The sequence below is a fragment of the Tistrella arctica genome (assembly GCF_039630945.1).
Taxonomy (GTDB): Bacteria; Pseudomonadota; Alphaproteobacteria; order Tistrellales; family Tistrellaceae; genus Tistrella; species Tistrella bauzanensis.
In genome coordinates this window covers 571762-625236 of sequence record NZ_JBBKTV010000002.1, presented here as the reverse complement: position 1 = coordinate 625236, position 53475 = coordinate 571762, and the positions used below count along the sequence as shown (strand labels likewise).

The following is a 53475-nucleotide window of genomic DNA, read 5'->3' as shown; positions in this document are numbered from 1 at the left end:
TGGACGCTGTGCCGGCGCGCCGGCACAGCGTCCAGGCCAGGGGCCATGGATGGAGAGACCAGCGATGTCACCACACGCAGACGCGGAGACCGGCCAGCCCGGCCCCCGCTTTCTTGGCCGGCACGTTCTGGCCGAATTCTGGGGCTGCCGGCATGTCGACGATCCGGTCTATGTCGAGCGCGCCCTTGCCCGCGCGGCCCGCGATGCGGGCGCCACCGCGCTTGGCAGTTCCGTCCACCATTTCGGCCACGGATTGGGCGTCACCGGCATCATCATGCTGGCCGAATCCCATATCAGCATCCATTCCTGGCCTGAATTCGGTTATGCGGCGGTGGATGTCTTCGTCTGCGGCAAGGCCGATCCGCATCTGGCCGTGGCATCGCTGCAGCGCGCCTTTCATCCGGCGCAGACCGGCATCACCGAGCATTTCCGCGGCGCGCCCACATCGGCCGACGCCCTGATCGCCGCGACCTGAGGTGACCTGATGACCGGATCAGCCCGACCCGTCAGCCCCCGCCCGGCGCCCGGCACCGCGGCGGCGCTGGATGGCTTTGCCACCGCCGCCCATATGGTGCAGGCATGCCGGCCGGTGGAGCCGGTCTATTGCCTGTATCCAGCCCTGCTGCATGCGGCGGGCCAGCGTTTCGTCAGCGGATTTGGCGGTCATGTGCTCTATGCCGTGAAGGCCAACCCGCAGCCCGAGGTGCTGCGCGCGCTTTACGCCGCCGGCATCCGGCATTTCGACACCGCGTCGCTTACCGAAATCGCGCTGATCGACGGCCTGTTTCCCGATGCCCGCTGCTATTTCATGGCACCCGCCAAGCTGACCGGCGCCGCCGAGGCCGCCTTCACCCGCCATGGCGTGCGCGACTTCGTGGCCGATCACGCAAGCGAGCTCGACCGGCTGCTGCGCTTCGCCGATGCCGATACCCGCATTCACATCCGGATGAAGGCCTTCGATCCGCGTTCGGTCTATGAGCTGTCGAGCAAGTTCGGCGCCACGCCCGAGGAATGCCGGCGCCTGCTGAAGCGGGTGGCCGATGCCGGGCTGCGGCCGGGGCTTGCCTTCAATGTCGGCTCGCTGTGCCGGCACCCCGATGCCTATGGCGCGGCCATCGCCACGGCGGCACAGCTTGCAGCCGATGCCGGGGTATCGATCGCCAGCCTGGATGTCGGCGGCGGCTTTCCCACCGCCTATCCGGGCCTGTCGCCGGAACCGCTGGACAGCTTCTTCACCGCGATCGCCGCCGCCGCCGCCACAGCACCGCTGCCGCCCGACTGCGTGCTGCTGTGCGAACCCGGCCGCGCGCTGGTCGCCGAAGGCCAGTCGATCGTGGTTCAGGTGATCCTGATCAAGGACGATCTGGTTTTCCTGAATGACGGCATCTATGGCAGCCTGAAGGAAATGCAGATCTCGAATGAAAGTGTGGTCTATCCGGCCGCCGTGATCCGCATCGACGGCGCACCGCCGTCATCGGCCGCCACCCGGTCCTGGGCGATTTCCGGCCCCACCTGCGACAGCCTGGACATTCTGCCGATGCGCCTGGATCTGCCTGCGGATCTGCGCGAGGGCGACTGGATCGAATTCGGCCTGGCCGGCGCCTATAGCAATGCCATGATCACCGCCTTCAACGGCTTCCACCCCGATCGCTGGGTGCGGATCGACGACGACCTGCCGCCCGGCCTTCGCAGCAGGAGCACGCCCCCGCGATGACCCCGATCAATGCCCGCTCCGCCACAGCCCCCGCGCCGGCGCCGGATATGGCCGACGGCGCCACCGGCCGGCTTCAGCAACAGGACAACATCTTCGTTCACCCCTGGGAGGATCTGGGCGCGCTGGGTGGCAACCGGCGCACCATCATCGCCCGGGGCGAGGGCATTCACCTGATCGACACCGACGGCAACCGGATGATCGACGGCCCCGGCGGCATGTGGTGCGTGAATATCGGCCATGGCCGGCGCGAAATCGCCGATGCCATCGCAGGGCAGGCCATGACGCTGGGCTATTTCTCACCCTGGGCGGTGAGTGCCGAAGCCCCGGCCCGGCTGGCGGCGCGGCTTGCGGCGGCGGCGCCCGGCGACCTGGATCATGTCTTCTTCACCACCGGCGGATCGACGGCGGTGGATTCGGCGCTGCGCTTCGCCTTCTTCTACAACAATCTGATGGGCCGCCCGCAGAAGAAACAGGTGATCGCGCGCATCGGCGGCTATCACGGCAGCACCCATCTTGCCGCCGGCTGTTCGGGCAAGCTGTCGGAAAAGCGCCATATGGACATGCCCGACGGCGTTCATCTGCTGTCCTGTCCAAAGCCGCTGCTGCGCCCCGCCGGCATGTCGGTCGACGCGTTCTGCGATGCGCGGGTGGCGGAGCTTGAAGCGAAGATCCTTGAACTTGGCGCCGACCGGGTGGCGGCCTTCATCGCCGAACCGGTTCTGGCATCGGGCGGGGTGATCATCCCGCCCGATGATTACCACCGCCGGTGCCTCGACGTCTGCCGGCGCCATGACGTGCTCTATATCTCGGACGAGGTGGTCACCGCCTTCGGGCGCCTTGGCCATCTGTTCGCGTCGGAAGCCGTGTTCGGCATCCGGCCCGACATGATCACGCTGGCGAAGGGGCTGACATCGGGCTATGTGCCGATGGGCGCGCTGCTGATCTCCGACCGGCTGCTGCGCGACATCGCCGGGGCCGGTGGCGATGCGCGGGTATTCTTCAGCGGCTTCACCTATTCGGGCCACCCGGTGGCGGCAGCGGCGGCGCTGGCCAATCTGGACGTGATCGAGCGGGACGGGCTGCTGGCCCATGTCCGCCGGGTGATGCCGCATTTCTCGGCCCGCCTACGGGCGCTGGCAGACCTGCCGGTGGTGGCCGAGGTGCGGGTGATCGGGCTGATGGCCGGCGTGGAATGCACGCTGGATGCGGCCCACCCGCACGAGGACCGCGATTATGCCTTCACCCTGCGCGTCGACCGGCATTGCCAGCGCATGGGGCTGCTGGTGCGGCCGGTCTATAACATGTGCGTGATGTCGCCACCGCTGATCATCACCGAGGCCCAGATCGACCGCATGGTCGACATCCTGCGCGCCGGCATCGAACAGGCGATGGCCGAGGTGGCGGCCGAACGCCGCGCCAGCGCCTGAGGGCGGGGCTCAGCGCCGCCTGGCCACCGGCTGCGGCCGCCTTGCCGCCGGCTGCGGCCGCCATCCAGGCCACAGCATCCACACCAGCGCCACGCCCTGCATGGCCACCATCACGCCCAGCGCGGTGCGGTGGGCGTCGGTCGGGTAGTGCCCATCGGCCAGCGGCGCCCAGCCTTCGATGATCACGCCCACCCCATATTGCAGGACGAAGCCGGCCAGGGTGGCGAACAGGTTCAGAAGGCTGATCGCCCGCCCCGACAGGGCCGGTGGCAGCGCCAGCGACAGCAGCGCATAGGTGAAGATCGGCCCGGCGGTGAACAGGCCATAGGCAATCCACAGCGCGCGTGACACGCCGGGCGACGGTGCCACCAGCAGCATCGCCTGAACCACGACGAAGCCGGTGGTGGTGACGGCCATGGTGGTCCACAGGCTGATGCCGCGGCGTTGCAGGCGGTCGGCGATCAGGCCGAAACCCAATTGCCCGGCCACGATCGCCATGGCCAGCCACATCAGGGTGGTGGCCGCCGGCACCGGCGCCAGCCGGTCGACATCCGCCATCCACGCCCCCGCCCACAGGCCCTGATAGGCCAGCCACACGCCTTGCGCCAGAAACGAGACCGGCCCGATCTTCCAGAACACCCGGCTGGTGGCGATGGCCAGCAGGCCGCGGAAGGCATCGCCGATCGAGGCATGGTCGGTGGCGTCGGGCGCGGTTTCCTGGCCCGGCTCCGGCACCACCAGCCAGATCACCGCCGCCAGCACCACCGCGACGACCGCCAGGCCGAGGAACACATTGTGCCAATGGGTCCGGGCGATGATCAATTCGGTGGGCAGGGTGGCGGCCAGCGCCCCCAGCCCCGCCAGACCCAGCGTGGCGCTGTTGGCCAGGGCCAGGCGTTCCGGCCGGAACCATGTGGCGTTCGCCTTGAACGCCGCCGCCCAGCACGCGGCCATGCCCAGCCCGATCAGAAACCGGCCGGCCACCATGCGGCCGAAATCATCGGCGGCGAACAGCACCGCGCCGGCGGCGGCGATCAACATCAGGCCGCCGACCACACGCCTGGGGCCATAGCGGTCCAGCGCCACGCCGACGAAGATCTGCGATCCGGCGATGGCCGCCAGGAACACCGCGGTCAGCAATCCCAGTTGCTCAGGCCCGATGCCGAGTTCGGCCCGCAGGATCCGTCCGACCACGCCGTTGACGTTGCGAAACATCTCGGACAGCAGATAGGCGGTCATGAAGGGCAGAAACACCAGCGCGATGACCATGGGCCCCCGCCGCATCAGATGATCATGCCGCAATAGCGGGAATCCCGGATTTCATCACCATGATCGATGTCGACGAATTGCGCGCCATAGGTGGTCTGTTTCTGCACGCCCCAATTGGCGCCCATGCCGACCCCGCCGCCGGTCGCGGCCTCGCCTTCGAACATCACCTTGTCGAGCCGCGCGCGCCAGTCGATGAAGCGCATGTTCACCGCCAGACGCGAGGCCATCGGGCCGGGTTTCAACGGGCTGCTGCGATGCCAGACATTCTTGTTGAACAGAAAGGCGTCGCCCACGTCGAAGGCATCCTCGTCCTTATGGGCCTCGAACAGCTCGGTCATCAAGATGCTGTTCTCGTCATACACCTTGAACAGCGCCGCCGAGATATCCTCGATCGGCTCCCCCGCGATCAGGCGCGCCGACAGCAGGCTCGACATCTGGAAATTGCCGCGCGCCGAGAACAGCGTCTCGGGGATATAGGCCATGCCCCCGCCCTGCCCCGCCGGGTCGATCGGGTCGAGCGGAATCCAGATGCTGTAGCCCATATCCTGCGGCCGTATGAAGCGGAACGACAGCGAGCCGTAATGCCACGGAAAGCCGTTGCGCTCGCTGTTCAGTTCGAAGCCCTGTGCCTCGGTCATGATCAGCCTTGTGCCGGTCAGCGTGCCCAGGGTCTTGCGGAAGGCGCGGGCGGTATAGACCGCCTTGAAGATCGCGGTCTCGCCCAGCGCATAGGTCAGGCGCCGGAAGGTGTCGCCATAGGTGGCGCCGATATCGCGGGCGGCAACCACGGTTTCCAGCGCCTGGGCGCGCAGCGCCTCGGTGCAGTCCGGCGTCAGCAGACCGCGCAGCCTGATATAACCCTTGTCGCGAAATCCCGCGATGTCATCGGCGGTCAGCGGGATCGGGTTGACCAGCACGCGATCGGGTGCCTGATCGGCCGGCGGGATATCCGCCGCGGCGCGCGCCAATGGCGCTGGCCGGTCTGTCGTCTCTGCATCCATCGTCTTGCATCCCGTTCCGGAAAGGGGCCCGCCGGCGGCAGGCCCGGTGGCGTTCGAACGATGTCTCAGGCGATTGATTTCGCGCCGATGACAGCACAAAATACCATGTTATTCAACTATTAGTTATGGTTCGGCCAGACCGGTTGACGGAACCTGCCCTGATATGCGCCACTCGACGCCACCGAACCGCCCGTGCCTGAGGCCGTACCCGAGGATGCAAGCCCGATGCCCCTGCCACGCCGCCAGCTTCCCGCCACCGTTCCGCTGCCCGGGCTGGATGCGCCGGCAGAGATCCGCGTCGACCGGCATGGCGTGCCGCATATCCGGGCGTCATCGGAACGCGACGCCTTCATGGTCCAGGGCTTCAACGCCGCCCGCGACCGGTTGTGGCAGATCGACATCTGGCGCAAGCGCGGGCTGGGCCTGCTGGCCGCCGATTTCGGCCCCGGCTATCTGGCGCAGGACCGGGCGGCGCGGCTGTTTCTGTATCGCGGCGACATGGCCGCCGAATGGGCCGCCTATGGGGTGGCCGGGCTTCGCCAGATCGTGACCGCCTTCACCGATGGCATCAATGCCTATGTCGCCTTGACCGCCGCCGACCCGTCGCTGCTGCCGCCGGAATTCGGGGTCACAGACACCCGCCCGGCGCGCTGGACGCCTGAGGATGTGGTTCGCATCCGCAGCCATGCCCTGGTCCGCAATCTGACATCCGAGGTGATGCGGGCCCGGCTGCTGGGTCGCGCCCGGCGGCTGACCGGGGATGCGGGCGCCGCCACCGACGATGCTGCGGCGCTGGCCATCGACCTTGCCCGCCGCTCGATCGCCCCCGCCCATGATATCGTCGTGCCCGACGGGCTGGACCCGCAGGATATCGGACCCCGGGTGCTGGATGCGTTTCTGCTGGCGACGGCACCAGTCACCTTCGACGCCGAACGGCTGGCGGCAACCCCCGATCAGGCCGAACGCTGGTCGCGGGTCGATGCCCTGGGCGAGGTGGTTTCCGTGCCCCATGGCTTGCCGATCCCCACGGTCGAAGGGTCGAACAACTGGGCGGTCGCCGGCCATCGCACCGCCACCGGCCGGCCGTTGCTGGCCAGCGACCCGCATCGCGCCTATGGCCTGCCGTCGCTCCGCTATGTCGCCCATCTGACGGCGCCGGGGCTCGACATCATCGGCGCCGGCGAACCGGCGATGCCGGGCATCGCCATCGGCCACAATGGCTATTCAGCCTTCGCGCTGACCATCTTCCCGGCAGATCAGGAAGATCTGTTCGTCTGCGAGACCAGTGCCACCGACCCCGACCTCTATCGGCGCGGCGACGACTGGGCGCGGATGACGGTGGTGCGCGAGACCATCCCCGTGCGTGGCTACCCGGCCGAGGCGGTCGCTCTGCGTTTCACAGCCCACGGCCCGGTGATCTTTGAAGACGGTCCGCGTCACCGCGCCTTCGCCGTGCGCACCGTCTGGTCGGAGCCGGGCAGCGCGCCCTATCTGGCCAGCCTTGGCTATCGCCATGCCCGCGGCCCCGAAGACTATGCCGCCGCACTGGCAAGCTGGTCGGTGCCGTCGACCAATCATGTCTATGCCGATATCGATGGCCGCATCGCCTGGATCGTTGCCGCGAAACTGCCGGTGCGGCCGGCCTCCGACGGGTTGCTGCCGGTGCCCGGCGATGGTCGTTACGACTGGTTGGGCTTTCATGATCCGGCGGATCTGCCGCGCAGCTTCGATCCGAAGGCGGGCTTCGTCGCCACCGCCAACGAGATGAACCTGCCAGACGGCCCGGCGCGCGAGCGGGGATTCGGCTTTGAATGGCTGGAGCCGTTCAGGGCAACCCGCATCCGCCATATCCTGTCGGCCGATGCCGCGCGGGATGTCGACACGGCCGCAGCCCTTCAGGGCGATGTCTGGTCCGAGCCGGCGACGCGCATCTGCCGCCACCTGCCGGCCGCCGCCGCCGCGGCGGCGGGCGCGGTCGATGCCGACACCCGCCTGGGCCTGGATCTACTGACAGTCTGGGATCATCGGCTGACCCTGGCCACGCCGGCGGCGCTGGTGTTCGAGATCTGGTGGCAGCGGCATCTGCGCCCGGCCCTGCTCGACCGCGCCACCGCCGACCCGGTGCTGCGGCAATTGATCGAGCCCGGCGACCCGGAAACGCTGCTCGACCGTATCGATGGTGACGCCAGATGCCGTGACGCCTGCCTGCTGCCGACACTGGGTGCCGCCGTCGCCGAATGCCGCGACCGTTTCGGCGCCGACACCGCCGCCTGGGACTGGGGATGCGTCCATCACGGCCATTTCGAACACCCGATGTCGCGCATCGGGGCGACGGCCGCGATGGGCGCCGACCGCCTGGATATCGGGCCGCTGCCGGTCGGCGGATCGGGCGCCACGGTGATGAACACGACCTATCGCCCCGATGGACGGCTGATCATCGGCGCGTCCTTCCGCATGGTCGCCGATGTCGGCAACTGGGATGCCAGCCGCTTCGTCAATGCCCCCGGCCAGTCGGGCGATCCGGCCTCGGCGCATTACGCCGACCATGCCGGGGCCTGGGCGGAGGCGTCGCTTCTACCCCTGCTCTACAGCCGGGCGGCGGTGGATGCGGCAACCGATCTGGTCATTCATCTCGTGCCGACACCGCAAGCGCCTTGACGACATCCGCATGTATCGTAGACTTTCATCGCCAAGTGCGGACATGTCCGCCTAGAAAAAGCAACAGCGCCGCCAGACCATGGCTGGGTCATGCACCGGCCCATGATCAATCCTTCTATGTTCCAAACACTGTTCCAGATCTTTCAGGTGATCTGGTCAGGCCGCAATCATCCGTGCACTGACCCTCCCGGTTCTTGTCTTCCGCCGTTTCGATTGCCGTTTGACTTCACCACCTGCCGATCGGAGCCCGAGAGGAAAGCCTCCCCCATGCCCGCGACACAAACGACCGCCAGCCAGACCGCCGCCTATAGCGATATCCTTTACGACGTGGCCGACCGGGTCGCAACGATCACCCTGAACCGGCCCGATCGATTGAACGCCTGGACCCAGGTGATGGAAGACGAGATGCGCGACGCGCTGCTGCGTGCCGAAGCCGATGATGCCGTGCGCGCCATCGTCATCACCGGCGCCGGCCGTGGCTTCTGCGCCGGCGCCGATATGGGCCTGCTCAGCGGCGCGGTCGCCAACCAGGGCAGCGCCGCCCCGCGTGAGGCGGCGGAGGCCACGCCGTCTGATGATTTCGACCAGAAATTCAGCTACATGCTGAAGATCAGCAAGCCGATCATCGCCGCGATCAACGGACCGCTGGCCGGCATCGGGCTGTGCATGGTGCTGTTCACCGATCTGCGCTTCATGGCCGAGGGCGCGCGTCTGACCACTGCCTTCGCCCGCCGCGGCCTGATCGCGGAACATGGCAGTTCGTGGATGCTGCCGCGGCTGATCGGCAACATGAACGCGCTCGACCTGCTGTTCTCGGGCCGTCTGGTCGATGCCGCCGAGGCCGAGCGCCTGGGTCTGGTCCGCCGCCTGCCGGCCGAGGGCTTCCTCGACGCGGTCACCGGCTATGCCCGCGACCTGATCACCGCCTCGTCGCCGCGCTCGATCGGTGTGATCAAGCGGCAGGTCCACACCGGCATGTTCCAGTCACTGGCCGAGGCCTGGAACGACGCCAACCGGGCGATGGAGGACAGCTTCCACACCGAGGACTTCCGCGAGGGCGTCAACCATTTCGTCGAGAAGCGCGCGCCGGCCTTCACCGGGCGCTGATCCGGCCATCATATACGCCGTCATCAGGCGGCATGGCGCGGCAAGGTCGGGCTCTAATCCAGCCCCACCTTGCCCGGTGCCCAATAGGCCTTGGCGGTGATCCGCGACGATGTCACGCCAACGGCTTTCAGGGCGCGGCTCAGGCGCTGGATCGATGATGCCCCGCCGGTCAGCACGACATGGGCGCCGCGCGCGGCAAGCCGCAGGATCTCGGCCTCGATCACGGCCAGATGGGTGTCGTCGACGGCGCGGCCGACCACCATGGCATGGCCGAGGCCCGTGGCGTCCAGCACCTGCCGCGATGCGGCGACGTCCGAGACCTCGAACAGATGGCGCGCGCCACCGGCCCATGGGCTGTCGCCGACCGCCGCCGACAGTCCGAACGAGGTTTCATCGCCGAACAGAACCACTGGCGCGCCCAGGCCCGACAGGTCGAGCGAACGGCGCGGACCGAGGATGTGGCAGCTATCGCCATCGCGCAGGCCATCCGCCCAGCGGCTGCCGGGGCCATCGCCATGGCTGAATGCCAGGATGCGCGTCCGGCCGCGCACCGCATCCCACGACATCGGCGTGTAGGTCCGCGCACTGAGGCCAGACCCCATCGCGACCTGAATCTTCTGGCCCGCGGCCCAGACGACGCCCTTCAGCGCGTCGCCCTCAAGATCGACCAGCCGGAAGCGCGGCGCCAGCGTTTCGACAGCGGCGATGCGCGCCGGGCGCATCAGCCACCGGATCAATGTCCGTGTCACGCGCCCCGGCGCGGCGGGTGGCGGCTGGTCTGTCTGGGTCAAAGTCCCGCTCCTTGTAGCCGATACGTCGCCGTTGCGGTCCATGCCGGTCACATCGTCCTGACCGTGATCTCATTGCCGCGCCACGACGCGAACGGCACCGGCAGTGAGAGATAGCCATTCCCCGGGTCCCGCACATAGTCGAGATAACCACCGGCTTCAGCGAACACGTTCTCGCCAATGATCATCGCGCCGGATGCCAGATGCGGTTCAAGCAACTTGAGAATGGGAAGATAGAGGGTGAAGGCACCGTCGAGCATCACCATGTCGATCCTGCCGCCGATATCGGATGCCAGCGTGTCGCGCGCGTCGCCGACCCGAAACGCGACAAGATCACCCACTCCCGCGGCCGCGACATTCGCCCGCGCCCGCTCGACCTTGCCAGGTTCAAGATCGGTCGCGATCAGATGCCCGCCGCCCATATCGCGCAATGCCGCCGCCATATCGATCGCGGAAATGCCCAGCGATGAGCCAAATTCCACGATATGCCGGGCCTTGCAGCCACGCGCGCACATATAGAGATACTGGCCGAATTCCGGAGACACGCTCAGGAAGTTGCCGGCTCCGCTGCTGAGTTGGTCCATGTTCGTCGGCTTCCTGGATCGCGTCGGCCCATTCGACAGACGCAAACGTTGTGGCGGACAGAATATGTGATCGCCGTCCTGACCACATTCCGCAAATCGGACAACCTATTGCTATTTCTGGTCAAAATGCGCCGCGGAATGCACGTAACCATTCGCCGGCTTGCCGTCACGACGCGATGCGGCGGTCCGCCAGATACCGGGCGGGCGGCTTGCCCAGCGCCTTGCGAAACATGGTGACGAAGGCACTCGCCCCCTCATAGCCAAGTTCGAGCGCCACGGCCTGAACCGACGCCCCTTTGTCAAGGCGCTGCAATGCCATGAGAATATGAAGCTGTTGACGCCAGCGGCCGAAACTCATACCGGTCTCGCGTTTCAGAGCACGGGTCAGGGTTCGCGGGGCGACGGCCATGCGTCGGCCCCAGTCGTCGATCGTGGCCCGATCCGATGGGTCGGCGATCATCGCGGCGGCGACCTTCCGCAATCTGGGATCTGTCGGCATCGGGAAATTCAGCATCTCGACCGGCGCGGCCGACAACTGATCGAGCAGCACCGTGGCGATCCGGCCGTCGGCGCCATCGACATCATACAACACCGGCATCCGGGTCGCGTGCAGCAGCAGGTGCTCCAGCAAGGGCGGGATCGACAGCGTGCAGCAGTGCCCGGGCATGCCCGGCGCCGCATCCGGCTCGACAAACAGGCAATAGACCTCGACCTCGCCGGCAACAGTCACACTATGTGGCACATGCCCCGGAATCCATACAGCGCAACGCGGCGGCACGATCCAGACACTCCGATCGGCCTCGCACCGCACAATGCCCCGCAGGGTCAGAACAAGCTGGGCCTTGCTGTGTTCGTGGACAGCCAGTTCCATTCCCGTGGTCACCATGGTGCCGCCCATGGCGGCAACGGCGCGTGGCACATCCTCAAGAGAGAAATCGCCGCGATCATCCGCGTCGGGATCATGCTCATGATAGCGATAGAACGGCATCGGAGCTTACACCAGGCCGGTAAATCGCAGTTGCGCCAGCACCTGTTCCGCTTCGGCTTCGGCGCCGACCATGGCGAGGGCATTGCGAACCATGCCTTCGGCGATGCGGGCCGGCGCGATGCGGCCGTCGGGGCGATACCAGCTATGCGCCCAGATGATCATGCCGGCGAGCGCCAGCGCGGTGACACGGACATCCGCCACACGCAGGCTGCCATCGGCGATGCCGTCGGCGATGATGCCGGTCAGGATCCCGTCGAAGGCGCGCTGCATCTCGTTGATGCGGATGCGGCTGTCATCCGGCAGATGGCTCTGCTCGCGGGCATGGATGGCGATGTGCTGCTGATTGTCCAGCACCACGCCGGTGAAGCCATGGGCGACCGCGGCGATCTTGCCCACCGGATCCAGCGGCGTCGCCGCCACCCGCTGCACCAGATCCAGCGACATCTCGACCGACCGTTCGCAGATCGTCGACAGGATCTGGGTCTTGCCGGTGAAGTGGTCATAGATCGACGCCTTCGACATCGACAGCCGTTCGGCCAGATCATCCAGCTTGGTGCGCGTATAGCCCTGGATGAAGAACAGATCGGCCGCCATTCGGATGATCAGCGCGCGTTTGAACTCCCGAACGTCGTCCCGCATCTCGGCGTCGTCTCCCTGTCCTGTCCGGTTGTGACGCGCCGGATACTACGCGCCCGGCAAGCATCTGTCTTGCGCCGCAAAAGCCCCCGATCACGGGCGGACGGGTGCGGCCGATGGCTGCCGCATCGCCATGCACGCCATCGGCCTGCCGGAATATGACCTGCGGCTTGACTTCCATCGTACCAGATATTACCCATGGAAAACCCACGGGTTTTCTTTTTGGTCGCCCGGGTTTCCGTATGCGTCAGGATCCTGCTGGTTGGCAGGGATTGATGACCGCGCGTGACATCCGGACCGGCCGGCGACGAAACCCCGGGGACAGCCCGGCAAACGGGCGGATCGTTCGGGAGGAAACAGATGGAGATCGTGATCGCGGCCCCCGCAGCCGATGCGGGGACGGCATGAGCGCGGTGCCGCGCGCAGGCCCGGCCGCCGGAGGCGGCAGCGTGCTGAAGATGGCCGACCGTCTCAACACGGCGGTCGCCCTGGTGGCGGTGTGGCTGGTGCCGGTCATGGTGGCGGTGACCATCATGGATGTGGCACTGCGGCTGCTGGCTGGACGGGCGACGCTGTGGGCCTTCGATGCCACCGTCCAGCTCTATGCCGCGCATTTCCTGCTGCTGGGCGGCTACACCCTGATGCGCAGCGGTGGCCATGTCGGCGTCGATATCCTGCGGGAGCATGCGGGCCCGCGTCTGGGCCTGGTCATGGACCTGCTGGGCTGGCTGGTGTTCTTCTTTCCTTTCGCTTTGGTGATGGTGCTGTGGAGCTGGGATTTCATGCTGAAATCCTGGGCGATCTATGAAACCTCGCCCGGTGTCGCGGCGCTGCCGGTCTATCCGATCAAGACCCTGTTCTTCGCCGGCACCGTGCTGCTGCTGATCCAGGGCATTGCGGAATTCATCCGCTGTATCGGCCGGGGCCTTGCCCGGATCGGGCAGCGCTGATCCGATGACGCTCTCACCCGAACTCTTCACCATCCTGATGTTCGCGGGCCTGCTGGCCGGCCTGCTGCTGGGCCATCCGCTCGCTTTCGTGCTGGGTGGGCTGGCCGTGCTGTTCGCCGCCATCGGCCCCGGCATCCAGGCCTTCGGCATCGTCATCAACCGGGTCTGGGGCCTGGCCGACAGCTATGTGATGGTCGCGATCCCGATCTTCGTGTTCATGGCGCGCCTGCTCAGCGACAGCGGCATCACCGACCGGCTGTTCCATACCCTGCGCCTGCTGTTCGGCCCCATCCCCGGCGGGCTGAATTTCGCGGTCATCATCATCTCGGTGCTGCTCGCCGCCACCACCGGCATGGTCGGCGCGTCGCTCGCGGTGATGGGTGTGCTGGCCCTGCCGGCGATGATGGCCTATGGCTATCGCAAGGAAACCAGCACCGGCGCCATCGCCGCCGGCGGCAGCCTGGGCATCCTGATCCCGCCCAGCATCATGCTGGTGGTGATGGGCGGTTATGCCTCACTCTCGGTTGGCAAGCTGTTCGCGGCCGCCCTGGTCCCCGGGCTGCTGCTGGCGGTGTGCTATGCGCTTTATGCCGGCATCCTGTGCTGGATCCGCCCCGAATACGGGCCACCAGTATCTCCTGAGGAACGCGCGCAGACCTCCACCGGCCGCCTGCTGCTGATGCTGCTGAAGGAAGTGGCGCCAACCATGCTGCTGATCCTGGGCGTGCTCGGCTCGATCTTCGCCGGCATCGCCACGGTCACGGAGGCCGCATCGATCGGCGCCCTGATCGCGCTTCTGATCATCATCGCCTATGGCCGGTTCAACTTGCGGATGCTGAAGGTCGCGGTGCTGGAAACCGGTGTCACCACCGCGATGGTGATGTTCGTGGCCATCGGCGCCACCGCCTTCACCGGCATCTTCGTCGCCGGCGGTGGCATGGGCGTGGTCCAGTCGTTCTTTACCGATCTGGAGATCGGTCGCTGGGGCACCTTCGCGCTGCTGATGTTCGCGGTGTTCATCGCCGGCATGTTCCTAGACTGGCTGGGCGTGATCCTGATCTGCTTCCCGATCTTCCTGCCGATCGCGGCCACGCTTGGCTTCGACAAGCTGTGGTTCGTGATGATGATCGCGATCTGCCTGCAAACCTCGTTCCTCACCCCGCCGGTCGGCTACGCACTGTTCTATCTGAAGGGCGTGGCCCCCCCCGGCATCACCACCATGCATATCTATCGCGGCGTCGTGCCCTTCGTGCTGATCATCCTTGGCGTGATCGGGCTGTGCGCCGTCTTTCCCGGCGTCGTCACCTGGCTACCCGGCCGGATCGGCTGATGCCGTCGCACCGACACCAACGATAAAGCCGTCCACAACAAGTCCACAACAAATGGACGCCTCGGAGGAAACACCCCATGTCGACCACCATCAGCCGCGGCCTCGGCCTGCTGCTCGGCGCAACGGCGCTCACCCTCTCGGCCGGCGCCGCCGTGGCGCAGACCACCATGCAGATGACCACCACCTGGACCAGCGGCATCAACCTGATCGAAGGCGACAAGAAGTTCGTCGAGATCGCCAACAAGCTGACCGGCGATGACCTGAAGATCCAGTTCTTCGAGGGCAACACGCTGGTGCCCTCCACCCAGGTCTTCGATGCCGTGCAGAGCAACACGGTCAATGCCTCGGCCGACTGGCCCGGATACTGGGCGGGCAAGGATTCGGCCTTCGGCCTGCTCGGCAGCTATCCGATGCTGTTCACCGCCGCCGATTACATCCTGTGGACCCAGCAATGGGGTGGCTTCGATGCCTTTCAGGAAGCCTATGGCAAGTTCGGCATGGTCTATCTGCCCTATGCCGTGGTGTCGATGGAATCCGGCCTGCGCGCCAAGAGCCCGATCCCGACCCTCGACGACATGAACGGCAAGCGCATCCGCATGTCGGGTCGCGCGCAGGGCGAGATCCTGAAGCGTCTGGGCGCCGCCCAGACCCAGATCGCCGGCGGCGAGGTCTATCAGGCGCTGGAGCGCGGCGTGGTCGATGCCGCCGAATTCTCGGGGCCGGGCGTCGATTTCGGCATGGGGCTTCAGGAGGTCACGCAATACTGGATGACGCCGGGCTGGCATCAGCCGGGTTCGATGAGCGGCGTGATGATCAACAAGGACTTCTGGGACAAGCTGCCCAAGGACGTTCAGGAGAAGCTGAAGATCGCGGCCGACGCGACCATGACCTGGTCGCTGGGCTATTTCGAGCACGACGCGGTGGCCGCGGTCCGCAAGTTCAAGGAAAGCGGCACCGAGGTCGTGCAACTGCCCGATGCCGACGTCGCCCGGCTTCAGAAGATTTCCAATCAGGCTCTGGTCGAGGAGGCCTGCGCCAATCCGCTCTTTGCCAGGATCGCCGCATCGCAGGTGACGTTCATGGCCGATTATGCCGAATGGCGCGGCATGGCGGGTGAATTCGCCATGGGACGCAACCTGAAGACGCTGCCGGATGTCGATAAGCTGAAGTCCTGCGCGGGCTGACACGCCACCCCCGCGGGGGTATCTGAACGGCTGCCCACCGGCCCCCCGGTCGTGCTGCGATCGGGGGGCCGGACCAGATGGGCCGCCGGTTCTTCGCGTATGTGAAAGGGTGCAGATGCCTGCGTCTTCAAGGTCCGCCGTCATGCTTCCCGAGGTTCAGGCCGCCGGCGGCCTGACCATCGATCTGCTGTTCGCCCGCCAGTGCCGCCGCACGCCCGACGCCCCGGCCCTGGCCGACGCGCATGGTGGCGTGTGTCACAGCTACGCGACCCTGGCCGACCGTGTCGCGCGTCTGGCCGGCTGGCTGACCGGAGCGGCCGGGCTGAAACATGGCGACCGCTTCGCCGTGCTGTCCGAGAACCGCACCGAATATGTCGAGCTGCTGCTGGCCGCCGCCGCCACCGGCACCATCCTGTCGGCGCTGAACTGGCGGCTGGCGGTGCCGGAGGTGACCCATTGCCTGGGGCTGGTGGAGCCGTCGCTGGTGGTGGTTAGCCCGCGCCACACACCGCTCCTCAATGCCGCCACAGCGGATATGGCGGCCCCGCTCCGTCGCCTGGAATTCGGCCCGGATTTCGAGGCGATCGCCGCCAACGGACCGGTTCCAACGCTGCCCCCGGTGACCTCCCCCGAGGACGGGCTGGTGATCCTGTACACCAGCGGCACCACCGGCAATCCCAAGGGCGCGCTGATCAGCCATCGCGCCGAGATTGCCCGCACGGAGGTGATGGCGATCGATCATCACCTGCCGCCCGGTCGCGGCTTCGTCGCCTGGGCACCGTTGTTCCACATGGTCTCGACCGATCAGGTGCTGGCAACCCTGACCCGCGGCGGCAAGGTGACCGTGGTCGACGGCTATGATCCGCAGGCGATCATCCGTGTGGTGGCCCGCGAACCGATCGGCTGGCTGGTGCTGATGCCGGGCATGATCGAGGATTTCCTGACCCATTGGCAGGCAGCCGGCCAGATTTCACCGGATGTCATGATCATCGGCTGCATGGCCGATCTGGTGCCGCTGGCCCAGATCCAGGCGGTGACGCGCGCCCTGAACGCCCCTTATGTCAACAGCTTCGGGTCCACCGAAACCGGCGCGGCGCCTGCCTCCGCCTCGGTGATCGGGGTGGGCGAGATGCCGCAGGGGCTGTCGAAACGACAGAGCGCGCTCTGCGCGCTGCGGCTGGTCGATGCCGACGACGACGAGGTGCCGGATGGCGATCCGGGCGAGGTGGCATTGCGCTCACCCGCCCTGTTCTCCGGCTATTGGAACAACCCGGAGGCGACCGCGGCCGACTTCCGCGGCGGCTGGTTCCATATGGGCGACATGTTCGTCCGTAACCCCGATGGCAGCCTCGATTTCGTCGACCGGCGCAAGTATCTGATCAAATCCGGCGGCGAGAACGTGTATCCGGCCGAGATCGAACGCCTGATCCTGTCGCTCGCGGCGGTGCGCGAAGCGGTGGTGGTCCGCGCGCCCGATGCCCGTTGGGGCGAAGTGCCGGTGGCGGTTGTGGCGGCCAGCCCCGACGTCACAGCCGATGATGTCATGGCGCGGCTGAACGGCAGCCTCGCGCGCTACAAGCTGCCGAAGGCGGTGGTGTTCATCGATTACGAGGAATTCCCGCGCTCGACCACCGGCAAGATCAAGCGCCACGACGTCGAGGCCCTGCTGGCCGCCCGTGGATTGTTGAAGGGCGCATGACCGCGCCGATGAGGAGCGATTGAGATGAGCGATACTCCTGACGATGGCCTGTCCGACACCCCGGCGGACGGGTTCGTCGACGGCTTCGCCGAGGGCGCGGTGCTGCTGGAACGCCGTGGCCCGGTCGCCTGGGTACGCATGAACATGGCCGATCGTCGCAACGCCATGGGCCTGGACCTCACAGCCGGGCTCGCGCGCGCCATCGACGCGGTGGAGGCGGATCAGGACTTCCGGGTCATGGTCATCACCGGCAGCGGCAAGGCATTCTCGGCCGGCGGCGATCTGGCCCTGTTCAGGCAACTGGTCGCCGGCGACGACCTCGACGGGTTCGACCGCTATCTCGAACGCGGCCGCGCGATGTTCACCCGCATCGAACAGTTCCGCCGGCCGGTGATCGCCGCGGTCAATGGCGTCACGGTCGCCGGCGGTCTGGAGCTGATGCTGACCGCCGATCTGGTCTATGCGGCGGCAAGCGCCCGCATCGGCGATGGCCATGTGAAATTTGGAGTCATTCCCGGCGGCGGATCCACCGCCCGGCTGTCGCGCCGACTGCCGTTCAACGTGGCGAGCGATCTGCTGCTGACCGGCCGGCTGGCCGATCCGGTGGAACTGGCGGCCCATGGCCTGGTCAATGCCGTGCTGCCCGACGACCAGCTTGAAGCTCAGGTCCAGCAGACGGCGTTGCGCATCGCCGGCCACAGCGCCGACGGCCTGGCGCGGATCAAGGCGCTTCATGCCCGCGCCCGTGATCGCGGGCTCGATGATGCCCTGGCAACCGAGGTGCGGGCGCTGCTCGACTATGCCCGCGGCCCCGATCTGCTGGAAGGCCTGACCGCCTTTGTCGAGAAGCGCACGCCGCGCTTCACCTGAGGCCATCGGGGCGGCTACTCTGTCGGCCGCGTCGGGCTTGCCGGTCGGGCACGCCGCGTGTTCCGTCAGCGATCGCCCCTGTCGAGGTCTCCGGATGTCCGCCCCCACAGCCCCCCGCCCTGTCGCGCCCGCGCGCGGCAGGAAGCGGGTCTCTCCGTTCTCGCCCGATGCCCCCATACAGCCATTGTGGAAGCCGTTCATCGCCTTCCTGGTGCCGATGGTGGCGAGCAATCTGTTGCAGGGCCTGTCGGGCAGCCTGAACAACATCTATGTCGGTCAGATGCTGGGCGTCAGCGCCCTTGCCGCGGTGACCTCGTTCTTTCCCATGCTGTTCTTCATGATCTCGCTGATCATCGGCATCGGCGCCGGGGCCTCGATCCTGATCGGTCAGGCCTTCGGTGCCGGTGATACCAGCCGGATCAAGGCGATCGCCGCCACCTCGCTGACCGTGGTTCTGATCATGGGGGTGCTGGTCGCCATTTTCGGCGGCACGCTGACCCGGTCTCTGCTCACCCTGCTGGGCACGCCGCCCGACGTGCTGCCCGATGCCATCGCCTATGCCCGGATCATGCTGATCGCGGCGCCCGGGGTTTTCGTGTTCCTGCTGGCCACATCGATGCTGCGTGGTGTCGGCGATACCATTACACCGCTGAAGACGCTGGGGCTGTCGACCGTGATCGGCATGATCCTGACTCCTGCCTTGATCGGCGGCTGGATCGGCCTGCCGCCCGCCGGCGTCACCGGCGGCGCCTGGGGCTCGGTGGTGTCGATGACCATCGCCATGACCTGGATGACCGTTCATCTCAGGCGCGGCAACCATCCCCTGGCACCCGACCGGGTGTTCCTGAAGGCGATGGGCATCGACCGGGTGCTGCTGGGCCGGGTGCTGCGCATCGGCCTGCCGACCGGCGTGATGCTGGTGCTGATCTCGACCTCGGAAATCCTGATCCTGTCGCTGGTCAACCGCTTCGGATCGGATGCGACGGCGTCGTATGGCGCCATCACCCAGGTGATCAATTACGTCCAGTTCCCGGCGATCTCGATCGGCATCACCGCCTCGATCTTCGGGGCGCAGGCGATCGGCGCCCGCCGCACCGATCGCCTGCCCGCCATCCTGCGCACGGCGCTGATGCTCAACCTGCTGCTCACCGGATCGCTGGTGGTGGTGGTCTATCTCTTCACCGGCCCGCTGCTCGGCCTGTTCCTGGCCGATCCGGCGGTGGTGGCGCGGGCGCGCGGCCTGCTGCACATCGTGGTCTGGGCACTGGTGATCTATGGCATGGGCATGGCCACATCCAGCCTGATGCGCGCCAGCGGCGACGTGCTGGTACCAACCGCCATTTCGGGCACCGCCATCCTGCTGATCGGCCTGCCGATCGGCTGGTATCTCTCAGGGCCCATGGGGCTTGAGGGTGTGTGGCTGTCCTATCCGATCGCCTTCTGCCTGCTGGCATCGGGACAGGCCGCCTATTACAATCTGGTGTGGAAGCGCCGGCCGATCCGGCGGCTGGTCTGACCCCCCCGCTGGCCGGTGGTTCCGCATTGACGCCGATACCCTTGCGCGCCAGACCCCTGCGCACCAGTTTCCTGTCATGATCCGTTTTCCCGACAGCCAGCCGGCGCCCGGCCTCAGCCGCCGCCGGCTTCTAAGAACCGGCGCGCTGGCAGCCGGGGCGTTGACAGCCGGGGCGTTGACAGCCGGTCCGCTTGTCTGGCCCCGCCCGCTCCACGCGGCCACCGGCACACCCGGCCCGTTCGATCAGGCGGCGCGTGACCGCCTGATCGATCAGGCCCGCAGCTTCCCCACCCTGCACAGCCTGATCCTGACGCGCGGGGACGAGGTGCTGATCGATCATGCCCTGCGCGGACCGCCGACCGACCGGCCGGTGAACGTCAAATCGCTGTCCAAGACCGTGATCGCGCTGCTGGTCGGCATTGCCATCGACCGGGGCGTGCTGACCGGCACCGATCAGCGCGTGGCCGATCTGCTGGGCGACCAGATGCCGGCCGATCCCGACCCCCGGCTCGACCGGCTGACCATCGGCCATCTGCTGTCGATGCGGGCCGGGCTGGAGCGGACATCCGGGCCGAATTACGGCCGCTGGGTGCAAAGCGGCAACTGGGTGCGGTTCGCGCTCGCCCGCGACTTCGTCGACGAGCCGGGCGGGCGCATGCTCTATTCCACCGGCAACACCCATCTGCTGTCGGCAATCCTGACCAAAGCCGCCCGGCGCAGCACGTTCGCACTCGCCCGCGACTGGCTGGGCGATCCGCTCGACATCACCATCCCGCCCTGGCCGACCGACCCGCAGGGGATCTATTTCGGCGGCAATCAGATGCTGCTGTCACCGCGCGCGGTGCTGGCGATCGGCCAGATGGTCCGGCGCGGCGGCACCACCGCCGATGGCAGACGCGTGGTGTCGGCCGACTGGATCGCCACGAGCTGGCAGCCGCGCGCCACCTCGCCCTATACAGGCGATGCCTATGGCTATGGCTGGTTCACGCGCGATGTCGGCGGCATGACCGGGCATTATGGCTGGGGCTATGGCGGCCAGATGCTGTATGTGGTGCCCGATATCGGGCTGGTGGCGGTGGTGACGTCGGATGACGACGTGCCATCGGGCCGCACCGGCTATGTCCGCGATCTGCACGGGCTGATCGGCGACGCGGTGACCGCCATCGCCTGACGCCCAACAGCCGCCGCGTGCGAAAATCGATCATCGAGATTGATAATCACTCGCATGACACATACCCTGCGCCGTGTCTTCATCCGCAGGTCGGAACCGGCGCATGGCCCCCACGAAATCCGCAGAGCTGTCCGTCGAGGGCGGCCGGCTGGTGCAGAGCTTCCAGGCCGGCTATGGCGACTTGCTGCGCTTTCTGCACCGGCGCTGCGGTGACCCCGACCGGGCGGCGGATCTTCTCCAGGATCTGTATTTCCGGATCAGGACCGCCGAGGTCGAGGGGCGTGTGGTGGATGACCCACAGGCCTATATGCGGCGGATCGCGATCAATCTGGTCACCGATGGCCACCGGCGCGACGCGCGGCTGCGCCGCGAACGGGGCGACGAGGCCGAGGGATTGTCGGTCGCCTGCACCGCCCCCCTGCCCGATCAGGCAGTGGCCGCGCGCGAACGGTTGAGGGTGCTTGACGCGGCGCTGGCGGCGCTGCCAGATAACCCCCGGCAGGCCCTGCTGCTGCATCGCGTCGAGGGGCTGCCGCAGGCCGAGATTGCCCGCCGGCTGGGGGTGTCGGAAAGCATGGTGATCAAATACGTGGCCCAGGCCCTGAAGCATTGCCGCGACTGGCAGCGCCGCGTTGAGGCTGGTGGAGAATGACCATGCCCACGCCATCCGCGCCCGCGCGCGACCATATCGCCGGCGCCGACGACCTCTCGGATGCCGCTATCGACTGGCTGGTGCGGGTGCGCATGGGGGCAGCCGACGCCGCCGATTTCGCCCGCTGGCGCGCAACCAGCGCCGCCCACGACGCGGCTGCGATCGAGGCCGAGGCCCTGTTCGACGATGTCGGTGCCACCGCCACCGCCGCGGCCTTCGGGGCCGGTGCAACCGTCCAGCCATTCTCCCGACCACAGCCGGCGCGGCCGCCGGCGCTCAGCCGCCGCCGGCTGCTGACCGGTGCGGCGGCGGCCGGCGTGGTCGCGGCAGCCGGTGCCGGGGCCTGGATGGCCACGGGCCCGGATGCCGGCACCCGGGTCGCGGCCCTGCTGACCGGCGCCGAAACGACAGGCCATGGTGAACGCCGGTCGCTCGATCTGGCCGATGGCAGCCGGGTGACCCTGGCCGGCTGGTCGGCGATCCGCGCCGATCTGTCCGGCACCACCCGCCATGTCGAGTTGCTGGCCGGCGAGGCATTGTTCACGGTCGCCGCCGATGCCACACGCCCCTTCGTGGTCGCGGCCGGCGCCGGCCGGGCCCGCGCCCTGGGCACGACCTTCTCGGTCACCCGCGACGACCAGACCGCACGGGTGGTGGTGGTCGCGGGGCAAATGGAGGCGCGCGCGGCCGACGGAGCGGTCGTGGCGCTGGAAGCCGGGCAGGCCGTGACCATGGGCCGATCGGTGGCGGGCGCGCCGATGAAGGTGGAACGGGTCGACGCGGCGGCGCTCACCGCATGGCACCGGGGCCGGCTGATCGTCGCCGGCCAGCCGCTGGCCCAGGTCGCGGCGCGTCTGGAACGCGACAGCCGGCTGCGCCTGATCGTCCGGGGCGATACGGCCCGCAACCTGCCGGTGACCGGGGTTTTCAATCTCGATGATCCGGCCGGCACGCTTGCCGCCATCACCCGCATCCTGCCGGTGCGTGCCCGGCGGATCGGCCCGCTGGTCATCCTCGACGCCTGACCCGGCCACGCGATCCGGGCCTGCCGCCGGCCGGCTGCCTGGCCTGAAAGCCGGGACATTTCGTCCTTTTCCGTCCGTCCGCGCAAAAAATCCGTCACCGCATTGTCGGTTTCGGTGCGTCGCGTCGTCCTGATCATATCAACGTTGCGAATGATCCGCAGTTGCGTGAAGCGGCTGGGATGATCTACAGCGACGACGCATCGGCAGACCTGGACGGAGAACACCATGACGGATCGAAAGATGGAGCGCCCCTGCCTCGACAGCGGGCGCGTGCCCATGATCGGCGCGGCGCTCATCGGCGCGATGATGGCGGTGACGATGCCGGCGCCGGCATCGGCGCAGGCCCAGGCACCGGTACAGGCCCAGGCACCGATACAGGCACCGGCAGCCGGAGACGCGGCCGGGCCGGTGACGTTTTCGATCCCGCCGCAGATGCTCGACCAGGCCCTGACCAGCCTTGCCGATCAGGCCGGGCTGGTGCTGCTGTTCTCGGCGCCCGAGGCCGCGACCATTCCCTCCGCCGGTCTCACCGGCACCCATGACGTCCACGAGGCGCTGCGCCGGCTGCTGACCGACACCGGCTATGCCTATCGCTTCGTCGATGCACGAACCGTCACCATCGACCGGATCACGCCGGCAGGCCGCGCGGTGGCATTGCCCGACATGGTGGTCACCACCACCGCCGCCGGCTATGCGCAGAAGCTGACCGACGCGCCGGCGAGCGTCACCGTGATCCCGCGTGATGAGCTGGAAAAGCGCCCCTTCCGCTCGCTCGCCGATGCCGTGCGCCATGTCGAGGGTGTGAATGTGGTTGGCGGCGACAAGGGCTCGATCTCGATCCGGGGCATGGAATCCGGCCATGTGCTGATCCTGGTCGATGGCAAGCGTCAGGAGACCAGCGCCGCCAACCCCAAGGGCGCGAATGCCGAAGGGCTGGCGCAGAACTGGATTCCGCCGCTGGAGGCGATCGAGCGGATCGAGGTCGTGCGCGGCCCGATGTCGACCCTTTATGGGTCCGAGGCGATGGGCGGCGTGATCAACGTCATCACCCGCAAGGTCGGACAGGCGTGGTCGGGCGCGGTCGGCGCCGATTATACCGCCCAGGGGCATGGCAGATATGGCGATGAATGGCAGGGCGACATCTATCTGTCCGGGCCGCTGGTCGAGGACAAGCTGGGCCTGCAGGTCTGGGGATATGAGAAGCGCCGCCAGGAGGACGAGGTCGTGAACGGCCACGGCCGGTCACTGCGCCGCAACGGTACCGCCCGCCTGACGCTGACCCCCGACGAGATCCACGAGATCCAGATCGAGGGTGGCCGCACCACCCAGCAATTCCGCAACCGGCTGGAACGCAGCGGTCAGGAGCGCGAAACCGACTATACCCGCGACCACATGTCTCTGTCGCATGGCGGCAACTGGTCGTTCGGGCGCAGCGACGTCGCGGTCTATCGCGAGGTGGCGCGCCGCGACGGCCCGACCGAGACCTGGAAGCCCAAGACCACCAATCTGGTCGCCGATGCCAAGCTGGTGATCACCGAATTCGACGATCACATCCCCACGATCGGTTTGCAATGGAAGGAGTCCGAACTCGTCTCCGGCGGCTATCGCGGCCGCGCCGACGGCGATCGGACCACCACATCGGTCTGGGAGCGGTCGGCCTTCGCCGAGAATGAGTGGCGGGTGACCGATGATTTCAGCCTGACCGGCGGTCTGCGGGTCGACGACAACGAGTTCTTCGGCGACCACTGGACACCGCGCGCCTATGCGGTCTGGCGGATGGCGCCGGACTGGACCCTGAAGGGCGGCATCGCCAAGGGTTTCAAATCACCGACGCTGGTGCAGATCAACCCCGACATCGGCAACCCGCAGCGCGGCGGCGCCGTGACCTGGGGCAATCCGGATCTGCAACCCGAAGAGAGCGTGAACACCGAAATCGGCCTCTATTACGAGGGCACGGCCTTCTCGGTCAACGCGACCCTGTTCAACACCGACTACAAGAACAAGATCGCCAATACCGGCTCGGCGATCCTGCGCGACGACAACGGCGACATCATCTACAGCCCCGATGGCTCCGGCACGCCCTATAGCGGCTATTTCAACATCGGCGAAGCCACCATGCGCGGCCTGGAACTGGCCGGGCGCTGGCAGATCGCCGATGATCTGGCGCTGCGCGGCAACTACACCTTCATCGACTCAGAGATGAACACCAAGGGCGCCCGCTTCCACAGCTACAGCCTTGAGAGCCTGGATGGCGAGAAGCTGGTCGGCGTGCCCGACCACACGCTCAGCCTCACCCTCGACTGGCTGGTGACGGATGATGTCTCCACCTTCGTCACCGGCGCCTATCGCAGCCGCGAAAGCCGGATCAGCTTCGGTCAGGGCAACACCGCCAGCGACGGCGTCGGGTCGATCACCACCTTCGATCTGGGCGGTGCCTGGAAAATCCATCCGGCGCTGTCGGTGAATGCCGCCGTCTATAACGTCACCGACGCGGTGAACGAGCCCGAGGACGGCAAGTACTGGTATGTCGAGGACGGCCGCCGCTTCTGGCTCGGCCTGCGGGCGAGCTTCTGATGGCGACGCAGGCCAACGGGGCGGGTGAGCGCCTGCCCCATGCCGTGGCGGTGATCCTGCGGGTCATCGCCGCGGTGGCTGTGGGCTATGGGCTGGCTGCGCTGGTCACCGTCCTTCTGGCCCGCCATCTGCCGATGCCGGCCCGCGATGCCACGCAGGCCGGGGTCATGGCCGGCTTTCTGGTCCATGGCGGCATCATCATCTGGACCTTCGCGGCCCGCACCACCCTGCGGGCCTGGGGTTGGCTCGCGGTGCCGGCATTGCCGCTGATCCTGGCATGGAGGCTGCCATGAGGGCGGGATTGCGACAATCCATGGCATGGCTGCACGAATGGGCCGGGCTGCTGCTCGGCTGGCTGCTGTTCGCCATTTTCCTGACCGGCACCATCGCCTTCTTCCGCGACGAGGTCACCCACTGGATGCAGCCCGAGCTGCACGGGCTGGAAGCCGAGGCCGGCTCGGCAGATCGCGGCGTGGCATGGCTGGCGGCCAACGCGGCCGGTGCCGGTATGTGGATGCTGTCGCTGCCGGGCGAACGCGACCCGTCGCTTGGCCTTGCCTGGCGGCCCGAAGGCGCGCCCGCGGGCCGGGCCGGCATCCGCCGCGCCCAGCTCGCCCCCGCCACGGGCGAGCCGCTGGCCGCGCGGGAGACCGCGGGCGGCGACTTCCTCTACCGCTTTCATTTCGAGCTGTATGGCATGCCGCGCAACACCGCGCGCTGGATCGTCGGTATCGCGACCATGGCCATGTTCGTCGCCATCATCAGCGGCATCATCACCCATCGCCGGATCTTCAAGGACATCTTCACCTTCAGGCCCGACAAGGCCGGTCAGCGTTCATGGCTCGATGCCCATAACGCGACCGCCGTTCTGGCCCTGCCCTTCCATGTGATGATCACCTATAGCGGTCTGGTGCTGCTGGCCGGAACGCTGCTGCCCTTCGCTTTCGAGGGGCCGCGTGGCGGTGGTGGTGGCGGCGCGGGCGATGCGCCGCGCGCGGCTGGCGTCTCAACCGCCATGATGCCCGCCCCGACGGTCGCCCTGGCGCCGCTGCTGGCCGATGCCGAGCATCGCTGGGGGGCGCCTGCGGGCAGCGTGACCATCACCGCGCCCGGCCGTCCGGGCGCGCGGATCGAACTTCGGCCACTGCATGCCGCCACCCTGGCCAGCGCCGGCCGCGCCGGCGACCGGCTGGTCTATGATGCCGCCACCGGGCAGTTGGTGGATGCGGTGCGCGGCGCCGATGGTTTGAGCACGGTCGGCGAGATCAACACCGTCATCGGCGTGCTGCACCGGGCCCGGTTCTCGGAGCCGGCGCTGCGCTGGCTGTTTTTCATCTCTGGCGTCGCCGGCACGGTGATGGTGGCGACCGGGCTGGTGCTGTGGGTGGTGAAGCGCGCCGCACAACATGCCCGCAATGGCGGCCCCTCGATCGGCTTCCGCATCGTCGAGCGCCTGAACGTCGCCGGCATTGCCGGGCTGTGCCTTGCCGCCGCCGGCTATTTCTGGGCCAACCGGCTGATACCGGCCGATCTGGCCGGGCGCGCCGAGTGGGAGATCCGCGCCTTCTTCGTGGTCTGGGCGGCCGCGGCCCTGCACGCCCTGCTGCGGCCCGTCCGTGTCGCCTGGACCGAGCAACTGGGCGTCACGGCCGGTTTGCTGGCGATGCTGCCGCTGGCCAGCCTGCCCGGTATCCTGGCGGGCGACGCGCGGGTGATCGGCTTCGATCTGGTGGCGATCGCCACCGCCGCCGGCCTGTTCCATGCCGCCCGCCGACTGGCGCGCCCGGCACCGACGGCAAAGCCGGCCAGCCGTCGCCGGCCCGCCGCCGCCGTTGCGGGAGACCGGCCATGACCGCGGCCATGGTCACCTGGCCGGCCTGCATTGCCGCCTGGGCCGGGTTTCTGGCCCTGGCACTGGCCATGGATCGACATCACGACCAGATCCTGGGTGGCCGTCCGCGCCCCGGCCGGCGGCGGGTCTTCACCCTCGCCGGCTGGTGCCTGCTGATATGCGCCGCCGCCGGTGCGGTTCTGGGCTGGGGCTGGTCGATCGGGCTGGCGGCGCTGTGGGGCGTGCTGTCGCTGGCTGGCGGCGCGCTGGTTCTGGCGCTGAGCCATGCTCCCCGACACATACCGCGCATCACGCTGGCACTGATCGCCACGGCCTGGCTGCCTCTGCTGATTCTCTGATCGGCCCTGTGATGGCGGAACACTCCTGACAAAGGCTGACAGGCGTATGATGGTATGATCCAGTGTCATCATCACAAGGTCAGGACGCATTGTCAGATGTCGGCGCAACCACCCAAGCTCATATCGCCCGCACCCGTCATCCGCCACTGGATCACCGCCGTCAACACCGGCAACAGCGAGGCGCTGCGCGCCTGCTTCGCCGCAGATGCCGTCGTCACCGATGGCAGACGCACGATACGCGGCCTGCCATCGATCGGCGCCTGGGCCGCGCATGAAATCTTCGCGCCCCGGCTCAGCATGCACCCGATCCTGGGCCGCGAGCATGACGACGGCGGCGACCGGCTGGTCGACATGGTGGTCGACGGCCGTTTCGACCGCACCGGCCTGCCCGACCCACTGATCATGACCCTGCGGTTCACCATCGCCGGGGCGCGGATCGTCCGGCTGGTGATCAGCCTTGCACAGCCTCAGTGATCGACGGCGGCGCGGATCGCCTCGGCACGGATATCCTCGGTCAGCCGGGCGCGCAGGGCGCTGAATTCCGGGCTCGATTTCACCGTGTAATGGCGCGGATGGCCCAGCGGTACCGGGGTGATCGATTTGATCCGGCCGGGGCGCGCCGACATGGTGATCACCCGCGCGCCCACGAAGATCGCTTCCTCGATATCATGGGTGACGAAGATCACCGTCTTCTGCTCGCGTTCCCAGATGCCCAGCAGCAATTCCTGCATCAGGCCCCGGGTCTGGTTGTCCAGCGCGCCGAAGGGTTCATCCAGCAACAGGATCTTCGGGTCGTTGGCCAGCGCCCGGGCGATGGCGGTGCGTTGCTGCATGCCGCCCGACAACTGCTTGGGCCAGTGGTTTTCGAAGCCGCGCAGGCCGACCTCGTCGATGAAGGCGGCCACGGTATCGCGGCGCTCCGCCTCCGACAGCCCCTTTTCGCGCAGGCCGAAGCCGATATTCTGCGCCACCGTCAGCCAGGGGAACAGGGTATAGGACTGGAACACCATGCCGCGATCGGCGCCGGGGCCGGTGATCACCGTGCCATCCAGCGTCACCCGGCCGGTGGTCGGCCGGTCCAGCCCGGCCACGATCCTGAGCAGGGTGGATTTGCCACAGCCCGACGGCCCCAGGATCGAGACGAAATCATTGCGCGGCACCACCAGATCGGTGGCCTGCAAGGCCAGCGTCGGCGCGCCGCCGCGCACGCCCGGAAAGGTGCGGCTGACGCCCTCGATGATCAGCACGCCCGCGCCAGTCGCACCGGCATCGGCCGTGGCCTCGCCACTCGCGGCGGCGCTCATGCCAGCCGCCATGCGAACAGGCGGCGGTTCAGTATCTTGAACAGCACGTCGGAAATCAGGCCGATCACGCCGATGACGATGATCCCGAAAATGATCTGGCCGGTCGCCATCAGCGCCTGCGAATTGATGATCATATAGCCGATGCCCGATGAGGCGCCGATCAGTTCGGCGACGATGACATAGGTCCAGGCCCAGCCCAGCACCAGACGCAGGGTCTCGGCGATGTCGGGGGCATTGGCCGGCAGCAGCACCCGGCTGACGATGCCCCGGTCGCGCGCGCCCAGGGTATAGGCCGCTTCCACCAGATCGCGGCGGGTGGCGCCCACCTGCACTGCCACCATCAGGGTGATCTGGAACACCGATCCGATGAAGATCACCAGCAGCTTCTGCATCTCGCCGATACCCGCCCACAGGATCAGCAGCGGCACGAAGGCCGATGCCGGCAGATAGCGCGCGAACGACACGAACGGCTCAAGCAGCGCCTCGACCGGCTTATAGGCGCCCATGGCGATGCCCAGCGGCACGGCGATGACCGTGGCCATCAGGAAGCCGCCGACCACCCGCCAGACGGTCATGCCGATGTCGCCCAGAAATCCCTGGCGGAACAGCAGATCCCAGCCATCGGCCAGCATGGTCAGCGGGTCGGCCAGGAAGGTGCGCGACACGAAGCCGCCGAAGGTCGCCACCGACCAGAAGGCCACGAACAGCACGAAGAAGCCGATGCCGAGCAGAACGCGCGTCCGCGGGCTGACGGGCTCGAAGGGTCGGATCATGAGACTGGGCCTGTCGTTCGAAGCCGCGATGTCACGCCCCGCCCATCGCATCCTGGCGGCGAGCGGGGCGTGATCGAGCGGTTCAGGTCACTGGATGTAGCTGGTATCGACGATGCCCGCGATATCCGGCTTCTGCTTGATCACGCCGATCTCCAGCAGCAGATCGGCCGCTTCCGCCGAGAAGGTCTTGAACTCGCCCTCGAAGAACGCCTTGTTGGCGGCCTTGTCCTGCCAGCGCAGATGCTGCGCCGAATTGCCGAAGGCCTCGCCCGTCTGCTTCACATCGGCGCCCATGATCTCGAAGGCCTTGTCCTTGTCGGCGGCGATCATCTCCAGCGCTTCGAAATAGCTGTCGGCCAGAGCCTTGCCGGCGGTGGGGTTTTCCGACAGGAAGGCCGGTGTGCAGCCCACCGTGTCCATCACCGCCGGGTAATCCAGCGTCGTCGCCAGGATCTTGCCCTTGTCGGGCGCGTTGCGCACGGTCGAGAGATACGGCTCATAAGTCATGGCGGCGTCGTTCTGGTCGGCGACGAAAGCCTGCGCCGCCGGTCCCGGCTCCATGTTCACCACGCGCACATCCGCCATCTTCATGTCGTTCTTGTGCAGCATCCAGGCGAGCAGGAAGTAGGGCGAGGTGCCGGGCGCCGAGGCGGCGACCGTCTTGCCCTTCAGGTCGGCGAAGCTGGCCACGTCGCCGCGCACCGCGATGCCGTCGGCGCCGAACGACTTGTCCATCTGGAAGATCTGCTTGGCGGCGACGCCATTGGCGTTCCACACGATCCAGGTTTCAACCGTGGTCGCGGCGCATTGGATATCGCCCGAGGCCAGCGCCAGATGCCGGCTGGCCTGCGGGATCTTCTTCAGCGACACGTCCAGGCCGTGCTTCTCGAAGATGCCGGCTTCCTTGGCGAGCGTCAGCGGCGCGAAGCCGGTCCAGCCCGACAGGCCCAATGTCACCTTGGTGGTCTCGGCCGATGCCGGGGCCGCGGCAAGCGCCACCGCCCCTGCGGCCATGGCCGCGGCCAGCCCGAATGTCCGACGAAACTGCATGAACGTGGTCCCCCATGATCTCGCATTGCGCGGTCCCCGACCGGATCACCGCAACAGCGGCCCGGTCCCCGGCGCAATCATGCCATCCCTGTACATCGCCCCGTGCCGCCCATGCCATGGGCCAGCCGGCTTTTCTGCGTAAATTCATAGCAGCACAGCCGCACAGCCTCGTCAATTGCCTATACATATCGCAGCCACTGGCGGCTGCGCGCGGTCAGCCATTGCCGGGGTTGAAATGGCCCACGAACCGATACAGCGCCGCCGGATGGATCAGCCGCACCTGGGTGATGGTCAGCGCGGTCTGCCGGGTCTCGCGATCCAGAATCAACAGCGCCGAGCCCTTGTCGACGCCCAGAAGCCGGGCGGTCGCGGCATCGGCCAGGCCGGCGCTGATCACATGCACGGCATCCGACCACGGCACCTGCTGCAACAGCCAGCGGCCGGGTGCGGTGGTGGTGAAATCGGTGTCGCGGGCATGGGGCACGGCATCCAGCATCACACTGCGCCGTTCCAGCGCCATCACCACGCCGTCGATCTGGTGCAGCCCGTCCAGCCGCAGCACCTCGGTGCCGGCGGGCACGGGAAATGCGCTGCCTTCGGGCTCGGCCAGCGGCTCGATGCGCCGCGCCAGCAGCCGATAGGCATAGGACCGCCCGGCGCGCGCGGCCTCGACCGCGAAATCCTGGATCTCCATCACCGTGCGCTCGATCCGCGGCCGCGCCACGAACGATCCCGCCCGCCGCCGCCGCTCGATCATCCCCGCCGCCGCCAGCGCGGTCAGCGCCTTGCTGACCGTCATCCGCGAACAGCCATACACCGCCATCAGCTCATGCTCCGACGGAATCCGGTCACCCGGCCGCAATTCCCCGGTCAGAACCCGGCGCTCGATATCCCCATAAATCCGCTGATGGAACGACACCGCCGCCTGCCCAGACACCCTGCCCTCGCCATTCCCCCGGCCGCACCCTGTCGGCCCCGCGAATAAGCATAGACATATTCAGGGGGGCGGCCAAGGGGTGGGGTTGGGTGGTCAGCGGGAGAGGGCGGTGAGGATACGCTCGCGGAGGGAGGTGGCTTTCTCGATGTAGAAGTCGGCGCCCGCTTCGGTAAAGACCTCCAGGGCGCCATCGATGGCTGCCAGCGCCTCCGTCAGAAGGCCGCGATCGCCGATGCGTTCGCCCAATGTCAGAAGTGCATTGCCGAGGTTGTACTGGCTCATCGCCCAGTTCAGGGGCACGCGCTCGCGGGTCCATTCCCAAAGGGCCGCACGATAGGCATCAACGGCCTCCTCCAGCCGCGCCGTGCCGCTCTCGCGGGCGCCAAGTGTCCGAAGCACAGTGCCAAGATTGTTCTGCGTTGCTGCCCAGGCCAGAGGCACACGCTCTCGGGTCCATTCCAGAAGGGCGGCGCGGTAAGCATCAACAGCTTCGTCCAGCCGCGCCGCTCCGGTCTCACGTTCGCCTAATGTTAGAAGCGCATTGCCGAGATTGTTCTGGGTCATCGCCCAGTCCAGGGGCACGCGCTCGCGGGTGCGTTCCAGAAGGGCAGCGCGGTAAGCATCAACAGCCTCATCCAGCCGCGCCGTTCCGCTCTCGCGCTCACCAAGGGCTAGAAGGGCATTGCCGAGGTTGTTTTGGGTCATCGCCCAGTCCAGGGGCACGCGCTCGCGAGTCCATTCCAAAAGGGCGGCACAGTAGGCCTCGACGGCCTCGTCCAGCCGCGCCGTTCCGCTCTCGCGGGCGCCAAGAGTCTGAAGCGCCACGCCGAGATTGTTCTGGGTCATCGCCCAGTCCAGAGGCACACGCTCGCGGGTGCGTTCCAGAAGAGCCGCTCGGTAGGCCTCGACGGCCTCGTTCAGCCGCGCCGTTCCGCTCTCCCGGGCCCCAAGAGCCTGAAGCACAGTACCGAGATTGTTCTGGGTCATCGCCCAGTCGAGAGGCACACGCTCGCGTGTACATTCCAAAAGGGCGGCGCGGTAGGCCTCGACGGCCTCGTCCAGCCGCACCGTTCCGCTCTCGCGCTCACCAAGAGCCTGAAGGACATTGCCGAGGTTGTTCTGGCTCATCGCCCAGCCCAGGGGCACGCGCTCGCGGGTGCGTTCCAGAAGGGCGGCACGATAGGCATCAGCGGCCTCGTTCAGCCGCGCCGTTCCGCTCTCGCGGGCGCCAAGAGTCTGAAGCGCTGTGCCGAGGTTGTTCTGAGTCGTCGCCCACTCCAAGGGCACACGCTCGCGGGTATGCTCAGAAAGGGCGGCACGATAAGCCTTAACAGCCTCGTTCAGTCGCGCAGTTCCACTCTCACGGGCGCCAAGAATCTGAAGCGCATTGCCAATGTTGTTCTGGGCCATCGCCCAGTTTAGGGGCACACGCTCGCGGGTATATTCAGAAAGGGCGGCACGATAAGCCTTAACAGCCTCATTCAGCCGCGCAGTTCCACTCTCACGCTCCCCAAGTGTGGCAAGCGCATTCCCAAGCCCATTGTGGAAAGTACCCCGCTCATGAGCATTGCGGGCACGCTCCACTCCCAACCGAGCCAGCCGTACGGCAATCTCCAATGGCAGGCTGGTCCCCCGGTCCCGGCCTTCCTCGTATTGGGCGTTCTGTTCAGCAACAAGCGCCGCATAACGCGCATCCGGATCGCCCGTTTCCAGATCGATGATGCGCAGGATCGTGTCGGCGGCGAGGTCTGCGTCAAGACGGGTTTTGTAGATGGCCAGCTTGGTGCGCAGCGTCGCGATCAGGCCAGCCACGCGGGCCTGACGCTCGTCGTCAATGTCAGACTGGCGTCGGGCTAGTTCATCGCGTTCGCTGTCCAGGCGATCGATCGCGTCGCGCTCACGCGCCTCGATCAACGCCACCAGACGAAGCGCCTCGTCGATCTGCGCGCCGCCCTCGATCTCGGCCCGCGCGAAGGCAGCCTCGGCCTGCTCCTTCAGATCCACCAGCTCTGGCGACAGATTGCGCGAAAATTCAAGGGCGTGAATCTGATCGCGCGCGTCCCGCCAGTTGCCAGCGAGGGCAAAGAGTTCACGGGCAATACTCTCGGCCGGCACCTGTTTCTTAAGCACGGTTTCAAGAAAGCCCAGAACAAGGCTGCGGGTGGCATCATGGGCCGTCTGAGCCCGCGCCAGATCCCCCGCAAGCCGCTCCCTGTCCCCGATCGACAAGCTAAGCTGGTCAAACAGCACATCAATGCGCTTGTTGATCGCATCAAGCGCCGTCTGAATGGCCGCCTGCTGCCCGATCACCTCGTCCAGCCGGGCGAACACCGCCTCGTCGATGTCCGGCCGCAGGCTTGCCCAGAAATCCGGGTCGGCCCTGAGCACGCGGAAGGTTTCAGAGAGCGCCGCAGACAGAATCTGGCGGTAACTGTGATTGCCGGTATCGGGATGAAACAGCGGCTCGATCACCGCCGCTTTCAGCATCAGCACGCGCACGATGCCGTCGGCTTTCAGACCCTCGGCCACCACCGCTTCGGCCTCGAAGCGGATGGCGTCGGCCACGGTGGGAAGCCGGGCGATGGCAGCCTTGGCATCGGCGCGCTCCGCCCAGCCCGGCATCTCGGCGTCAAGTTGCTGCTGAACGCCCTCGGCGACCTGTCGGGACATCCGGGCATAGACCGCCTGCGGCTGACGCCCCCGGTTCCGCAACATCGTGGTCACCAGACCGGTGCCGCCGACCACCGCCTCGGCAACCCCGATGCCCAATGGCAGCAAAGCGCCGCCGGCGGCCAGGGCACCGCCAACCAGCACGGTGCCCGCAACCAGACCGCAGAGCTTGTTCGCGCACTCCTCACTCAGCCAGGACATCCGCCACCGCCGCCGTCATCACCTGAAACAGCATAAGTGCGCGAGGCTGCACGCGCAATGCGGTCGCGCCGACGCAGTTACCCGTTCAGAACTGGGCGCTGGATATACAGGTACACCCGCTGATGGAGCGACGCTACCGCCCTGCCCAGAGGTGGCCCATGCGAGCAAGCATAGACGTATTCAAGGGCGCCAAGAAATGGGTGGTTGGTCAGCGGGAGAGGGTGGCCAGGATACGCTTGCGGAGGTCGGTGGCCTTCTCGACGTAAAGATCCGCTCCACCTTCGGTAAAAACCTCCAAAGCACCATCGACGGCAGCCAATGCTTCTGCACGGAATGTAAGACTGCCTGTACGCTCGCTTAGTGTCAGCTTCACTTGGGCGAGGCTCTGCATGGTCAGGGCCCACTGGAAAGGGGTGCGTTCGCGGCTCCGTTCCGAGAGTGCAGCCTCATACGCAGCGACCGCCTCGCTGAGCCGTGTCACGCCACTATCGCGCTCACCAAGCGCATGAAGAGCGGCGCCGAGATTGTGCTGGATCATCGCCCAGCCCAGACTTCCATTTCCTCGTTTAATTTCCTCAAGGGCCGACTGATATGCATCTACGGCCGCCTTAAGTGATTCCGTTCCAAGCTCACGCTCACCAAGCGCCCGAAGCGCGTTTCCAAGATTGTTCTGCGTAGCCGCCCACGCCAGGGGAACACGCTTGCGGGTCCGTTCCGCAAGAGCAGCCCAATGTGCGTCAACGGCCTCTTTCAGAAACGCAGTTCCACCGCCGCGCTCGCCTATAGCTGTGAGCGCGTTGCCGAGATTATCCTTGGTGGCCGCCCACTCCAGAGGCACGAGCTCACGAGTACGTTCCGTAAGAGCAGCGCGATAAGCATCAACTGCCTCTTCAAACCGCACAGTATCGCTCTCGCGTTCGCCAAGGATTGCTAGGGCGTTACCGAGATTGTTCTTAATCGATGCCCAATCCAGAGGCGCCCGCTCGGGGGTGCGTTCCGAAAGAACAGCACGAAGAACCTCGACAGCCTCTTTGAGCCGAGCCTTTCCGCTCTCGCGTCCACCCAGCGCCCACAGCACATTGCCAAGATTGTTTCCAAACACCCCACGCTCATCAGCATTGCGTGCCCGCCCCAACCCCACCCGCGCAAGATAAATGGCGATCTCCAGCGGCAGGTTGACACCCCGGTCCCGGCCCTCCTCATAGCGGGCGTTCTGCTCCGCAAGAAGAGCTTCAAGGCGCGCATCGGCATCGGCATGTTGCAGATCGATAATCTGGACAAGGCGTCCGGCGGCGGCAGCCGGTTTGCGGGCCAGCACGTCCACATCATAGTGTGCGCGGAGCAGGCGGATGCCTTCGGTCTGGCTGCGCTGGCGCCGCTCGTCCTCCTCGGCCTGGCGGGTGGCCTCCTCGCGTTCCCAGGCACGGAAGGCATTTCCGGCCGCGGTCCCTGCCTCGTCGAAGCGGCCATTCCTCGACAATTCGGCGACACGTGCGAGCACCGTTTCGATGAAATCACCAAGCTTGGTTCCGTAGCGGTCTTCCTCGGCCACACGAATGGCGATCTCGACGACGTATTCCAGTTCGCGCAGGGCCGCTTCGGTGTCACCATCCTTGATGCTCGGCAAAGTGCGACGAGCCAGTTCGATAATCGTCGAGCGCGGGATACCAGCCTCGTTGGTCGCCGCGAGTGATTCAGGGTTTTGTGCCGACCACGCCGCTACGAGCAGGTCGAGCTTCTTATCCATCTCAGAAAGAATGGACATAATATCCTGAAGGGCCGCCACCTGATCGACATGCGCGGCAAGCGCGCCGCGCTCGCCCGCCACGGCCTGCGGGATGCTCAGCAGACGCTGCCAGAAATTTGACGGGTGCTGGGCCGCGAAAAACCCAAGGCAGACGAGAAACAGCATCCCCGCATAGAGCAGGATGTGGTGGCACAATGCCCGCCACGGCCGCCTCAGCCGGCCCACGATCAGGGACAGCAGGACCGCCGTCAGAGATGCCAGAAGGAACCAGTGAACGACCGGCGCCACGACGGTCATGAAATCCGCCACGGCGCCGATCGCGACGACGAACAGCGACAACACGCCGTCATGCGGCCTGACCGCAGACATCAGGCGCGGCCAGACTGGATGCCGGCCGCCACGCCATCGGATGCGGGCAGCGGCTCAATGGTGTCGTCGTCGCCGTCCGCACGCTTCATAGGCACCCCCAACCCGCCTCCAAAGAGAATAGGTGAGGTCGATTGCACGCGCAACATGGGCACGCCGCCCCAGCCGCGCGGGCCACCTGCCGGGAACCCAAACCAGCCCGGCCGGTTGGGTCGGTCAGGTCATGACCGATCAGGAGGTTTCGACATGGACGATCCCCGCAGCAAGCACCCGACACCGCCGCAGCCCGATCAGCAGCAGCCGATGCCCGGCGCCACCGACGCCATGACCCCGCGGCCCGATCATGGCGAACGGAGCTATCACGGATCGGGACGGTTGAAGGATCGGGTGGCGATCATCACCGGGGGCGATTCAGGGATCGGCCGCGCGGTCGCGATCGCCTTTGCCCGCGAGGGCGCGGATGTGCTGATCGCGTATCTCGACGAGCATGACGACGCCCGCGAAACCGCGCGCTGGGTGGAAGATGCCGGGCGGCGGGTGCTCACCATCGCCGGCGACATCCGGGACGAGACCCATTGCCGGACGCTGGTGGCACGGGCGCTGAAGGCATTCGGCCGCATCGACGTGCTGGTCAACAATGCCGCCCATCAGGCCAGCTTCGCGCAGATCGAGGATATCTCGGCCGAGGAATGGGAAGTGACCTTCCAGACCAATATCCACGCCCAGTTCTATCTGGCCAAGGCGGCGATCCCGCATATGACGCCCGGCGCCTCGATCATCAACACCACCTCGATCAACGCCGCCGACCCGAACCCGCATCTGCTGGCCTATGCCACCACCAAGGGCGCGATCGGCAATTTCACCCAAGGGCTGTCGCAACTGGTGGCCGATCGCGGCATCCGGGTGAATGCGGTCGCGCCCGGCCCGGTCTGGACGCCGCTGATCCCCTCGACCATGCCGCCTGAGGCGGTCGAGAGTTTCGGCAAGAACACGCCGCTCGGCCGCGCCGCCCAGCCGGTGGAGATGGCCGGCGCCTTCGTGTTCCTGGCGTCGGACGCCGCCAGCTATATCACCGGCGCGATCATTCCGGCGACCGGCGGCCGGCTGATGTGATCAGCCCGCCGGGCAGTGGGCGCCGGTATCGACCCAGGCCTGCATCAACTGGGTGAAGGCGGCATTGCTGCCGGGCGCCGGGGCGCGGGTGCCGCCCGGCGCCCAGCCCCACAGCACCAGGCTGTCGGTCGAGACATGCTCGATGATCGCCGCCAGATCGCGATCGCCATTGCGCGCCGGATCTTTCAACTGGGCGCAGATCTGGCCGACACTCAGGCCTTCCCATGCCATCTCGGGCGGCGCCAGCGACCAGTGCGGATCGCCCGGCACGCCCGCCGGTTCATAGTTCTCGTCGTGATGGCAGGTGGTGCAGCGCATGCCCACCACACCCATGCCGCCATCGCCGCGCACCACCAGCGGCCTGTGCGGATGGCGGTCGTCGCCCTGCGCCGGCCGGTCGCCGGCCGGATGGCAGTTCATGCAGCGCGGATGCTGCAACACCTTGGCCGCCTCGCCAAACAGCGCCGCCGAGCGTTCCGCCTCAGAGCCGATGCCGTTGAAGGCGGTGACCGGCCGCAGGCTCTGCGGGTCATCGGCGGCGGCCGTGTCGTTGGCGGACATGCCGGCGGCATGGGCCGCAGGCATCAGCGCCGCCAGCGACAGCAGCCCGGCCGTGGCGAGGCCGGCAAGCGTCGTCGGTCCACCCCGCATCAGGCCACCCCGCATCAGGCCACCCCGCATCAGGCCGTCTCCCGCAGCATCGGCAGGCGGCGCGGGCGCTCACGCCCCAGCCGCGCCATGGCATTGGCGATGGCCGGCGCCACCGGTGGCAGGCCGGGTTCGCCGATACCGCTGGGGGCGGCGTCGGATGCCACGATCACCACCTCGACCTCGGGCATTTCATTGATCCGCAGCGAGCGGTAGCCGTCGAAATTCGACTGCATGCGGAGGCCGTCCTCCATGGTGATCTCGCCATACAGCGCATGGCCGATGCCATAGCCGATGCCGCCCTCGATCTGGGCGCGGATGACATCGGGGTTGACGGCAACGCCGCAATCGACCGCGCACCACACCTTGTGCACCCGGGGCTCGCCGTCATCCGACACCGAGACCTCGACGATCTCGGCGACATGGGTGCCGAAGCTCTTCACCACCGCCACACCGCGCGCGCGGCCTTCGGGCGGCGTGGTGTCGTGCCAGCGGGCCAGTTCGGCCACAGCGCGCAGCACGCCGGCCTCCCGCGGCGCCTCGGCCATGAGCGCCAGACGCCCGTCGACCGGATCCTGGCCGGCGACGGCCAGCAATTCGTCGACGAAGCATTCCACCGCATAACCGGTATGGGTGTGGCCGACCGAGCGCCAGAACAGCACCGGTACGCCGGTTTTCGCGATGTGCAGATCACAACTGAAGGCCGGCAGGGTGTAGCGCAGCTCGCTCGCGCCCTCGACCATCAGCGCATCCACACCGTCCTTATAGCCGAAGCCTTCCCAGGGGGTGCCGACGATGAAGGACTGCCCGACCACGGTATCGGCCCAGGCGGTGATGGCGCCATCCTTCACCGCACCCCGCATGCGGTGCACGAACATCGGCCGATAATAGCCGCCCTGGATGTCGTCTTCCCGCGTCCAGACCAGCTTCACCGGCCGGCCGGCGAAGCCGTCGACACCAGCCAGCGTTTTGGTGACCGCCGCCAGTTCCACCGCGAACACCGACCCGACCTGACCGCGCCGGCCGAAGCTGCCGCCGGCCAGCATGGTATCGATCCGCACCTTGTCGGGGGTGACATCGAACACGGCGGCAATCGCCATCTGGTCGCTGGTCTGGATCTGGCTGCCGAAGCGGGCATAGGCGGTGCTGCCATCCCAGGTCATCCAGCCATCCAGCGGCTCCATCGGCGCATGGGCCAGATAGGGGAACTGAAATTCGGCCTCGACCACCTGATCCGCCGCCGCCAGCACGGCCTGCGCGTCGCCATGGGTGGCGGCCACAGCGCCAGGGCCTTTGGCAAGCGCGCTGAAATCGGCCAGGATCTGCTCGGTGCCGCGCATCTCGGCCGCGCTGTCATCCCAGGTGATGTCCAGAAGCTCGCGCGCCTTGATCGCGGGCCAGGTGCTTTCGGCATAGACAGCAACACCGGTCGGCACTTCACGCACCGCCAGCACGCCCCGCACCGCCAGCGCCTGGCTGGCGTCGAAAGCCTTCACCCGGCCGCCGAAACGGGGCGGATGCGCCACCACCGCCACCACCATGCCGTCGGTGTGGATATCGGCCGTGAACATGGCGCTGCCATTGGTTTTGGCGCGGCTGTCCAGGCGGCCGACGGTGTCGCGGTCGTGGCCGATCAGCTTGAAATCTTTGGCGGATTTGACTGGCGCATCGGTCGGCACCGGCAGTTTGGCGGCGGCTTCCGCCACCGCACCAAACCCGGTTTCGCGGCCGGATGCGGCATGGCGGATGCGGCCCTTCGACACCGTCAGCGCGGCCGGCTCCACCTGCCAGTCCGCGGCGGCCGCAGCCACCAGCATGGCGCGGGCGGCGGCGCCGGCCTGGCGCATCTGCATGAAGGAATTGGCGATGGCGGTCGAGCCGCCGGTGCCCTGCATGCCGAACAGGCTGTTGGTGTAAAGGGCGGTGTCGGCCGGGGCGTGCTCGGCGCGCATCTGCGCCCAATCGGCATCCATCTCCTCAGCCACCAGCGTGGCGAGGCCGGTGAACGGCCCCTGGCCGAATTCGATATGCTTGACCAGCACCGTCACCGTGTCGTCGGTGGCGACCCGGATGAAGGCATTGGGGGCGAAGCCACCGGCGGGCATGGTTACATCCGCCGCCGCAGCCTCGGTTGCCAGCGCCCGCTTCATCAGCGACGGCGCCAGATAGACGCCGACCACCAGCCCGGCCGCGCCCTTCAGCAGGCCGCGCCTGGAAACCTGCCCTTGCGCGGGTTGCGTCTGTCGCATCTGCATCGCTCAGGCCTCCAATGACCGGGCCGCGTCCTTGATCGCGGCCCGAATGCGCAGATATGTGGCGCAACGGCAGAGATTGCCGCTCATCGCCAGATCGATGTCGTCATCGGTGGGGTTGGGAACCTCGCGCAGCAGCGCCACCGCGCTCATCACCTGCCCCGACTGGCAATAGCCGCATTGCGGCACGTCATGGGCGACCCAGGCCGCCTGCACCGCCGCCGCTTCCGGCCCGTCGACCGCCTCGATGGTGGTGATTTCAGAGGTGCCGACCGCCCCCACCGGCAGGCTGCATGATCGCAGCGGCTGGCCATCCATATAAACGGTGCAGGCGCCGCATTGCGCCTTGCCACAGCCGAATTTGGTGCCGGTCAGTCGCAGGGTGTCGCGCAGCACCCACAGCAAGGGCGTGTCGTCATCGACATCGACCTGCCGGGCCTCGCCGTTCACCGTGATCACCTGTGCCATGGCTTGCCCTCCCGCGGCTGGCTTGTGGAAACAATGTCAGGCTAAACCGCTGGATGTCGTGCAACAATCAGCATAATGTTGCACGGGATATTGAGGATTATTCATCAATGAAACGTGCAAGCATCACAGATCTGACGGTGTTCATGGCGGTGGCCAGCCATCGCAATTTCCGCAAGGCGGCGCTGGAACTGGGGATGTCGCCCTCGGCGCTGAGCCATGCCGTGCGCAGCCTGGAAGAGCGGCTTGGCGTCCGGCTGTTCAACCGCACCACGCGCAGCGTATCGCCCACCGCCGCCGGCGAGACCCTGTTCCGCCGGCTGACGCCGGCGATGCGCGACATCATGACGGCGCTCGACGAGGTGGATGATTTTCGCAGCACGCCATCGGGCACATTGCGCATCAATGCCTCGGCGAGCAGCGCGCGTGTTCTGATGCAGCCGATGCTGGCCCGGTTTCTGGCACGGTTTCCGGATATGCGGGTCGAGGTGGTGACGGAAGACCGGCTGGTCGACATCGTCGCCGAAGGCTTCGATGCCGGCGTCAGGCTTCTGGAATCGGTGCCGCAGGACATGATCGCGGTGCCGTTCGGCCCGGACCTGCGCCTGATCGCCGTCGCCAGCCCCGATTACCTGAAACAACATGGCACGCCCAAGACCCCACAGGATCTTGCTCGTCACGACTGCATCAATTACCGGCTGGGCAGCGGCCGCGTCTATCGTTGGGAATTCAGCCGCCACGGCCAGGATATCCAGATCGACGCGCCCGGGAAAGTGATCGTCGACAACCCGATGCTGATCCTCGACGCGGCCCTGGCCGGCGTCGGCGTAGCCTTGACCATGGAGGCCCTGGTCGCGGCCGACATCGCCGCCGGCCGTCTGGTGCCGCTGCTGGAAGAGTGGTGCCAGCCTTTCGCCGGCCTGTGCCTGTATTATCCGGGCCGGCGCCATATGCCGGCGGGGCTCAGGGCGTTCATCGACATGATGCGCGAGACCAGCTTCCCCGCCGCCACGTGACGCGCGCGCCGCTCAACCCAGCTCGAAACTGGTGATGCCATAGGTGCGGTCGATGCCGATATCGGGCGCGGCGCCGGTATACATGCGCGCGGTTTCGAACATCGGCGTCAGACCATGGCCTGCGGCCAGCGCCATGGCGCCGGGGTTGCACGCCGGCGTGTCGAGGAACACCGCCGCGTCTGCCGGCACCCGGCCGCGCAGCGCCGTGAACAAGCGGTCGGCAATCGCGCCGGTGTCGGCAAACAGCGGGCCGATCTTATAGCCGGTGCGGCAGGGGCGCAGCACGCCATAGCCCTGCAGACGGCCGTCTTCCACCGCGCCCAGCGCCACACTGCCCGGCTGCGCGATCCAGGGCGCCAGAAAGCCCGGTCGCGGTGCCGCGAAATGGCCGCGATCATAGCGCTCGACCACATCGAATGGCATGTCGGCCAACGGCATCAGCCCGGCATCGCCGGATGTGTCGACGATGCCCGGGCCTTCGTGGCGGATATTGCGATGCGCCAGGATGAAACCCGAGCGGCGATAGCTGTCCTGCTGCGCGATCACGCCATCCAACCCGATCAGCCGACCCTGCAGGCGCGCCATCGCCTGCTGCCAGATCGCCCAGCCATGGCCATGCCCGCGCAGGTCGGGTCGCACGATATAGAAGCCGATGAAACCGAAGCCGGCGCCATAGCGGATCGCCGAGATCACCGCGACCGGCCGATCGTCGATCAGGCCGATCAGGAAGCCGCCGGGATCGGCGGCAATGAAGGGTATCGCATCGGACAGGCCGGGATTCCAGCCCTCGGCCGCCGCCCAGTCAAGAGCCAGCGGCACCTCACCGGCGGTCATCGGGCGGATCGCAAGCTTGGGCGCGGTCATGGCAATGATCCTTCCGGCAGGCTGAGTGTCATGTCACCCAGCCTATACCGGTCAGGCCCCCCTGTCGCCCCCGCCAGGCGGGTCGGTACATCGCGGCCGGTCATACCGGCCATCACCCGATGACCGCTTTGGCCTTCAACCCGGCGAGCGTGGCCGCATCCAGCCCCAGAATCCGGCCCAGCACATCGGCGGTGTCGGCGCCCAGCACCGGGGCGGCGCGATCATAAACCACCGGCGTCGCCGACAGGTTCAGCGGGCTGGCCACGGTGGGCACACGCCCCAGCGTTTGATGCGGCATATCCCGGCGCAGGCCGCGCGCCTGCACCTGTGCGTCGGCAAACACGCGATCGAGAGTGTTGATCGGCCCGCAGGGCACGCCGCGCGGCTCCAGCGCCGCGATCCAGGCATCGGTGGCGCGGCCGGCGACGGCAGCGGCGACAAGCGGCACCAGCGCCGCGCGGTTGGCCACACGGCTTGCATTGGTGGCAAAGCGCGGATCCTCGCCCCATTCGGCATGGCCGGCCTCGATGGCGAAGCGCCGGAACTGGTCGTCATTGCCGATCGCCAGCACCAGATGACCATCGAGTGTTGCGAAGGCCTGATAGGGCACGATATTGGGATGGGCATTACCCATCCGGCCGGGTGCCGTGCCCGCGACCAGAAAATTCATCGCCTGATTGGCCAAAGTGGCCACAGACACGTCCAGTAATGCCAGATCGATATGTTGACCCGCCCCGCCCTGGTCGCGATGCGCCAATGCCGCCAGCACGCCGATGGTGGCGTAAAGCCCGGTCATCACATCGACCAGAGCCACCCCCACCTTCACCGGCCCGCCACCCGGCACCGTGTCGGGCTCGCCGGTCACCGACATCAACCCGCCCATGGCCTGGATCATGAAGTCGTAACCGGCACGCGGCGCATAAGGCCCGGTCTGGCCGAAGCCGGTGATCGAGCAATAGATCAGACGGGGATTGACCGCCTGAAGACTGGCCCAGTCGAGACCGTATTTCTTCAGGCCGCCGACCTTGAAATTCTCGATCACCACGTCGCATTCCGCCGCCAGCCGGCGGATCAAGGCCGCGCCCTCGGCCGTACCCATGTCGATCGCGACCGACTGCTTGTTGCGGTTGGTGGTGAGGAAATAGGCTGCCTCACGCGCCGATCCATCCACCGAGGATGCATAGGGCGGCCCCCAGCCGCGGGTGTCGTCGCCGGCACCGGGCCGCTCGATCTTCAACACCTCGGCCCCCAGATCGCCAAGGATCTGGCTGGCCCAGGGGCCGGCGAGGACGCGGCTGAGATCGAGCACGCGGATATGGGAGAGAGCACCGTTGCGGTCGGGGGCGGCCATCGATCAGGTATCCGTCACAGATGTGGAAAAGCGCGCGAGGGCTTGAGGTGACGCGCCCTCAGCCGAAAGCGGCGATACCGGTCTGAGCGCGGCCCAGGATCAGCGCATGGACGTCGTGGGTGCCCTCGTAAGTATTCACCGCCTCAAGATTGCACATATGGCGGATGACGTGATACTCGTCGGAAATGCCGTTGCCGCCATGCATGTCGCGGGCGCTGCGGGCGATTTCCAATGCCTTGCCGCAATTGTTGCGCTTCATCAGGCTGATCACCTCAGGCGCCGCGGAGCCGCGATCCTTCAGCCGGCCAAGCTGAAGCGCCGCCACCAGACCCAGGGTGATTTCGGTCTGCATATCGGCCAGCTTCTTCTGGATCAACTGGGTGGCGGCCAGCGGCCGGCCGAACATGATCCGGTCCATGGTGTATTGACGCGCGGCATGCCAGCAGAATTCCGCCGCCCCCATGGCGCCCCAGGCAATGCCGAAGCGGGCATTGTTCAGGCATGAGAACGGGCCGGTCAGGCCGCGCACCTCAGGGAAGGCGTTTTCTTCCGGCACGAAGACCTGATCCATGGCGATCTGGCCGGTGATGGAGGCACGCAGCGAGAACTTGCCCTCGATCTTGGGCGCGGTCAGCCCCTTCATGCCCTTTTCCAGCACGAAACCACGGATCGAGCCATGATCGTCCTTGGCCCAGACCACGAAGACATCGGCGATCGGCGAATTGGTGATCCAGGTCTTGGTGCCGGAAATCTCGTATCCGCCATCGACCTTGCGGGCACGGGTGCGCATCGAGGCCGGATCGGAGCCGGCATCGGGCTCGGTCAGGCCGAAACAGCCGACCAGCTCGCCCGTGGCCAGACGCGGCAGATATTTGCGCCGGGTTTCCTCGTTGCCGAAGGCATGGATCGGGTGCATGACCAGCGACGACTGCACGCTCATCGCCGAACGATAGCCGCTGTCGACCCGCTCCACCTCGCGCGCCACCAGACCATAGGCGACATAGGACAGGCCCGCGCAGCCATACTCCTCGGGCAGCGTGCAGCCCAGCAGGCCAAGCGCGCCCATCTCGGTCATGATCTCGCGATGGAAGACTTCATGCCGGTTGGCTTCCAGCACCCGGGTCTGAAGATTTTCCTGCGCATAATCATGCGCGGTGTCGCGGATCATCCGCTCCTCTTCGGAAAGCTCACCCGCAAGGTTCAGCGGATCTTCCCACTGGAAGGAAGGACGGGTTTCACGTGCCATGGTCGGGGTTCTTTCAGCAGGAATTCAAAGGGATGGTGGATAGTGGGTGGTAGATGTCGGTCAGGGATCACCGATGGTCAGGCGCGCAGGCTTCCAGCCGCCATCCGCCTCGTCGCCGCGCGTCAGGTCCATCCGGTATTCGAAACGCTCGGGCACATACAGCGACACCAGATGGTCGAAGGGGCGCATGGCCGGGTCATACAGGGTCCGGGTCAGGCGCAGCAGCGCCGCTCCCGGTGCTACGTCCAGAAGTTGTGCCAACCGATCGTCTGCCAGTTGTGCCGACAGCTTCTGGCGCGCCGCCTCGACCCTGAAACCCGCGTCCTCGAACATCCCCATGCGCGGGCGATGGGCAAGGCTGGCGGCCGTGAAGCCGGCGGCGGCCGCCGGCAGCGTGTGGGTGGAGAGCAGCGCGAAGGGCTTACCATCAGCGGCGCGCACCCGCTCCGCCGCCACAAGCTCGGTGCCGGGCGCAAGCGTCAGTTCGTCGGCGATCGCCGGCGAGGCCGGCACCCGGGCCAGCGACACCAGCCGCATGCCCGACCGGGCGCCGATGTTCTGAATGGTGGCGATCAACCCGTCCAGCGGCGCGCGGATCGGCGCCGGGCGATAGTGATGGGTCACCATGGTGCCCCGCCCGCGCTGCCGGTTGACCAGCCCTTCCCCGGCCAGGTCATCCAGCGCCCGCTTGGCGGTGATCCGCGACACGCCGTAATCGCGGGCGATATCGTGTTCGCTGGGCAGGATATCGCCATCACGCAGTTCGCCGCCCAGAATTTTCTCGCGGAAGATGACATAGAGCCGGTGATACAGCGGCGTCGGCCCCTCGCGACCAAGCGTGCCGTCATGGCCGGCACCGTCGGCCGGATGCCGGTTCCCGTCCGGGCGCGTGGCGACGCGCTGGCCGCGACCCGCGTCACGCCCGCCCCCCTCGCCGTCGGTGCCCGGCGGCACCCTGTCCCCGATCTCGTTCATGGGTGGAGGATAGCGCAGGTTATGAGCTATTGCTATATGAATATGTCATTAGGGCTTTTGACGCGACCGCCCACGCCATAACCCCGTGCGTCAGTCAGGCAGAGGCCGGCGGCGCGGCAAAATACGGGGACTGGCCGAAAAACCCGATCAGGAGGTCGGTGAGAACCCGTATCTTGCGGGCGAGGTGCTGCCCCGGGGGGCGGACGACATAGGCACCCGCCGGGGGTGGCGGATAGCCGGTCATGATCGGCACCAGCGCGCCGGATGCGACATGGTCATGGGTGAGGCAGTCGGGCAGATAGGCGACGCCCAGCCCTGCCGTTGCCGCGGCGACCAGCGCCAGGCCGTTATCGGCCTTGAATCGCCCTTGCGGGCGAACCGTGATGGTCTTGCCGCCATCCATGAACTGCCAGGATTCGGTGCTCTGCATCAGCGCCTCATGGGCGGGGATGTCCTCCGGCGTCTCGGGCGAGCCATGGGCCGCGATATAGGCGGGGCTGGCGACGAGCTTGCCATAGATCGGGCCGACCCGCTTTGCGATCAGATTGGAATCCGGCAGATAGCCAACCCGGATCGCACAATCATAACCCTCGGCGATCAGGTCGACGAAGCGATCGGTATAGCAGGCCTGGATCTGGAGCCGGGGGTGGCGGCGGGCCAGGTCGGCGAGCACGGGTGCGACATGCACGGGGCCGAAGGACAGCGGCGCCGCAACCCGCAGGCGGCCGCGAAGGTCGCCGGTGGGCAGGATCGATTCCCTGGCCATGTCGATCTCGGCGCAGACCCGGGCGGCATGGTCGCGGAAGGTGACGCCGGCTTCCGTCAGCGCCGCACCCCGGGTGGTCCGCGCAAGAAGCTGCACGCCAAGTTCCGCTTCAAGCCGGAAAAGCCGGCGACTGACGATCGACTTGGAGACGCCGAGCCGGACCGCCGCGGGGGAGATGCCGCCGGCATCGGCGACTTCGACGAATGTTTGCAGTGCGTCGATATCCAAGGCGGCGTTCCCCATTTCGCGACACAGTTCCTCATGGAAGCAGACTATCGCATCGCTCTCGGGGCCAGCAATATCCCGTCCAGACAACGCCGCTGACGGCGCATGTCTCTCCCCGGAAAAACCAGTGCCGCTCACACCGGCAACAAAGGATGTCGTGATGACTTTTCGTAACGGCCTCGCATCGCTTCTTCGTCCCGAAGATTCGGTGCTCGTCCTGATCGACCATCAACCATTCCAGCTCGCCAACCTGAACAGCCATGACCCGCAGGCCGTGGTGAACAATTCGACCGCTCTGGCGAAAGCCGCCAAGGCGTTCGGTGTCCCCACCATCCTGACCAGCGTGCTTGCCGAGCGCGGCGGCCTGATCTTCTCGCAGATCACCGATGTGTTCCCGGACCAGGCGGTGATCGACCGCACGTTCATCAACACCTGGGAGGATCAGGCGGTTGTCGATGTGGTCAAGGCGACCGGCCGCAAGCAGTTGATCATCGCCGGCCTGTGGACCGAAGTCTGCGTGGCGATGCCGGTGATCCACGCGCTGGGCGACGGCTGGGACGTGACGGTGATCACCGATGCCTCGGGCGGCACCTCGGTCGAGTCGCACGAGGTCGCCATCCAGCGCATGATCGCGGCCGGCGCGAACATGATGACCTGGCTGGCCCTGGCATCGGAATGGCAGCGCGACTGGGCCCGCACCGAACACGCCGCAGAGCTGACCGATATCATGAAGCACCATGCCGCCGGCAGCGGCATCGCCTTCCTGTGGGAACAGCAACTGCTGAACACGCCGGTACCCGCCACCGCCGGATGATCTGAGACAGGGCGGCGAGGTTCAGGCGATGCGCGGGCCAAGGGTGCGGCGTGCGTTTCGGGCCTCGCCGGTCTCGCTCGACAGGGGTAATAGAACCTGAAGAGCCGAGTTACGGCATTCCTTGTGACCACAGGCCACCGGGGCTAGGCAAGGATTTCCGCTTTAGTTGAGTGTTAGGCATAGGGCGTTCACGCAAAACTACAAGCGGCTTCTTGATGTCAAGACGCTGCACGCGAAACTGGCCATCGAAGAAGAAGATCGATGGCGGGAAGAAAACAAGCGGATAAAGGATAATCTTTCAAAATCTCCGCAAGAGGAAGGCTGATGGATTAGGTCAATTAACATCACGTCCATCGGCACTCTTAGATTTCATCGGCCGATTGCCTCTGCAACCGCCTGAAAGCGCCTTCTGGGAAGAAGACATTGAACACCTGGCCCGCACCCAAATCCGGAGGCTGCCCTACCTGATATTCACTGTCATTGCGTCTGCATTTTTGAGCGATGGACTCCACCCTCAGCAGTTCCGGCTTGATCACACCCGCAAGCAGCTTGAAGGCATGCGTCCAACACCGACGACCCATCGGTTCGAGCAGCATCGTATTGATGAGATGAGGCAGATTGGAAAGGCCAATTCTCGTTCTAACAGTGATCTCATTTCTGCGGATCGTTGCCAACACTCCAAAGGCGCCCACTGTATCATAAGGTGACCCTAGCGCCTCCCATCGAACGCCGCCGACCATTTCTGCAACGCCGTTCCAGATTTGCGCAGCCTTGCCATGGTCGGAAACGGCCAACACGGCATAGAAACGTTGGCGGACGTCGGCCAGCGCCCCATCCGTTTCGACAAGTTGATCCAGATAGACGTCGTAGCTGAAATTCGCCGACCGAGGGCGGCAGCCCGCCGCACCCCAATTCAGTTCATCTGGGGCAACAATCTTCGTTTTCCACTTTGGAGCAAGCCGCTCGGATATCGGCCCCGGCAGAAGCCGATTGAGCTGAAAACGGGGCGCGCCGGCCTTCCGCGCGGCCGCCAGGATTTCGCCGTCCAGTCCGAGAATCTGGCCGTCATTGCGCAGGTAGATGTCCTTAAAGGTTCGTCGCTCAGGCTGCCAGTTGGATCTGTCGACGATCCAAACAAGCCGGATGCCGTTGTCTGCATAAAAATCCTCTCGGCGGACGATATTCGGAAGCTGCGTCGTCGCAAGCTGAATCTCAAAGGCAGCAGGTCCGCCATACCAGGATGCCGCGAAGACGTCGGGAAAAGCATAGCTCGTGCCGTCCACCCCCTTTGTATAACGCTCTTGCGCGATGGCGGCTTCCTTGGCTTGGTGATCGAACGCCAGATTCTCACAGATCATCGCCTTGAGTGCTTTATGTCGCTCGCTTTCCTGATGACCGTGGAACTTTCTAGCATCTATCGACCGGGCATTACGCGCATTAGCAGATGACCATAGACAGTCTTTGACTTCAGTGCCAAAATGATAGCAATGGCGGCGTCCTTTAGTGGACTCTCGCGCATAGACAGGGCTTCGACAATCACCACACCGCAGAAGCGGCTCGCCGGCTTTGCGCGAACGCGTAGCCTTGGCGCGCAAGTCAGTCCATTCGGTCTCTGACAACGAATATAGATATGCTTCAGTGCGGATTGGCTGGTCTGAAGCCCTTCCGTCATCTACAAATAGTGCCCCGACTGTAAGATCACCAGATCGCATGATATGATAGTTGCGAGCACTTGCTAAGAGGATCACGTCCCGCGTGGTGGTGTATGAGCACTGGCGCGGGGCAGACGTGGAGGGCGGCGATCGGGCCGGCCGGCCGGATCATGACGAGCGCTCGTTCAGCCGCTGGCGCAACGTCTGGCGGCGGCGGGCCATGTGCGCCTCGACCTCGTCATGGGGGATAGACGGACGGGGATCGGCCAGGGCTTCCTGGACGCGGGCGCGGAACCAGGCGTCGTGGCTGGGCTGGTCGGTCACCATCCGGCTTCTTTCTGGTGGCGGACGGCCAGGATGATCACCCGGTCGTCGGTGATGCGATAGCGGGCGACATAGCCAGTGTCGCCGAAATCGATCAGCCAGTCACGATAGATATCGGGCAGGTCGTCGACCACGCGGCCCATCTTCGGCCATGTGCCGAGCGCGCGCACGCCCTTGATGATCGCGGCACCGGCACGGTTCGCGGCGGCGGGGTTCTTTGTGCGCAGGAAGGCGCTCAGGCGCTCAAGATCCCGGAGTGCTGCCGGGGCGAAGACTACCGGTCGCATTCGGCCGTGGACGTGAGCGGCGGCGCGGGCTTCTCGTCATCGGTGCCCCAGCTTTCAAGCCAGGTTTCGACGTCGGCGGCGGTGGCGTGCAGGCCGGTGGTCTGATACTCATCCCACGCGGCGAGCGTGTCGCGGCGCAGCGCCTCGCGCCGTTCCTCGCGCTCGACATATTGCGCGATCGCCTCGCGCATGATCCAGTGCGCGCTGCGCCGGCGGGCCTGAGCCAGATGCTGCACACGCCCTTTCAACTCGGCATCGAGCTTGACGGATGTGGCGGTCGCCATATCAGTGCCTCCGTAGCGAAAGGTATGACCTTTCATTATTGTAGCCCCTTCCCCGGCCCGCGTCCATGTGGACCCGGAACACAATGCCAAGGGGAAGCTCCCCGGCCATGACCGCAGTGATCGGCACCGACACCGCCGGCAGGCCGGCGACCTTTGCGAACGTGGTGACAGGGGCCTGTCCGGCCGGCACACTGGACTCATAAGGAAATGCCACCGGCGGCGCCATGGGCAGGATCAGCCCGCCCCGACCGGCGACAGCCATCGGCAAGGCATGCGGCCCTAACCGGCCGCAGAGCGGTGAATGCATGGGCCTCGACGGCGGCGTGGCGCGCGCGGATCGTGCCTGTTCCCGAGCGGCGAACTGTTGTATTCCTCCAGCGTCTGGAGCGTGATGTCAGGGGGCCGCCAGCCGGACGTTTAGGGGAGCTGGACCGCGCATGGCCGAGGATGAGGCACAGGATCTGAGCCGGATCGCGGCAGCCCGCCCGGCCCCATCGCCCGACATATCCCCAGCACCTAGAATGCCCGAGATTCCGCGCTATCTTCAGGTGTTTCAGGATCTGCGCGCGCGGATATCCAGCGGCCGCTATCCGGTGGGCAGCATGGTGCCGACAGAGGCCGAGCTGTGCGCGGAATTCGCCGTCAGCCGCCATACCGTGCGCGAGGCCCTGCGCCGGCTGGTGGATCAGGGCTATGTCGAGCGGCGCCAGGGATCGGGCACCCAGGTGCTGTCGGCCGAGGGCGGATCGCTGTTCACCCAGTCGATGCGGTCGCTGTCGGAACTGTTCCAGTATGCGCTCGACACCGATTTCGCCATCACCGCCATGGTCATGACCGCGGTCGACGAACCCACCGCCCGGCTGATCGGCGCCGAGCCCGGATCGTCGTGGCTGGCCCTTCACGGCATCCGCGGCACACGCGATGACGGCGTGCCGATCAGCCATACGGTGGTCTATGTCCACGAACGGTTCGGCTGGCTGCGCGATGACTTCCCAAGCTGCCACGGCCCGTTCTATGCGCTGATCGAACAACGCGCCCAGGTGACGGTGATGGAAACGCTGCAGACCATCACCGCCCTGCCGATGCCCGATGCCAGCCGCCAGGTGTTCGGCGACCAGCCCCCCGGCGCCCATGTGCTGCGGGTGGTGCGGCGCTATCTGGACCGGCACGGCAGCACCCTGACCGCATCGATCAACGACCATCCGGCCGACCGCTTCACCTATACCATGCGCATCAAACGCGACGGTGAGCGCTGACGCCGCCTGCCGTTGGCCCGCACGCCCAGCGGTACCGCATTGACGGAGAATATACGAACCATATACGATCCGTATTCTCGAACCCCATGGCGAGGATATGATGGGCCTGGTGAAAATCGGCGACGAGCTTCATGAAGAGGCAAGACGGGCCAGCACTGTGATGTGCCGGTCGATCAACGCCCAGGCCGAGTTCTGGATGAAGATCGGCATGCTTGCCGAGGCGAACCCGACATTGTCGTTCAACGACATCGTGACGATGCAGCTTAAATCGGCAGAGGTCACGGCGGCCGATCAGGCGGTTGCCTGAGATGGTCAAGACCGCCTGCGAGCTGGCGCTGATGCGGATCTCCGGCAAGCTGCTGGCCTCGGTGTTCGAGATGCTGGACCGGCAGGATCTTGCCGGACGCTCGACGATGCAGATCAATGATCTGGTCGAACGGTTCATCACGGTGGATCTGGACGCGCGGCCGGCGAGCAAGGGCCAATACGGCTTCAAATATGTCCTGAACTGTTCGATCAACCATGTCGTCTGCCACGGCGTGCCCGATGCCGGACAGATCATCCGCGACGGTGACATCATCAATCTGGACATCACGCTGGAAAAGAACGGCTTCATCGCCGATTCGAGCAAGACCTATGTGGTCGGCGCGGCGCCGCCGGCCGCCCGCCGGCTGGTGCGGGTGGCCCGGGAGGCGATGTGGAAGGGCATCGAACAGGTGCGCCCCGGCGCGCATCTGGGCGATATCGGCCATGCGATCGAACGCCACGCCAGACGGAACGGCTATTCGGTGGTGCAGGACTATTGCGGGCACGGCATCGGCCGCGAGATGCACGAGGAACCCCAGGTGCTGAATGTCGGCCGGCCGGGCACCGGGCTGGCTTTGGTGGAAGGCATGGTCTTCACCATCGAGCCGATGGTCAACCAGGGCAGCCGCCGGGTTGCGACCGAAGCCGATGGCTGGACGGTGGTCACCCGCGACCGGAAATTGTCGGCACAGTTCGAGCACACGGTCGCCGTGACCCGCGACGGCGTCGAGGTGCTGACCTTGCGCCAAGACGGCACCTGACGATGCGCGCCGCCCACCCGATCAATGGCGCCCGGTCAACGCCACCCGGTCAATGCCGTGGCGGATGCGCCGGGTCGTCGCTCCAGGCGGTGTTGCCGTGTTCGGGGGTGAGGAACAGGATCTCGACATCTTCAAGAATATCGGCGCCATGGGCATGGCCGCGCGGGATCAGCAGCAGATCGCCGGCGCCGAGCGCCACGGTTTCGGCGCCGCCATCAGGTGCGTGCACGGTGAAGACAAGCCGCCCGGCCAGGATGAGCAGCAATTCGTCGCCGCCGTCATGACGTTCGACAAAGCCGGTGGTGGCGCCGGCGGGAATGCGGATCACGCCCAGCATGTGGCGCTGCGGCGCGCCCCCCATCCCCAGATGACCCAGAATATGGGGGCGCTGCTGGCCATCCGGCGGTGTTGGATCACAGGATGACGCATCGAGCGCGGCGCGGGCGGCGGCAAGCGAGATGGCCGGCATGGCTTGGGGGCTCCCGGATC

Annotated in this window: 50 protein-coding genes; 25 read left to right on the top strand and 25 right to left on the bottom strand. The window is 66.6% G+C overall.

Annotation, left to right across the window (positions count from 1 at the left end):
* Positions 1–64: 64 nt before the first annotated feature.
* From speD to WG924_RS06815, 3 genes are read left to right on the top strand one after another with little or no spacing between them, the layout of a single operon-like run.
* Positions 65–475: an adenosylmethionine decarboxylase gene (speD, locus tag WG924_RS06825; RefSeq protein ID WP_345932247.1), complete on the top strand. Its 411-nt coding sequence runs from the start codon at positions 65–67 to the stop codon at positions 473–475.
* Positions 476–484: 9 nt separating this feature from the next.
* Positions 485–1714, top strand: a complete 1230-nt coding sequence (locus WG924_RS06820) for a type III PLP-dependent enzyme domain-containing protein (protein WP_345932246.1) — start codon at positions 485–487, stop codon at positions 1712–1714.
* Entirely contained in the window at positions 1711–3141 is a 1431-nt protein-coding gene (locus WG924_RS06815; RefSeq protein ID WP_345932245.1) for an aminotransferase, read from the top strand. Before WG924_RS06820 ends, WG924_RS06815 begins: the two co-directional genes overlap by 4 nt.
* Before the next feature lie 9 nt (positions 3142–3150).
* Here WG924_RS06815 and WG924_RS06810 read toward each other — a convergent pair whose 3' ends face one another.
* The gene (locus WG924_RS06810; RefSeq protein ID WP_345932244.1) at positions 3151–4410 is read right to left on the bottom strand and encodes an MFS transporter; all 1260 of its coding nucleotides are present in this window, start codon (positions 4408–4410) and stop codon (positions 3151–3153) included.
* A gap of 14 nt (positions 4411–4424) precedes the next feature.
* Positions 4425–5411 (bottom strand): phytanoyl-CoA dioxygenase family protein, encoded by a 987-nt coding sequence (locus WG924_RS06805; protein WP_345932243.1) that lies wholly within the window; start codon positions 5409–5411, stop codon positions 4425–4427.
* A gap of 225 nt (positions 5412–5636) precedes the next feature.
* On the opposite strand from WG924_RS06805, the gene WG924_RS06800 reads away from it, so the two are divergent.
* Both WG924_RS06800 and WG924_RS06795 read left to right on the top strand, forming a co-directional pair.
* Positions 5637–8069 carry a penicillin acylase family protein gene (locus WG924_RS06800; protein WP_345932242.1) on the top strand — a complete coding sequence of 811 codons (2433 nt, stop codon included), beginning with the start codon at positions 5637–5639 and terminating at the stop codon, positions 8067–8069.
* A 267-nt stretch (positions 8070–8336) separates the two neighbouring features.
* Entirely contained in the window at positions 8337–9176 is an 840-nt protein-coding gene (locus tag WG924_RS06795) for an enoyl-CoA hydratase (protein WP_345932241.1), read from the top strand.
* Positions 9177–9229: 53 nt separating this feature from the next.
* Here WG924_RS06795 and WG924_RS06790 read toward each other — a convergent pair whose 3' ends face one another.
* The 4 genes from WG924_RS06790 to WG924_RS06775 form a co-directional block, all read right to left on the bottom strand.
* The gene (locus tag WG924_RS06790; protein ID WP_345932240.1) at positions 9230–9967 is read right to left on the bottom strand and encodes a siderophore-interacting protein; all 738 of its coding nucleotides are present in this window, start codon (positions 9965–9967) and stop codon (positions 9230–9232) included.
* A gap of 47 nt (positions 9968–10014) precedes the next feature.
* Complete coding sequence (locus tag WG924_RS06785) at positions 10015–10548, bottom strand: O-methyltransferase (RefSeq protein WP_345932239.1); 534 nt, start codon at positions 10546–10548, stop codon at positions 10015–10017.
* 166 nt (positions 10549–10714) lie between these two features.
* Positions 10715–11536 (bottom strand): AraC family transcriptional regulator, encoded by an 822-nt coding sequence (locus tag WG924_RS06780; protein ID WP_345932238.1) that lies wholly within the window; start codon positions 11534–11536, stop codon positions 10715–10717.
* A gap of 6 nt (positions 11537–11542) precedes the next feature.
* Positions 11543–12175: a TetR/AcrR family transcriptional regulator gene (locus WG924_RS06775; RefSeq protein WP_345932237.1), complete on the bottom strand. Its 633-nt coding sequence runs from the start codon at positions 12173–12175 to the stop codon at positions 11543–11545.
* Between the two features lie 455 nt (positions 12176–12630).
* On the opposite strand from WG924_RS06775, the gene WG924_RS06770 reads away from it, so the two are divergent.
* The 14 genes from WG924_RS06770 (at position 12631) to WG924_RS06705 (ending at position 27807) form a co-directional block, all read left to right on the top strand.
* Positions 12631–13122 carry a TRAP transporter small permease subunit gene (locus WG924_RS06770; protein ID WP_345932277.1) on the top strand — a complete coding sequence of 164 codons (492 nt, stop codon included), beginning with the start codon at positions 12631–12633 and terminating at the stop codon, positions 13120–13122.
* Between the two features lie 4 nt (positions 13123–13126).
* Positions 13127–14452, top strand: coding sequence for a TRAP transporter large permease (locus WG924_RS06765; protein WP_345932236.1), 1326 nt, complete (start codon positions 13127–13129; stop codon positions 14450–14452).
* A 77-nt stretch (positions 14453–14529) separates the two neighbouring features.
* The gene (dctP, locus tag WG924_RS06760) at positions 14530–15636 is read left to right on the top strand and encodes a TRAP transporter substrate-binding protein DctP (RefSeq protein ID WP_345932235.1); all 1107 of its coding nucleotides are present in this window, start codon (positions 14530–14532) and stop codon (positions 15634–15636) included.
* Between the two features lie 142 nt (positions 15637–15778).
* Entirely contained in the window at positions 15779–17335 is a 1557-nt protein-coding gene (locus WG924_RS06755) for a class I adenylate-forming enzyme family protein (protein WP_345932234.1), read from the top strand.
* A gap of 24 nt (positions 17336–17359) precedes the next feature.
* Complete coding sequence (locus WG924_RS06750; RefSeq protein ID WP_345932233.1) at positions 17360–18205, top strand: enoyl-CoA hydratase/isomerase family protein; 846 nt, start codon at positions 17360–17362, stop codon at positions 18203–18205.
* A gap of 94 nt (positions 18206–18299) precedes the next feature.
* On the top strand, positions 18300–19721 hold the full coding sequence (locus WG924_RS06745) for an MATE family efflux transporter (protein ID WP_372044733.1): 1422 nt from the start codon (positions 18300–18302) through the stop codon (positions 19719–19721).
* Between the two features lie 76 nt (positions 19722–19797).
* Complete coding sequence (locus tag WG924_RS06740) at positions 19798–20892, top strand: serine hydrolase domain-containing protein (protein WP_345932232.1); 1095 nt, start codon at positions 19798–19800, stop codon at positions 20890–20892.
* Positions 20893–20995: 103 nt separating this feature from the next.
* A complete protein-coding gene (locus WG924_RS06735; RefSeq protein ID WP_345932231.1) occupies positions 20996–21544 on the top strand; it encodes an RNA polymerase sigma factor in 549 nt (182 codons plus the stop codon).
* A gap of 2 nt (positions 21545–21546) precedes the next feature.
* Positions 21547–22569 (top strand): FecR family protein, encoded by a 1023-nt coding sequence (locus tag WG924_RS06730; protein ID WP_345932230.1) that lies wholly within the window; start codon positions 21547–21549, stop codon positions 22567–22569.
* Positions 22570–22794: 225 nt separating this feature from the next.
* Positions 22795–25143 carry a TonB-dependent receptor domain-containing protein gene (locus WG924_RS06725; protein ID WP_345932229.1) on the top strand — a complete coding sequence of 783 codons (2349 nt, stop codon included), beginning with the start codon at positions 22795–22797 and terminating at the stop codon, positions 25141–25143.
* Positions 25143–25436, top strand: a complete 294-nt coding sequence (locus WG924_RS06720; RefSeq protein ID WP_345932228.1) for an iron transporter — start codon at positions 25143–25145, stop codon at positions 25434–25436. The genes WG924_RS06725 and WG924_RS06720 overlap by 1 nt, the downstream gene beginning before the upstream one ends.
* 20 nt (positions 25437–25456) lie before the next feature.
* Positions 25457–26995 (top strand): PepSY-associated TM helix domain-containing protein, encoded by a 1539-nt coding sequence (locus WG924_RS06715; protein ID WP_345932227.1) that lies wholly within the window; start codon positions 25457–25459, stop codon positions 26993–26995.
* Positions 26992–27333, top strand: a complete 342-nt coding sequence (locus WG924_RS06710) for a DUF3325 domain-containing protein (RefSeq protein ID WP_345932226.1) — start codon at positions 26992–26994, stop codon at positions 27331–27333. Before WG924_RS06715 ends, WG924_RS06710 begins: the two co-directional genes overlap by 4 nt.
* Before the next feature lie 96 nt (positions 27334–27429).
* Positions 27430–27807, top strand: a complete 378-nt coding sequence (locus WG924_RS06705; RefSeq protein WP_345932225.1) for a nuclear transport factor 2 family protein — start codon at positions 27430–27432, stop codon at positions 27805–27807.
* Here WG924_RS06705 and WG924_RS06700 read toward each other — a convergent pair.
* The 6 genes from WG924_RS06700 to WG924_RS06675 all read right to left on the bottom strand — a co-directional run bounded on the left by WG924_RS06700 (position 27801) and on the right by WG924_RS06675 (position 36354).
* A complete protein-coding gene (locus tag WG924_RS06700; RefSeq protein WP_345932224.1) occupies positions 27801–28637 on the bottom strand; it encodes an ABC transporter ATP-binding protein in 837 nt (278 codons plus the stop codon). The genes WG924_RS06705 and WG924_RS06700 overlap by 7 nt on opposite strands.
* Entirely contained in the window at positions 28634–29410 is a 777-nt protein-coding gene (locus tag WG924_RS06695; protein ID WP_345932223.1) for an ABC transporter permease, read from the bottom strand. The genes WG924_RS06700 and WG924_RS06695 overlap by 4 nt, the downstream gene beginning before the upstream one ends.
* 87 nt (positions 29411–29497) lie before the next feature.
* A complete protein-coding gene (locus WG924_RS06690; RefSeq protein ID WP_372044739.1) occupies positions 29498–30424 on the bottom strand; it encodes an ABC transporter substrate-binding protein in 927 nt (308 codons plus the stop codon).
* A gap of 250 nt (positions 30425–30674) precedes the next feature.
* Positions 30675–31397, bottom strand: coding sequence for a histidine utilization transcriptional repressor HutC (hutC, locus tag WG924_RS06685; RefSeq protein ID WP_345932221.1), 723 nt, complete (start codon positions 31395–31397; stop codon positions 30675–30677).
* A gap of 93 nt (positions 31398–31490) precedes the next feature.
* The gene (locus tag WG924_RS06680; protein WP_345932220.1) at positions 31491–34268 is read right to left on the bottom strand and encodes a tetratricopeptide repeat protein; all 2778 of its coding nucleotides are present in this window, start codon (positions 34266–34268) and stop codon (positions 31491–31493) included.
* Positions 34269–34476: 208 nt separating this feature from the next.
* Positions 34477–36354, bottom strand: coding sequence for a tetratricopeptide repeat protein (locus WG924_RS06675; protein ID WP_345932219.1), 1878 nt, complete (start codon positions 36352–36354; stop codon positions 34477–34479).
* Positions 36355–36627: 273 nt separating this feature from the next.
* Between WG924_RS06675 and WG924_RS06670 the strand changes: the two genes are divergently transcribed.
* The gene (locus WG924_RS06670; protein ID WP_345932218.1) at positions 36628–37494 is read left to right on the top strand and encodes an SDR family oxidoreductase; all 867 of its coding nucleotides are present in this window, start codon (positions 36628–36630) and stop codon (positions 37492–37494) included.
* Here WG924_RS06670 and WG924_RS06665 read toward each other — a convergent pair whose 3' ends face one another.
* The 3 genes from WG924_RS06665 to WG924_RS06655 are packed head-to-tail and all read right to left on the bottom strand — an operon-like array spanning position 37495 to position 40862.
* On the bottom strand, positions 37495–38175 hold the full coding sequence (locus WG924_RS06665; protein ID WP_345932217.1) for an Isoquinoline 1-oxidoreductase subunit: 681 nt from the start codon (positions 38173–38175) through the stop codon (positions 37495–37497). It abuts the gene before it with no gap.
* Complete coding sequence (locus WG924_RS06660) at positions 38175–40397, bottom strand: xanthine dehydrogenase family protein molybdopterin-binding subunit (RefSeq protein ID WP_345932216.1); 2223 nt, start codon at positions 40395–40397, stop codon at positions 38175–38177. The genes WG924_RS06665 and WG924_RS06660 overlap by 1 nt, the downstream gene beginning before the upstream one ends.
* A 3-nt stretch (positions 40398–40400) precedes the next feature.
* Positions 40401–40862: a (2Fe-2S)-binding protein gene (locus WG924_RS06655; protein WP_188580158.1), complete on the bottom strand. Its 462-nt coding sequence runs from the start codon at positions 40860–40862 to the stop codon at positions 40401–40403.
* 107 nt (positions 40863–40969) lie between these two features.
* Between WG924_RS06655 and WG924_RS06650 the strand changes: the two genes are divergently transcribed.
* On the top strand, positions 40970–41875 hold the full coding sequence (locus WG924_RS06650) for a LysR family transcriptional regulator (protein ID WP_345932215.1): 906 nt from the start codon (positions 40970–40972) through the stop codon (positions 41873–41875).
* A 12-nt stretch (positions 41876–41887) separates the two neighbouring features.
* On the opposite strand, the gene WG924_RS06645 is transcribed toward WG924_RS06650, so the two are convergent.
* The 5 genes from WG924_RS06645 to WG924_RS06625 all read right to left on the bottom strand — a co-directional run bounded on the left by WG924_RS06645 (position 41888) and on the right by WG924_RS06625 (position 47305).
* Complete coding sequence (locus WG924_RS06645; protein ID WP_345932214.1) at positions 41888–42739, bottom strand: GNAT family N-acetyltransferase; 852 nt, start codon at positions 42737–42739, stop codon at positions 41888–41890.
* 112 nt (positions 42740–42851) lie between these two features.
* Positions 42852–44090 carry a CaiB/BaiF CoA transferase family protein gene (locus tag WG924_RS06640; RefSeq protein ID WP_345932213.1) on the bottom strand — a complete coding sequence of 413 codons (1239 nt, stop codon included), beginning with the start codon at positions 44088–44090 and terminating at the stop codon, positions 42852–42854.
* A gap of 58 nt (positions 44091–44148) precedes the next feature.
* Entirely contained in the window at positions 44149–45336 is a 1188-nt protein-coding gene (locus tag WG924_RS06635) for an acyl-CoA dehydrogenase (protein ID WP_345932212.1), read from the bottom strand.
* A gap of 60 nt (positions 45337–45396) precedes the next feature.
* Positions 45397–46311 (bottom strand): GntR family transcriptional regulator, encoded by a 915-nt coding sequence (locus WG924_RS06630; protein WP_345932211.1) that lies wholly within the window; start codon positions 46309–46311, stop codon positions 45397–45399.
* 94 nt (positions 46312–46405) lie between these two features.
* Complete coding sequence (locus WG924_RS06625; RefSeq protein WP_345932210.1) at positions 46406–47305, bottom strand: LysR family transcriptional regulator; 900 nt, start codon at positions 47303–47305, stop codon at positions 46406–46408.
* A gap of 157 nt (positions 47306–47462) precedes the next feature.
* On the opposite strand from WG924_RS06625, the gene WG924_RS06620 reads away from it, so the two are divergent.
* Positions 47463–48116 (top strand): hydrolase, encoded by a 654-nt coding sequence (locus WG924_RS06620; protein WP_345932209.1) that lies wholly within the window; start codon positions 47463–47465, stop codon positions 48114–48116.
* A gap of 362 nt (positions 48117–48478) precedes the next feature.
* Here the strand turns inward: WG924_RS06620 and WG924_RS06615 are convergent, their stop codons facing one another.
* From WG924_RS06615 to WG924_RS06600, 4 genes are all read right to left on the bottom strand, one after another.
* Positions 48479–49711 (bottom strand): DUF6035 family protein, encoded by a 1233-nt coding sequence (locus WG924_RS06615; RefSeq protein WP_345932208.1) that lies wholly within the window; start codon positions 49709–49711, stop codon positions 48479–48481.
* A 225-nt stretch (positions 49712–49936) separates the two neighbouring features.
* Positions 49937–50092, bottom strand: a complete 156-nt coding sequence (gene relB, locus WG924_RS06610; protein WP_345932207.1) for a type II toxin-antitoxin system RelB family antitoxin — start codon at positions 50090–50092, stop codon at positions 49937–49939.
* A complete protein-coding gene (locus WG924_RS06605) occupies positions 50089–50379 on the bottom strand; it encodes a type II toxin-antitoxin system RelE/ParE family toxin (RefSeq protein ID WP_345932206.1) in 291 nt (96 codons plus the stop codon). Before WG924_RS06605 ends, relB begins: the two co-directional genes overlap by 4 nt.
* The gene (locus tag WG924_RS06600; RefSeq protein WP_345932205.1) at positions 50367–50663 is read right to left on the bottom strand and encodes a CopG family ribbon-helix-helix protein; all 297 of its coding nucleotides are present in this window, start codon (positions 50661–50663) and stop codon (positions 50367–50369) included. Before WG924_RS06600 ends, WG924_RS06605 begins: the two co-directional genes overlap by 13 nt.
* A gap of 437 nt (positions 50664–51100) precedes the next feature.
* Between WG924_RS06600 and WG924_RS06595 the strand changes: the two genes are divergently transcribed.
* The 3 genes from WG924_RS06595 to map all read left to right on the top strand — a co-directional run bounded on the left by WG924_RS06595 (position 51101) and on the right by map (position 52986).
* The gene (locus WG924_RS06595; RefSeq protein WP_345932204.1) at positions 51101–51919 is read left to right on the top strand and encodes a GntR family transcriptional regulator; all 819 of its coding nucleotides are present in this window, start codon (positions 51101–51103) and stop codon (positions 51917–51919) included.
* Positions 51920–52019: 100 nt separating this feature from the next.
* The gene (locus WG924_RS06590; RefSeq protein WP_345932203.1) at positions 52020–52226 is read left to right on the top strand and encodes a ParD-like family protein; all 207 of its coding nucleotides are present in this window, start codon (positions 52020–52022) and stop codon (positions 52224–52226) included.
* Position 52227: 1 nt separating this feature from the next.
* Positions 52228–52986 carry a type I methionyl aminopeptidase gene (map, locus tag WG924_RS06585; RefSeq protein ID WP_345932202.1) on the top strand — a complete coding sequence of 253 codons (759 nt, stop codon included), beginning with the start codon at positions 52228–52230 and terminating at the stop codon, positions 52984–52986.
* Positions 52987–53035: 49 nt separating this feature from the next.
* Here map and WG924_RS06580 read toward each other — a convergent pair whose 3' ends face one another.
* The gene (locus tag WG924_RS06580) at positions 53036–53455 is read right to left on the bottom strand and encodes a cupin domain-containing protein (protein ID WP_345932201.1); all 420 of its coding nucleotides are present in this window, start codon (positions 53453–53455) and stop codon (positions 53036–53038) included.
* Positions 53456–53475 lie beyond the last annotated feature (20 nt).

Bases quoted from the DNA above. Each gene is read 5' to 3' on its own strand.
- WG924_RS06810 (WP_345932244.1), bottom strand. From the start codon at position 4,410: ATGGTCATCGCGCTGGTGTTTCTGCCCTTCATGACCGCCTATCTGCTG.
- WG924_RS06725 (WP_345932229.1), top strand. From the start codon at position 22,795: ATGACGGATCGAAAGATGGAGCGCCCCTGCCTCGACAGCGGGCGCGTG.
- WG924_RS06755 (WP_345932234.1), top strand. From the start codon at position 15,779: ATGCTTCCCGAGGTTCAGGCCGCCGGCGGCCTGACCATCGATCTGCTG.
- WG924_RS06660 (WP_345932216.1), bottom strand. From the start codon at position 40,397: ATGCAGATGCGACAGACGCAACCCGCGCAAGGGCAGGTTTCCAGGCGC.
- speD (WP_345932247.1), top strand. From the start codon at position 65: ATGTCACCACACGCAGACGCGGAGACCGGCCAGCCCGGCCCCCGCTTT.
- WG924_RS06730 (WP_345932230.1), top strand. From the start codon at position 21,547: ATGCCCACGCCATCCGCGCCCGCGCGCGACCATATCGCCGGCGCCGAC.
- WG924_RS06635 (WP_345932212.1), bottom strand. From the start codon at position 45,336: ATGGCACGTGAAACCCGTCCTTCCTTCCAGTGGGAAGATCCGCTGAAC.
- WG924_RS06720 (WP_345932228.1), top strand. From the start codon at position 25,143: ATGGCGACGCAGGCCAACGGGGCGGGTGAGCGCCTGCCCCATGCCGTG.
- WG924_RS06705 (WP_345932225.1), top strand. From the start codon at position 27,430: ATGTCGGCGCAACCACCCAAGCTCATATCGCCCGCACCCGTCATCCGC.
- WG924_RS06815 (WP_345932245.1), top strand. From the start codon at position 1,711: ATGACCCCGATCAATGCCCGCTCCGCCACAGCCCCCGCGCCGGCGCCG.
- WG924_RS06795 (WP_345932241.1), top strand. From the start codon at position 8,337: ATGCCCGCGACACAAACGACCGCCAGCCAGACCGCCGCCTATAGCGAT.
- WG924_RS06650 (WP_345932215.1), top strand. From the start codon at position 40,970: ATGAAACGTGCAAGCATCACAGATCTGACGGTGTTCATGGCGGTGGCC.
- WG924_RS06700 (WP_345932224.1), bottom strand. From the start codon at position 28,637: ATGAGCGCCGCCGCGAGTGGCGAGGCCACGGCCGATGCCGGTGCGACT.
- WG924_RS06750 (WP_345932233.1), top strand. From the start codon at position 17,360: ATGAGCGATACTCCTGACGATGGCCTGTCCGACACCCCGGCGGACGGG.
- WG924_RS06745 (WP_372044733.1), top strand. From the start codon at position 18,300: ATGTCCGCCCCCACAGCCCCCCGCCCTGTCGCGCCCGCGCGCGGCAGG.
- WG924_RS06740 (WP_345932232.1), top strand. From the start codon at position 19,798: ATGATCCGTTTTCCCGACAGCCAGCCGGCGCCCGGCCTCAGCCGCCGC.
- WG924_RS06665 (WP_345932217.1), bottom strand. From the start codon at position 38,175: ATGCGGGGTGGCCTGATGCGGGGTGGCCTGATGCGGGGTGGACCGACG.
- WG924_RS06670 (WP_345932218.1), top strand. From the start codon at position 36,628: ATGGACGATCCCCGCAGCAAGCACCCGACACCGCCGCAGCCCGATCAG.
- WG924_RS06630 (WP_345932211.1), bottom strand. From the start codon at position 46,311: ATGAACGAGATCGGGGACAGGGTGCCGCCGGGCACCGACGGCGAGGGG.
- WG924_RS06690 (WP_372044739.1), bottom strand. From the start codon at position 30,424: ATGGCCGCAGGGGCGGTGGCGCTTGCCGCGGCCCCGGCATCGGCCGAG.
- dctP (WP_345932235.1), top strand. From the start codon at position 14,530: ATGTCGACCACCATCAGCCGCGGCCTCGGCCTGCTGCTCGGCGCAACG.
- WG924_RS06710 (WP_345932226.1), top strand. From the start codon at position 26,992: ATGACCGCGGCCATGGTCACCTGGCCGGCCTGCATTGCCGCCTGGGCC.
- WG924_RS06800 (WP_345932242.1), top strand. From the start codon at position 5,637: ATGCCCCTGCCACGCCGCCAGCTTCCCGCCACCGTTCCGCTGCCCGGG.
- WG924_RS06645 (WP_345932214.1), bottom strand. From the start codon at position 42,739: ATGACCGCGCCCAAGCTTGCGATCCGCCCGATGACCGCCGGTGAGGTG.
- WG924_RS06580 (WP_345932201.1), bottom strand. From the start codon at position 53,455: ATGCCGGCCATCTCGCTTGCCGCCGCCCGCGCCGCGCTCGATGCGTCA.
- WG924_RS06765 (WP_345932236.1), top strand. From the start codon at position 13,127: ATGACGCTCTCACCCGAACTCTTCACCATCCTGATGTTCGCGGGCCTG.
- WG924_RS06715 (WP_345932227.1), top strand. From the start codon at position 25,457: ATGGCATGGCTGCACGAATGGGCCGGGCTGCTGCTCGGCTGGCTGCTG.
- WG924_RS06640 (WP_345932213.1), bottom strand. From the start codon at position 44,090: ATGGCCGCCCCCGACCGCAACGGTGCTCTCTCCCATATCCGCGTGCTC.
- WG924_RS06695 (WP_345932223.1), bottom strand. From the start codon at position 29,410: ATGATCCGACCCTTCGAGCCCGTCAGCCCGCGGACGCGCGTTCTGCTC.
- WG924_RS06600 (WP_345932205.1), bottom strand. From the start codon at position 50,663: ATGGCGACCGCCACATCCGTCAAGCTCGATGCCGAGTTGAAAGGGCGT.
- WG924_RS06805 (WP_345932243.1), bottom strand. From the start codon at position 5,411: ATGGATGCAGAGACGACAGACCGGCCAGCGCCATTGGCGCGCGCCGCG.
- WG924_RS06680 (WP_345932220.1), bottom strand. From the start codon at position 34,268: ATGTCCTGGCTGAGTGAGGAGTGCGCGAACAAGCTCTGCGGTCTGGTT.
- WG924_RS06655 (WP_188580158.1), bottom strand. From the start codon at position 40,862: ATGGCACAGGTGATCACGGTGAACGGCGAGGCCCGGCAGGTCGATGTC.
- WG924_RS06775 (WP_345932237.1), bottom strand. From the start codon at position 12,175: ATGCGGGACGACGTTCGGGAGTTCAAACGCGCGCTGATCATCCGAATG.
- WG924_RS06590 (WP_345932203.1), top strand. From the start codon at position 52,020: ATGGGCCTGGTGAAAATCGGCGACGAGCTTCATGAAGAGGCAAGACGG.
- WG924_RS06605 (WP_345932206.1), bottom strand. From the start codon at position 50,379: ATGCGACCGGTAGTCTTCGCCCCGGCAGCACTCCGGGATCTTGAGCGC.
- WG924_RS06620 (WP_345932209.1), top strand. From the start codon at position 47,463: ATGACTTTTCGTAACGGCCTCGCATCGCTTCTTCGTCCCGAAGATTCG.
- WG924_RS06820 (WP_345932246.1), top strand. From the start codon at position 485: ATGACCGGATCAGCCCGACCCGTCAGCCCCCGCCCGGCGCCCGGCACC.
- WG924_RS06595 (WP_345932204.1), top strand. From the start codon at position 51,101: ATGGCCGAGGATGAGGCACAGGATCTGAGCCGGATCGCGGCAGCCCGC.
- WG924_RS06785 (WP_345932239.1), bottom strand. From the start codon at position 10,548: ATGGACCAACTCAGCAGCGGAGCCGGCAACTTCCTGAGCGTGTCTCCG.
- WG924_RS06780 (WP_345932238.1), bottom strand. From the start codon at position 11,536: ATGCCGTTCTATCGCTATCATGAGCATGATCCCGACGCGGATGATCGC.
- map (WP_345932202.1), top strand. From the start codon at position 52,228: ATGGTCAAGACCGCCTGCGAGCTGGCGCTGATGCGGATCTCCGGCAAG.
- WG924_RS06735 (WP_345932231.1), top strand. From the start codon at position 20,996: ATGGCCCCCACGAAATCCGCAGAGCTGTCCGTCGAGGGCGGCCGGCTG.
- WG924_RS06770 (WP_345932277.1), top strand. From the start codon at position 12,631: ATGGCCGACCGTCTCAACACGGCGGTCGCCCTGGTGGCGGTGTGGCTG.